We start from the raw sequence: 57,671 nt of genomic DNA, 5'->3' as shown, positions 1-57,671 counted from the left end.
AGGGCCAGTTCGCCGCGTACGGCCTGTGCGCTGACCCGCGCGGCCACCTGGTCGGCGACCGTGTCCTCGGAGCCGTCGGCGGGAGCGGCGGACGGCAGCCGGCCGATCGCCTTCAGCCGGCGGGCCTCGGCGCGCCGGTGGCGGCCCACGAGGTTGGTCGCGATGCCGAACAACCACGGGCGGGCGTCGGCCAGTTCCGTGTTGTACCGGAAGCGCTGCTGGAACGCGATGGTGAACGTCTCCGCCATCAGGTCCTCGGCCACCTCCGGACCGAGCCGGCGCGCCGCGTAGCGGTGCACCGAGTCGGCGTGGCGGTCGAAGAGCACGGCGAATGCCTCGGGCTCGTCCCAGGACCGTTCGATCTCCGAGGCGTCACTCGTCGAGGCGTCACTGTCCTGCCCCACCCTGACGCCTGGTTCGACGGTCATCGGGGCTCCTCTCGTCCATGCGAATCGCCATGCGAATCGTCCAGGCGAACACGCTGTTGAAGATTGGGCTTTCACCCGTACTTCGCCGCGGGGAGGAATCCAGTTCCCGTGGTGTGTGCGCACCCATGGAGGAGAGGGCGGAAAACGGGCGGGCCGGGCAAGGAAACCCCTTGCCCGGCCCGCCGGTTGGTCGCTCGGCGCTACGTCAGTTGTCGCCGGTCCGCGAAGTCAGGGTCAGTTCGGTGGTGTGCTCCGTGCCGCCGCGCTTGTAGGTGATCGTGACCTTGTCGCCCGGCTTGTGGGTCCAGATCTCGCCGATGAGGGTCGGGCCGCTGTCGATCACCGAATCGTCGAACTTGGTGATGACGTCGCCGGCCTTGAGACCCGCCTTGGCCGCGGGGCCGTTGGCCTCGATCGCGGAGGAGCCGGTGGTGATCGTCGCGCCCCCGGTGCTGTCCTCCAGGGAGACGGAGGCGCCGATCTTGGCGTACACCGGCTTGCCGGTCTTGATCAGCTGCTGGGCGACGTACTTCGCCTGGTTGATGGGGATGGCGAAGCCCAGGCCGATCGAGCCGGACTGGCTGCTGCCGCTGAGGCCGCCGCTGCTGGTCGACTGGATGGCGGAGTTGATGCCGATGACCGAGCCCTGGGCGTCGAGCAGCGGGCCGCCCGAGTTGCCGGGGTTGATGGAGGCGTCGGTCTGCAGGGCGCTCATGTAGGACGCCTTGCTGGTGGCGCTGCCGTCGCTGGAGGCCACGGGGCGGTTCTTGGCGCTGATGATGCCCGTGGTCACCGTGTTGGACAGGCCGAAGGGGGCGCCGATGGCGATCGTCTCGTCGCCCACGGCCACCTTGTCCGAGTCGCCGAGGGCGAGCGGCTTGAGGTCGCTGGGGGCGTTCTTGAGCTTGATGACCGCTACGTCGTAGCCCTGGGCGTGGCCGACGATCTCGGCGTCGTACTTCTTGCCGTTCGGGAAGGTCGCTGTGAGCTTGCCGCCGTCGACCGCGTCGGCGACGACGTGGTTGTTGGTGACGATGTGGCCCTGGGTGTCGAAGACGAAGCCCGTGCCGGTGCCGCCCTCGCCGCTGGTGCTCTCGGCCTCGATGGTGACCGTGCTGGGCAGGGATTTGGCGGCCACCGCGGCGATGGTGCCCGGGTCGCGCTTGACGGAGGCGCTGCTGCCGGAGTCGGCGGAGACGGTGGTGGAGTTGCTGTTGTCGTCGTTGTCCTTGGCCAGGGTGTAGCCGAGGCCACCGCCCAGGCCGCCCGCGACCAGTGCGGCGATCAGGACGGCGGCGATGAGCCCGCCGCGGCCGCCGCCGGACTTCTTGGGCGCCGGCGGCTGCTGGTACGGGGTGCCCCAGCCGCCGGTGCCGTCACCGCCGTAGCCACCGGCACCGGCCGCGCCGTCGGCTCCGTAGCCGTCGCCGCCGTAGCCGCTCACGCCCTCGCCGCCGTACGCGCCCGCGGCCGTGCCTCCGTCGGCGTACGACGGTGTGGCGGGCGGGGGCGGCCAGGCGGCGTCGGGAGCGGATCCCGTGCCCTCGGGGCCGGGTGCCTGGGGCGCGGCGCCGTACGCGGGCGCGTGCCCGGCGTGCGGGGCGCTCGGAGGCACGGACGGGAGCTGCGTGGTGGGCGCGCCCCCCTCGGGCGCAGCCGCCTGCGGGGAAGCTGCGGGAGATTCCACCGGCACAGGAGGTGCAGACGGGGCCGGGGGTACCTCAGTGCCCTCGTTCTCGGTGCTCACAGCTCTTCTCCTCGGTCCACGGCTGTTGTTCTCGGAAGCATGCGGTCACACTCGTTCACGCTTGTCGACGGTCCGGCGCGAAACAGCTGTGCTGGTGCTTTTGTATGCCGTCAGCTTTTCCCACCGGACGTCAGGGCACCATAAGCGGTGCCTGTGGGTCCATGGCGATCCTTTATAAGCGGTCACAAGCACCAAAAAGCCGCATACCTACACCTTCTCGGTTCCACGTGTACCCCTTTGCGGTGGCACCATGACGCGGTGACCCACGCACGGCAGCACCGGATCCAAGTCGTCGCCCACCGCGGAGCCTCCGAAGAGGCCCCCGAACACACCCTCGCCGCCTACAAGAAGGCGATCGAGGACGGCGCGGACGCGCTTGAGTGCGATGTACGACTGACCGCCGACGGCCATCTCGTCTGCGTCCACGACCGACGCGTCAACCGTACGTCGAACGGACGCGGAGCGGTCTCGGCACTGGAACTCGCCGATCTGGCCGCCCTCGACTTCGGCTCCTGGAAGAGCCGCGACCTGTCCCGCGACTCCTGGCGGACACGGGACGAGGAGCCGGACTGGGAGCACCTTCCGGAGGACCGCGGGGACACCTCCGTACTCACCCTGGAGCGGCTGCTCGAACTCGTCGCGGACGCGGGCCGGCGGGTGGAACTGGCCATCGAGACGAAGCATCCGACGCGCTGGGCGGGGCAGGTCGAGGAACGGCTGCTGGTGCTCCTGAAGCGGTTCGGCCTGGACGCCCCGGCCTCCGCCGCCGACTCCCCGGTACGGGTCATGAGTTTCTCTGCGCGATCTTTGCACCGGGTGCGGGCGGCCTCCCCGACGCTGCCGACGGTCTACCTGTTGCAGTTCCTCTCGCCCCGCCTGAGGGACGGTCGACTTCCGGCCGGTGTCCGGATCGCAGGCCCCTCGATCAGGATCGTGCGCAATCACCCTGCGTATATCGAGCGGCTGAAAAACGCCGGTCATCGGGTGCATGTATGGACCGTCAACGAGCCCGAGGACGTCGATCTCTGCGTTGACCTGGGCATTGACGCCATCATCACCAACCGGCCGCGGGCCGTTCTGAGCCAGCTCGGTAGGGAACAATAAAGAACCTCATAAAGACCGCCAAACACCCCTTGACCCGGGCGCCTCACCTGCACCATCCTCCGAACTCGGCCACACCATCGAAAACAAGCCACCCGATTACAGGGAGTGCTCCGGCGCGTTCGGTCCGTGTTCGATCGTTGCGAATGCGTCACTGAACGTGGATTGGCCGGTTTCCGGTACAGGCCAAGAGGGCATCCACACCGTGGCGTGGGGCGAAGGAGGTCTCGGGGGTGGCGTTGGTGGTGGCACAGGAGGTGCCCACGTCGTCGAGCATGGCCGTGACCCATGGCCCTGCGGGCGTGGGGCAGGCAAGACATCGCATGCGCGACCAGTTGCGTACGGGCGGTGTGTCGGAAGCGGTCATCGACGATGCCGTACTGATCCTTTCCGAACTTCTGAGCAATGCGTGCAAACACGGCCGGCCCCTGGGCGACGCCCTGGCCGGTGACGGTGACGTCCGCTGCGCCTGGCGCGTGGACACGGGCGGACGACTCACGGTCGAGGTGACGGACGGCGGCGGCCCGACCCGCCCGGCTCCGGCCACCCCGTCGGTCACGGCGCACGGCGGGCGCGGCCTGAACATCATCACCGCGCTGGCCGACGACTGGGGCGTACGCGACGACACCCGGGGCGAGGTCACGGTGTGGGTCGTCGTCCACGAGGACGTTCATGATCCGGATGCCGCGCACCGGCGCGACGACTTCGCTGCGCGCGTCACGGCCCCGACGGTCTCAGGTGCCCGGCTCGGCTACGCGGACGCCTTCGACGACCTGGACTGACACGTCCGCGCAGAACCGACGCGTCCGTCCACAGGCGCCGGGTTTCCCACAGGCGGCCCGCCGCCGACCCGCGCCGAAGGTTGTCCACAGGCTCCCGTCGGTCATGGCGTGAACGGCTAGGCTCCCGCCCGTACGAGACGAGCCGTAACCGGGAGACACCCACGATGGCCAAGAAGCGACCCCAGACCACGGCCAAGCGGCCTCAGCTCAGCGACACCGAGGTCCCGGTGGTCGGTGCCCGCGAGCCCTGCCCCTGCGGCAGTGGCCGCCGCTACAAGGCGTGCCACGGCCGGGCTGCCGCGCACGCGGTGACCGAGCTGGTGCAGCGGCCCTTCGAGGGGCTGCCCGGCGAGGGCGACTGGGTGGCGCTGCGCGAGCTGGTGCCCGCCGCCACGGTCGCGCTGCCCCTGAAGGGCGGCCTCCCCGAAGGGGTTCCGTCGGTCACGCTCGCCACGGTGCTGCCGATGGCCTGGCCGGCCCTGCGCCGCGACGACGGCTCGGTGCTGCTCGGCCTGCAGAACGACACGGCGTCCGGCGACATCAGCCGCGACCTCGCCGACACCCTCCAGCGTGCGCTGGTCGCGGACCCGGGCACTCCGGTGCAGTCCCGCCGCGCCCCGGCCGACGGTCCGCGACTGCAGGAACTGCTCGACCCTGAAGGCACGTTCGAGCCAGTTGTACACGCGGGCTTCGAATTCTGGGTTCCGGAGGCGGAGAACGCGTCGCCCGAGGTGACCGCCTCCCTGGAGCGCGCCAACGCCGCCGCCATCCCGACCGTGAAACTCCAGGGCGTGGACGCCGCGTACTGGTGCGAGACGCCGGACAAGAACCACTTGCGCTGGGTCATGCCGTACCCGGAGGAGCAACTTCTGGACGCTCTCGCCCGGCTGCACGCCGCCGGCCGCTCCGGTCTCGGTGAGGGCACCCGCCTCGTGGGGTCCTTCCGTGCTCACGGTCTCACCGTGCCCGTCTGGGACCTGCCGAGCGGGTTCGGCGCGGACGACGTGGAGAAGCCGGCCGCCGAGTTCGCAGAGCGGCTCACCGCCGCGCTGGCCACGGACGCCCCGCTCACCGCGGACGAGCGCCGCGCGCGCGGCGGCCTCACCAACCGGCAGGTCACGCTCAGCTGACACCCGGAAGGGCGCAGGGGTTCGACTGACCGACCGGTGAGTCGTAACAGGCCTGTTCACTCCGGTGACTCCTGTCGCAACTCCCCGTTGTGAAAGGCAAGTCGGTGTCCGAATAGCCGAGATCGAATTTGCGAACCGCCGATCTCTTGTTACCGTTCGAGTAGCCCGGTTGCTGGTGCATCCCCCGTCGCCAGCAACCGGGTCTTTTCATGCCCGGCTCGCGTGTACGGAACGACGCCGTCCGTCAACTCGCCGTAGGCGCCGAGGAGTTGCTCCCCGAGCGCAGCAACAGCGGCCCACGCCCGCCCGGCCCGGCGGCGAACTCCGCGACAGCCGTGTAGGCCGCCGGACCGCCCTGTGTGTGCTCCCGGGGCGTCTCGCACAGCGAGGGCTCGTCCTCGGCGCTCACGGCGCAGTGCATCTGCACGGTGCGGTCCGCCGGCCCCATGAGACTCAGCACCGCGTCCAGGTCGTCGCCGGTCGCGTTCCGGTAGTAGGTGCGCGCCCAGGTGTCCTCGCCCTGCGTCATGACACAGGTCTGCGCCTCGACGCCGTCGGGGGTGGAGAGTTCGGGTCCGCAGCGGGCCGCGGTGGCCAACCCCAGACCGAGTGCCAGCGGGGAGCGGGTGGGCGTCGGCGAGGGCGCGGCGGACGGCTCCTTCCGGTCGTCGTCGGAGGAGTGGACCAGGGAGCGTACGACTGCGTGGCCCTCGTCGCGTACGGGTCCCGCGGACGCCACGGCCAGCGGCAGCGCGACCGCGCACACCGCGACGCCCGCGAGGGCGAGCAGACGAAGGTTCATAGAGCGGAAGATAACTACCAACCACGGGCGCCACGGTCCGCGCGCGCCCGACACCCCTACAACTCGGGGGCGCTCACACCCGTACGAGTGAGGGCCTCGACCACGGCGTCCACCACGGCCTCGACATCGGGGACCCAGGGCGAGGAGGAGCCGGGCAGTGGTGCGCGCTCCCAGCGGATCTGGCCCTGGCCGGTCTCGGAGGGCGGCAGGGCGAGATAGCCGCCCTCGCCGTGGAAGCGGAGCGAGCCGGGGACATGGTCCTTGGCGTAGAGCAGCTCGCCCAACTGCTCCAGGGAGTACGGCTTGACGAGCAGCGACCAGCGGGTGGGCGCGGCGACGACCGGGCCCAGGCGCATGCCCTGGAGGTCGAGCGCGGCGAGGGCCCGGGAGGCCGCGGGTGCGGGCAGGCTGACCGCGCAGGGAGCCTTGTCGCCGGTGGCGAGGACGATGGGTGCGGCGGGGCGGTTGCCCCACCACCAGCGCACCATGCGGGCGTCGGTGGTGGCCGCGAGGAGGCCGGGGTCGAAGGGGTGGGCGCCGGGCACCGTGCACTCAGGGTCCGGACAGCCGCAGCGGGCCCGTCCCTGGGGATCGGGTGCCACGCCCGGGAGTACGGGCCATTGCCATTCCGTAGCGAAGGTCAGGGCCGCGCTGAGCATCTCAGACCTCCTGTTGTCTCGCCTGGACAGGAGCCTGCGTCGCTTTCCGAGGATCTCGCGCATGAGCGCTCGTTCCTTTCCGTTGCACCGCTGGCAACACCGAGGACCACATCACACCATGTGTCGATCACTTCACTGTGCGTACCTGTTGGCGCATCACACCCCTGCGTGAAGCAGGGGGAACCCGTGCGTGCATGAAAAGCATGGGCGTGGCGTGGGGGTGGCGAAGTCTGGCGTTTTGCCGTCCCGCGTATTTCTCTCCGCCTCCGCCACGGGAGGATGGGGCACGATCGTCGGTGGTTAAGACGCCCGGGTCCCTCACCAGGTTCCGGGCGGCCCCCGCCACCCCTGGTCTTCTCCGAGTACGTACCCATCACGACCGCTGTGACGCTCCGTCGAGCAAACCCAGTCGACCTCAATGGACCGTCCCCTGATGCAGTTTTAAGCCAACTTTGCCAATCCGCAAGGGGAGAGCGAAATGCCCCCGCGAAACCCATGGACACCAGGAATCCCGGCAGGACAATGCTGGACATCCCCTCACGAGTGCGTGTACATGTGGAGACACTGCCAGCGGCGCAGAATGACATGGGGGTTTGCGATGCTTTTGAGCAATACGCACCGGTCGGAAAGCCGGACGCCATGAACGCCCCTCACCCTCCGAAAGTGGCTGGAATCGATTCAACGGTTCCCTCGCCCGCACACACTGTCGCGCCCGCGCCTGCCGCCACCGGTACCCCTCCGGCCCCTTCCCCGAACGTCCAGAACCCGCCGGATACCGCTCCGAACGCGCCAAGTGCCCTGCTCCAGGACCGTCTCGCCGGCTGGGTCTCCGACCTCACGACCCTCCACGAACTCACGGAACGACTGGCACGCACGGACGCACTCGCGGACGCACTCCAGGAGCTGCTGCGCGCCGGAGCCGCCCTGGTGGGCGCCCGGCGCGGACTCGTCGTCCTGGAACCCGGCGACGGCCTGGGCCCGGACACCACCATCGGCCTGGGCCTGGACCGCTCCGACCTCGGCCACATCGAGACCGTCCCGCGCGGAGCGATGTCATACGGCCAGATTCTGGACGGGGCCCCTGGCGGCGAGGGCGGCGAGATCGTCCACCCCGACCTGTTCGCCGAGGACGGCCTCGACCCGCGCCACCGCGAGGTGGCCGTACGCCTGGGCTACGCGGCCAGTTACGCGCTGCCCCTGGCGACCGACGCGGCCGGGCGCCTCGGCGCCGCCGTGTGGCTGTACGACGAGCCCGCCGAGCCGGTCGAGCGGCAGCGCCACCTCGCCGGCCTGTACGCCCGTTACGCCACCGAGCACCTGGCCCGGCTCCTCGAAGTCGAGCGCACGCGCGCGTGCATGGCGACCATCGCCGAGGAGCTGCTGCCGTCCCGGCTCCCCCGCGTGGCCGGTGTACAGCTCGCCGCGCTGCACCGCACGGGTCCGCGCGGCGGCGGCGACTGGTACGACGCGCTGCCGCTGCCCGATGCCGCGCTCGGTCTCGCGGTCGGCTCGGTGACGGGTTCCGGGCCGAGCGCGATCGCCGCGATGGGCCGGCTCCGGGCGTCCCTGCGGGCGTACGCGGTGATGGAGGGCGAGGACCCGGTCGCGGTCCTGTCCGACCTCGAACTGCTCCTCAGGCTCACCGAGCCCGCCCGCTCGGCCACCGCCCTGTTCGCCTACTGCGAGCCCGCGTTGCGCAAGATCACCCTGGCGGGGGCAGGTCACAGCCCGCCGCTCCTGGTCGGCGAGCGGCGCACGGAGTTCGTGGAGACCTCCGTCTCCGCGCCGCTGGGCATGCTGGCCTGCTGGGAGGCGCCGAGCGTGGAGCTGGAGGCGGAGCCCGGCGAGACGGTTCTGCTCTACACCGACGGGCTGCTGCACCGTACCGGCGACCCCATGGACCGCGCCTTCGCCCGTCTGCACGCCGCGGCGGCGAGCGTCCCCAAGGCGCTGCGCGCCGACCCGGCCGCGATCGCCGACCACGTGCTGCGGACCGTGCTGCCGGACGGCCTCGACACGGCCGACAGCGACGAGGACGTCGTCCTTCTGGCGGCCCGTTTCGAGTAGTCGCCCGGAAGCCATGTGTAACAGGCCATACGGCCCTGGGCCCCCTTCCGTACGACCGTACGATGGATGGGGTCCAGTGCCGTATCTAGGAGGATGACCGTGGCCGACGAGCTCACCCCGGAGACCCCGGAGACTGAGTCTGCGGAGCCTGAAGAGCCCATCAAGAAGCGGAAGAACGGCCTGTACCCGGGCGTGTCCGACGAGTTGGCCGAGAGCATGAAGTCCGGCTGGGCCGACACCGAGCTGCACGACCTGCGGCCCGTCGAGCAGGCCGGGCACACCGCCCGCCGCCGTGCCGCGCTCTCCGCGCGCTTCCCGGGCGAGCGCCTGGTGATCCCCGCGGGCAACCTGAAGACCCGCTCGAACGACACCGAGTACCCCTTCCGGGCGTCGGTCGAGTACGCGTACCTGACGGGCAACCTCACCGAGGACGGCGTCCTCGTCCTGGAGCCCACGACCGAGGGCCACAAGGCGACGATCTACCTCCTGCCGCGCTCCGACCGCGAGAACGGCGAGTTCTGGCTCTCCGGCCAGGGCGAGCTGTGGGTCGGCCGCCGCCACTCGCTGACCGAGTCCGAGGCGCTCTACGGCATCCCCGCCTCCGACGTCCGCGAACTGCCCGAGGCCCTGCGCGAGGCCACCGGCCCGGTCCGGGTCGTACGCGGCTACGACACGGGCATCGAGGCCGCGCTGACCGACAAGGTCACCGCCGAGCGCGACGAGGAGCTGCGGATCTTCCTCTCCGAAGCCCGCCTGGTCAAGGACGAGTTCGAGATCGCCGAGCTGCAGAAGGCCGTCGACTCGACGGTCCGCGGCTTCGAGGACGTCGTCAAGGTCCTCGACAGGGCCGAGGCGACCAGCGAGCGCTACATCGAGGGGACGTTCTTCCTCCGCGCCCGCGTCGAGGGCAACGACGTCGGCTACGGCTCGATCTGCGCCGCGGGCCCGCACGCCACCACCCTGCACTGGGTCCGCAACGACGGCCCCGTCCGCTCCGGCGACCTGCTCCTCCTGGACGCCGGCGTCGAGACGCACACCCTGTACACCGCCGACGTCACCCGCACGCTCCCGATCAACGGCCGCTTCACCGAGCTCCAGAAGCAGGTCTACGACGCCGTGTACGAGGCCCAGGAGGCCGGTATCGCGGCGGTGCAGCCGGGCGGCAAGTACCGCGACTTCCACGACGCGGCGCAACGCGTGCTGGCCGAGAAAATCGTCGAGTGGGGCCTTGTCGAGGGTCCCGTGGAGCGCGTCCTGGAGCTGGGCCTCCAGCGCCGCTGGACGCTGCACGGCACCGGCCACATGCTCGGCATGGACGTCCACGACTGCGCCGCCGCGCGCACCGAGACGTACGTGGAGGGCACGTTGGAGCCCGGCATGGTCCTCACGGTGGAGCCCGGCCTGTACTTCCAGGCGGACGACCTGACCGTCCCCGAGGAGTACCGCGGCATCGGCGTCCGCATCGAGGACGACATCCTGGTCACCGAGAACGGCAACCGGAACCTCTCCGACGGCCTGCCCCGCACCTCGGCCGACGTCGAGAGCTGGATGGCGTCCCTCAAGAGCTGACAGCCGATAACTGATACAAGACTGATGGCCGGGCACACGTACGGTGCCCGGCCATTCGTGTGCCAAGTCGCATGACGGTCGCATGCCAGTCGTGTGCCTAGGGGGAGGGCTTTTTTCGTGAACGACTTCTGGTCCGGCGTCGGGGTCGACCTGCATCTGGAACCCGACCCGGAGGGCGGCCGGCGCGCCGGTCTCGAACGCGCGCTCCGGGACGCCGTACGCGACGGCCGCCTGGCCCCCGGAACCCGCCTCCCGGCCACCAGACGCCTCGCGACCGAACTCGGCGTCTCCCGGGGCACCGCGAAGGCGGCCTACGACCAGCTCGTCGCCGAGGGCTATCTGACCGCCCGCCAGGGCTCCGGCACCCAGGTCGCGCTGCTGCCCTCCGTCGACGCGGAGACACCGGGAGCGACGGCACGCGCGCGTGTACCCCGTTTCGACCTGCGGCCCGGCAGCCCGGACGTCGGCGCGTTCCCGGCGGCGGCCTGGCTGCGCGCGCTGCGCCGCGCCATCGCGACGGCACCCTCCCTGGCGTACGACTACGGCGATCCGCGCGGCCGTGTCGAACTGCGCACCGCGCTCTCGGGCTACCTGGGGCGGGCGCGCGGGGTGATCGCGCCCCCGGAGCGGATCGTGATCACCTCCGGGTACGTACAAGGGCTCGCGCTCCTCACGCGCGTGCTCGGCGGTTCCCGGGTGGCCATGGAGGATCCCGGACTGCCGTTCCACCGGGAGGTGGTCCGGCACAACGGCGGCAACGTGGTCCCCGTAGGGGTCGACGAACGGGGCGCCCGCGCCGAGGAGTTGGGGGACGCGGCGGCCGTGGTGCTGACACCGGCCCACCAGTACCCGACCGGCGTGACCCTGCACCCGGAGCGCAGACGGGCGCTGACCGACTGGGCACGCGCGCGTGGGGGACTGATCGTCGAGGACGACTACGACGGGGAGTTCCGCTACGACCGGCAGCCCGTGGGTGCGCTCCAGGGGATGGCGCCGGGACAGGTCGCGTACCTGGGCACCGCGTCCAAGACGCTCGGGCCCGCGCTGCGGCTCGGCTGGATGGTGCTGCCGCCCCACCTGGTCGACGCGGTCGCCGACGCCAAACTGCACAGCGACCACCACACCGAGACCATCGGCCAGTTGGCGCTCGCCGAACTGATCGACAGCCATGCCTACGACCGGCACGTGCGCGCGTGCCGGCTGCGGTACCGGCGCCGCCGCGACCAGCTTCTCGACCGGCTGGGGGCGCGCAGCAGCGTGCGCGGGATCGCGGCCGGGCTGCACGCGCTGGTGGAGGTCGACGACGAGGAGGCCGTAGTGGCGCGGGCCGAGAAGGAGGGGCTCGCGGTGGGGCGGCTCGGCGAGCACTGGCACACGGCGAGGGAGGGTGACGGGCGCCCGCAGGGCCTGGTGGTCGGGTACGGGACGCCCCGGGAGCGGGTCTATCCGGAGGCGCTGGAGGTGTTGGGGCGGGTGCTGGACGGGGCCTGAAGGACCCGATAATTGGGCCAATAAAAGGAGTGAGTATTGGGTCTCACCGGAGACCCACTGGGCTTCTAACGTCGTAGGCATGACGAACTCGCTCGTCCCGCCCGCGGGCCCGCAACGCACCCTCGCGCTGGCCCAGTTGACCAACTCCGTCGGTGACGGCGCCTACTACGTGACCTCGGCGCTGTACTTCACCCACGTCGTCGGGCTCGCCCCCGCGCGCGTGGGCCTCGGGCTCACCCTCGCGTGGGCCGTGGGTTCGCTGGTGGGCGTGCCGCTGGGGCGGCTGGCCGACCGGCGCGGGCCGCGCGGTACGGCGGTGCTGCTGGCGCTGGCGACCGGGCTCGCGGTGGCCTCCTTCCTCGTCGTACGGGGATTCGTGCCCTTCGTGCTCGCCGCGTGTGCCTACGCCTCCGCGCAGTCGGGGCTCGCGGCGGCCCGGCAGGCGCTGCTGGCGGGGCTGGTGTCCGCCGGGGAGCGGACCGGGCTGCTGGCCCATCTGCAGTCGACGCTGAACGCCGGGCTCGCTGTGGGCGCGGGCCTCGGCGGGCTCGCGCTGCGGGCGGGGACGCGGTCGGCGTACCTCGGGGTGTTCGCGCTGGACGCGGTGAGCTTCCTGGTGTGTGCGGGGTTGCTGCTGCGGCTGCCGTCGGTTCGGGTCGCCCAGGTGCAGAAGGCGGGCGGCCTCGGTGTCCTGCGCGACCGGCCGTATGTCGTCGTCACGCTGCTGAACACCGTGCTGCTGCTGCGGATGCCGCTGCTCAGTCTCGGGCTGCCGCTGTGGATCGCCGAGCGGACCGACGCGCCCACCTGGCTGGTCTCCGCGCTGTTCGTGCTCAACACCGGTGCGGTGATGGTCTTCCAGGTGCGCACGGCACGCGGGGTCACGGGGCTCGCGTCGGCCACGCGCGTGGTGCGCCGTTCGGGCTGGGTGATGCTGGCGGCCTGTGCCGCGTTCGCGCTGTCGGCGGGCGCGTCGCCGTGGGTGGCGGCGGGGGCGCTGGTGGTCGGTGCGGTGCTCCAAGTGGCCGCCGAGATGGGGCAGTCGGCGGGGTCCTGGCAACTGTCGTTCACGCTGGCACCCGTCGACCGGGTGGGCGAGTACCAGGGCTTCTTCGGGACCGGCGTGACGGTGGCCCGGACGATGGGCCCCCTGGTGCTGACGTCCCTGCTCCTGGAGTGGGGGACACCGGGCTGGCTGCTGCTGGGCGGGGCGACGGTGGCGGCGTCGTACGCGATGGGACCGGCGGCGCGGTGGGCCGCCGGTCCGGGTGAAGTGGCCGTCAGGCAGCAGGTGTTGGCGAGCCGGCCGGCACCGGCTTCATCAGGCGGCCCCTGCCGGTGAGTTGACCGGCAAGGAGTCCAGGAACAGCGCTCCCGCCAGGAGCCCCGCGCTTCCGCGAGGGCTCCACGTGCGCGCGTGGAGGTCGGTGTCGAAGGCGGCCAGCGCCTCCGCACCGGCCTCCGTCGCCGTGCCGCCCGCCTCCAGGACGGCGCGGGCGCCCGCCTGGACCTGGCGCAGGCCCAACGGGCCCGCGGTGTGCAGGAGTTCGGTGTCCTGGAGGGTGGACATCACGGTGAGGAGGGCGTCCAGGCGGGCCTGGGTCTCGGTGGCACCTGCCTTGCGGGCTGTGGCGAGGGCGTCCAACGCCCTGCGTACGTGCGGGAATCCGGCCCTGGCCTCGCCCCGGGCGCCGGCCGCGCCGTACTTGACGGAGATCGACGAACCCCGGGAGGGGCGCCTGGGGGCGCCCTTGTCGTTGAACGCGGTGATCTTCCGAGTGCTCACGGCGATCTCGCGGGCCTTGGCGCCGGGGTCCAGGGCGACCGCGGCGACCAGGAAGCCGAGGGCCCACAGGGCACCCTTGTGGCCGCCTCCGGCCAGGCCGACCGAGTGCTCGGTGCACCGGCCGATCGCGCCCAACTCCGCCCGCAGCGCCGGCGTGGCTTCGCCGGCACGGCGGGCGGCGGCGGCCATCGCCGCGAGGCCGGGCGCCAGCGCCCTGGCCGACCAGCGCAGACTGTCGTGCTCCCGGCGCGTGCTGCGGGCGTCCAGGTCACGCGGGTCGGGCAGTCCCGGCTTGGGAGCCAGGGCCAGTTGACCGGTGAGCGCGGTCACGGCGGCCCACGCCAGCGCGTCGTCCTCGCGACTTGTCATGTCCCTTACCTTATGAGGAGGCCGAGGTGGAAGGGGAGGCGCTGTCACTGGGCGCATCACTGGGCGGGGCGCCCGTGGGGGTGCCGCTCGGCGGGGTGCCGCCTCCGCCGCTGCCCGCGCCCGTGCTCTCGGCGTCCGGGTCGACGCCGAGCGTCAGGGAGCCCTTGTAGCCCTTGGAGGGGTCCTTCTTGTGGACGGCCTTGAGGGTGAGCAGTCCGCTGGCGGCGCCTCCGCCGTCGTAGACCATGTCGTCGGCGAGGACGGTGTACGAGCCCGTGTGCTTGGCGTACGGGTCGAGGGTGAAGATCTCCTCGGCGATGTCGTCGGCGAAGAACAGCTGGCCGGTGTAGTTGACCTTGCCGCCCTCGTAGGTGCCGTCCTCCTTCTCGCCGCCGGTGTGCACCTTGACGTGGATGTGGCAGGTGCGCGGGGTGTACCAACCCGGGAAGATCGTCTCGAACTTGACGACCCCGTTGGCGTTGGCGACCTGGTAACCGCGCAGGTAGGTCAGGTCGTTGGCGCTGTCGCCCTCCTCGCTCTCGGCGGGAGCCGAGCCGCCGGGGTTGGCGGTGGTGTAGCCGGAGTAGTAGCCCCAGGCGTCGCAGTGCCAGATCTCCACGGCCGCGCCCTTGACCGGGGTGCAGCCGTCGGTGGCGTCGACGACGGTCAGGCGCAGGGTGAGCGGGACGCCCGCCTTGCCCTCGGTGATGTCCTTGCGCACCAGGGCACCGTCGAGGTAGTAGGGGCCCTCGGTGACGCTCGTCATCAGCGTCATGCACTCGCTGCCGGTCGAACTCGCCGAAGCCGAGGCCGTGGCGTCCGCGTCGGCCGTCGTGTCCGCGGTGTCGGCGAACGCCGACTGGAACCCGGCCGCCACCAGTCCGCCGGCCGCGACCGTCCCTCCGGTCACCGCGAGGGCGCGGCGCCGGCTGATGGTCTTGTCTCTGTGTTTCCCGTGCTTCTCATGGTTTCCCGTCATGATCGCGAAGCTAGGGACGGCGGCCGTCAAGGGCGTGAGCGTGCGCTGTGCGCAAGGTAAGAATTCTCAGAAAGCTGAAGTCGGGCCGTCGGCCGGGTCGTCGTCGTGCAGGATCCGCTGGAACAACCGGTGGTCCTGCCACGCCCCGCCGATGTGCACATAGCGCGGAGCCATCCCGATCGGCTCGAACCCGCTCTTCTCCAGGACGCGTTGGGAGGCCAGGTTGTCGAGCCGTGTGCTCGCCTCCAGCCGGTGCAGCCCGACCGTCTCCCGCGCGATCCGGCACACCCGCCCGACACCGGCGGTGGCCAGACCGCGCCCCTGCCGGTCGGCGGCGATCCAGTAGCCGAGCGAGGCGCTGCGGAAGGAGCCGAGCACGATCCTGGCCAGGGTGAAGGACCCGACGACCCGCCCGCCGGACACGAGGAGCAGGGGCACGACCCGGCCCTCCGCGTACTCCCGCACCTGCGCCTCCAGGCGCTCGCGCTGTCCTTCGGCGGTGAAGAAGGAGTCGGGGCGGTACGGCTCCCAGGGGCTTCGGTTCTCGACGAAGGCGGCGGCGAGGGCGGGGGCGTCGGCCGGCTCGGCGAGCCGCAGTGTCACATCGTCGGCCAGTTGTTCGGGGTGGATGTCCATCCGCGGATTCTGCCGCCGGGGCACCGAAACCGAGGCGCCGCTTCGGACGCGCCCTCAGACCGCCATCAGCGGCGCGTCCTTCCGCCACTTCAGGATCTTGTCGAAGCTCACCACCGCGCCGCCCACACCCGGCTTGTTGCCGATGTGGACGTGGTCGGCGAGTTCCTGGATGAGGCACAGGCCCCGGCCGTTCTCCGCCTCGCTCGGGGCCGGGCGGACGGCATGGGCGCGCGCGAAGCCGGGGCCCGAGTCGGCGACCTCGATACGGCACTTCTCGCCGTCGAGGTACGCGGTGACGCGGTACGCCTCCGAGGAGGCGCCGGGCTCGGTGTCGCCGCCGTGCTCCACGGCGTTGGCGCACGCCTCGCTGAGGGCGACCGAGAGGTCGTAGGAGATGTCCGGGTCGACGCCCGCGGTCTCCATCGTGCCGAGGAGAAGTCGGCGGGCGAGCGGAACGCTCGCGGCCTCGCGCCTCAGATGGAGTGACCACCAGATGCTCATGCTCCAGCCTCCCGGCCGCGGCTCGACATACCGATACCTATTGCCGCCAGTGCCCCTGTGTAAGCACGGAGTTGACGTGATGCCGCCCATATGGGGGATGTGTCCGAAACGTAATTGGTGTATCCGGTGGTAGCTCACGTCGGAGAGTGACCTTTGTGATCTATGACACATTATCGTCCCGGTGTGGTGGACCTGCCGTATGGCGCCGACAAGGCCGGTGCGATGATGAGCCCGCCATGACTGCCCCCCACCCACGTACGGCGCGCTCCGGAGGTGAACTCCGGGTCCTGCGGGCCGCGGTGTTCGCCGCGGTCTGTGGCGTGCTGGCCGCGGCCGGTCATGCCATCGCCTCCTGCGCCACCGTGCCCCTGTGGACACTCGGTGCGGGCTTCCTCGCCACGTTCCTGGTCGTCGCGCCGCTCGCCGGACGCGAGCGCTCACTGCCGGGCATCGCGGCACTGCTCGCGGTCGGACAGACCGTGCTGCACACGCTGTTCGGGCTCGGCCAGACGGCCGCCGGTACGTCGACCACCGGCGGTTTGTCCTCGTCCGACGCCACGCTCGTCGCGCGCGCCGCGCACCTGCTGTGCGGGACCACCGCGGCGGCGATCAGCCCGGCGCAGGCCCACCAGATCCTCACCGCCGCCCGGCTGCTGCCGACTTCGGGCACGACCGGCTCGACGGGGTCGGCGAGTTCGATGGGCTCCATGGGGTCGATGCACCACCCGGCGGACGCCATGTCCACCTCCGCCGCCGCCTCCATGTCCCTGTTCCCGTCCGTGTCCATGCTGCTCGGCCACCTCCTCGCGGCGCTCGCCGCGGGCTGGCTGCTGCGGCACGGGGACCTGGCGCTGCGGCGCCTCGTGGAACTGTCGGCGCACGGAGTCGCGGAAGGCGCGCTCGTACGGTCCCTGCGCGGGGCGCTCGCCCTGGTGCGCGCCCTGCGGGCCGGGCTGCCGGGGGCGCCCGGGACCGGTCCGCGACCACGGCGTACGGCCCTGTTCGCACCGCCCGCCCCGCACACCACCGCACTCCAGCACTCGGTGATCCGCCGCGGCCCGCCTTCGGCCGCCGCACACGTCCTCGCCGCCTGACGCGACGCGACCACCACCATTTCCGTCGAGCACAGCTCTCCGGGAGGGGACGGCCGCCGTCGTGCGGCACGCGCGCGTGCCCGAGTTTTTCGCCCGGGAAACCACGCGCCCCCTCTTCACCACCCGGAACTCACTCGAACTCGAAGTGGAGTGCTCCTTTCCATGAAGGCCTCTCGTATCGCCGCCGCCGCTGCCGTCGCCGGCTCGGCGGTTGTCGTCCTGTCCTCCCCCGCCTTCGCGCATGTCTCCGTGCAGCCGGAGGGCGCGGCCGTCAAGGGCGGCTACGCGGTCGTCGACTTCAAGGTCCCGAACGAGCGCGACGACGCCTCGACCACCAAGCTCGAAGTCACCTTCCCGACCGACCACCCGCTGGCCTCCGTGATGCCGGAGCCGATGAGCGGCTGGACGGTCAAGGTCACCAAGTCGAAGCTGGCCAAGCCCGCCGAGATGCACGGCGAGACGATCACCGAGGCCGTCACCAAGGTCACCTGGACCGCGACCGGCAAGGGCGTCGAGCCCGGCTACTTCCAGAAGTTCCCGGTCTCCGTCGGCATGTTGCCCACGGACGCCGACCAGCTCGTCTTCAAGGCACTGCAGACGTACTCCGACAAGCAGGTCGTGCGCTGGATCGAGGTGCAGAAGGACGGCGAGGAGGAGCCCGAGAACCCCGCTCCGACGCTTGAACTGACCTCCGCCGCCACCTCCGCCTCCGGCGCGACCGCCGAGGACGCCTCCGAGAAGACCGAGAACACCGCCGCCGACACCACGTCCGCCGCCGACTCCTCCGACACCACCGCCCGCGTCCTCAGCGTGGTCGGCATCGCCGTCGGCGCGGCGGGCGTGGCGTACGGCGTTCTCGCCGGTCGTCGGCGTACGACCGTCTGAGGCCCGTCCGCTCATGGCGCGCACAGGGGTCCGTGCGACTCTTGCGTAACGACCCCGGTGCGCGCCGGAGCTCTCACAACTGGGACATTTTTCCTATGCGCAAGAAGACGTTCGCGGCGGCAGCGCTGCTCGCCGCCGCCACCCTGACGCTCTCCGCCTGCGGCAGCGGCGACGACGGCAACAGCCCCGTCGCCGTGGTCTCCGAGGACACCGCGACCCAGGCCGCCACCGTGCTCGACACCCCGTTCGAGAAGCCGGACCTGGTCCTCACGGACACGCACGGCAAGAAGTACGACTTCCGGGCGGAGACCAAGGGCCGGCCGACGCTGATCTACTTCGGCTACACCCACTGCCCCGACATCTGCCCACTGACGATGAACAACATCGCCGTCGCCAAGAAGTCGCTGCCCAAGGCCGAGCAGGACAAGCTGCTGGTCGTGTTCGTCACCACCGACCCGGCCCGGGACACCGCGCCGGAACTCGGCAAGTGGCTCAAGGGCATCGACACCCAGTTCGTCGGCCTGACCGGCTCCTTCGCCACCATCCAGGCCGGCGCCCGCACCCTGGGCATCTCCATCGAGCCGACCTCGAAGGACAAGAACGGCAAGCTCGTCTCCGTCCACGGCACCCAGGTCGTCGCGTTCTCCCCGAAGACCAACGGCGGTTATCTGCTCTACGGCCAGGACACCACCGTCGACGACTACACCAAGGACCTCCCCAAAATCGTCAAGGGGGAGACACCGTGAGGCGGTTCGCCGTGCCCGTCGCGGTGCTGAGCGGCGCGCTGGTCCTCACCGGCTGCGGCTCGGGCGACACGAAGGCCCAGCTCTCCGTCAGCTCCGCCTACATGCCCCAGCCGGTCTCGGACATGGCGGCGGGGTTCCTGGACATCGCCAACAAGGGCGGCACGAAGGACGAGTTGACCTCCGTCACCAGCGATCTCGGTCCCGTCTCCGTGCACGAGACGGTCGGCCAGGCGATGGAGGAGGTGACGTCCCTCGACGTGCCCGCACACGGTCAACTCGTGTTCAAGAGCGGCGGCAACCACCTGATGTTCGACAAGCTGAAGCACACGCTGAAGCAGGGCGACAACGTGACCGTGAAGCTGCACTTTGCCAAGTCCGGCCCCCTCACGGTTGAGATGCCCGTGAAGTCGGCGACGTACAACCCCACGACCGGGCACTGAGGGAGGGACCCACCTTGAAGACGACCATCACCCCCCGAGTCCGCACTCTGGTGCTGCTGTTCCTGGCCGTCGTCGGGATGCTGTTCGCGGGTGCCGGGACGGCCTCCGCACACGCCGCCCTGACCGGCAGCGACCCCTCTTCGGGGGTGGTGGTCAACAAGGCTCCGACACAGGTCTCGCTCACCTTCTCCGAGAAGGTCGCGACGAACAACGACTCGCTGCGCGTGCTCAACCCGAAGGGCAAACGCGTCGACGTCGGCAAACCGTCCAACATCAGTGGTACGACGTACGCCGTGCAGATCCGCAGCGGGCTGCCCGACGGCACCTACACGGTGGCCTGGCAGGTCGTGTCCGCGGACAGCCACCCCGTGGGCGGCGCCTTCACCTTCTCCATCGGCTCCCCCTCGCAGACGACCGTCTCCGCGTCGGCCGAACAGGACGTCGGCGGCGGGCTCGTCGGCGGGCTGTACGGCTTCGGGCGCTACATGTCGTACGCCGGCTTCATCGTCATGGTCGGCGGCGCCGCCTTCGTCCTGGCCTGCTGGCAGCGGGGCGCCGGGGTGCGGTCGCTGCAGCGGCTGGTGGTCTCCGGGTGGGTCTCGCTGACCGCGGCCACACTCTGGCTGCTGCTCATCCGCGGCTCGTACACGACCTCCGGGAAGTTCGGCGACATCTTCGACCTGAACCTCCTCGGCCAGGTCCTCCAGACCAAGACGGGCGCCTCGCTCGTCTCCCGGCTGCTGCTGCTCGCCGCCGCCGCGCTGTTCATCGCCGTCCTCTTCGGGGCCTACGACAAACGTGAGGACGAGGAGAAGCGGGACCTGACCTTCGGGCTCGCGATCGGCGGCGGTGTGGTGGCCGCCGGGCTCGCCGCGAGCTGGGCGCTGTCCGAGCACGCCTCGACCGGGCTGCAGCCCGGCATCGCGATGCCCGTCGACGTCGTCCACCTGCTGGCCGTCGCGGCCTGGCTCGGCGGCCTCACCGCCCTGCTCGTCTCGCTGTACCGGGCGCCGGCCGACAACCCCATAGGACGGGCCGCCGTACAGCGCTTCTCGCGCCTCGCGTTCGGCAGTGTCGTCGCGCTCGTCGCGACCGGCATCTACCAGTCCTGGCGCCAGCTCGGCTCCTGGTCGGCGTTCACCGACACCGGCTACGGGCAGCTGCTGCTCGTCAAGATCGGGCTCGTGGCGCTGCTCGTCGGGATCGCGTCGATCTCCCGGCGCTGGACGGGCCGACTCGCGGACAGCGGCACCGACACGGCCACGGCTGAGACGGTCGTCGAGGAAACAGCGGCAGCCGAGGAACACGAGCCGGAGAAGGAACACGTCACGGCGTCCGCCAAGACCGGCGGTTCGTCGGCCGCGTCCGGAGACTCAAAGCGCGCCACCCAACTCGCGCGCCAGCAGGCCGCCGTGGACACCACCCGGCAGAAGCGGCTGCGGGACGCCGACCCGAACCTCTTCGGGCTGCGCCGCTCGGTCCTCGCCGAGGCCGCCGTCGCGGTCGTCGTCCTCGCCGTCACCACGGCCCTGACGACCACCGAACCGGGCCGCACGGAGGAGGACGCCAAGGCGGCCAAGGCCTCCTCCTCGTCCTCTTCCTCGTCGTCCTCGGGCGCGCTGACCCTGGACATGTCCTTCGACACCGGAGGCACGGACGGCAAGGGCGTCATCCGGGTCGACATCGACCCCGCGAGGGTGGGCGGCAACGAGATGCACGTCTATGTGCAGCGCCCCAACGGCCGGGCCTTCGACGTCCCCGAGGTGAAGGTCGCCTTCACGCTCGCCGCGAAGAAGATCGGTCCGCTGCCCGTGACGCCCGACCGCATCACCACCGGGCACTGGGCGGCGAACGGAATCCAGATCCCCATGGCGGGCGACTGGAAGATCTCGGTGACCGTGCGGACCTCCGACATCGACCAGACGACCGTCGACAAGAACGCGCAGATCGGCTGAACCACGCCATGCCTGACCAGTCCATTCCCGAGGCCCGCACCGTAAAGGCACCTCCTGGGGAGACCGTTTCCGAAAACGCCTCCCCAGGGGAGGGCGTTTCCCGCCGACGGCTCCTCGGCACGGCCGGTGCCACCGGGCTTGTGCTCGGTGCGGCTGGCGGAGCCGTCGGCTATACGGCTGCCCCGGCCGGGGCCACTCCGCTCACCTCGCTCGGCGCGGACAGGGCAATGTTTCACGGGAAACATCAGCCCGGCATCACCGAGGGCCTCCAGGCGCGCGGCCACCTCGTCGCCTTCGACCTGGCGGCGGGCGCGAGCCGCAAGGAGGCGGCGGCCCTGCTGCGCCGCTGGTCGACAACCGCGCAGCGACTGATGGCGGGTGAACCGGCAGCGCAGGACGACACGGATGTCGCCCGGGATGCGGGGCCCTCGTCGCTGACGATCACCTTCGGCTTCGGCAACAGCTTCTTCTCCCGCACGGGCCTGGAGAAACAGCGCCCCGGTTCCCTCGACCCGCTCCCCGACTTCTCCTCCGACCAGCTCGACAAGTCGCGCAGCAACGGCGACCTGTGGGTGCAGATCGGCGCCGACGACGCGCTTGTGGCCTTCCACGCCCTGCGCACGATCCAGAAGGACGCGGGCAGCGCGGCCAAGGTCCGCTGGCAGATGAACGGCTTCAACCGGACGCCGGGCGCGACGGCCCACAAGATGACGGCCCGCAACCTCATGGGCCAGCTCGACGGCACCCGCAACCCCAAACCGACCGAGTCCACCTTCGACAAGCGGATCTTCGTGCCGGCGTCCGGTTCGGCCGACCCGGCGTGGATGGCGAACGGCTCCTACGCCGTCGTACGCCGGATCCGCATGCTCCTCGACGACTGGGAGAAACTCTCGGTCGGCGCCCAGGAGAACGTCGTCGGGCGCCGCAAGACCAATGGGGCGCCGCTTTCCGGGGGCGGTGAGACGACCGCGATGGACCTGGAGAAGACCGACGCGAAGGGCGCCCTGGTCGTCCCCATCAACGCGCACGCCCGGATCGCCCGCCCCGACCAGAACGGCGGCGCGGCAATGCTCCGGCGCCCCTTCTCGTACCACGACGGCATCGCCGCCGACGGCACCCCGGACGCCGGGCTCCTCTTCGTCTGCTGGCAGGCCGACCCGCTGCGCGGCTTCGTCACCGTGCAGCGCAAGCTCGACCGCGGCGACGCCCTGTCGACCTACATCCGCCACGAGGCGAGCGGCCTGTTCGCGGTGCCGGGCGGGGCGGCGGAGGGCGAGTACGTGGGGCAGCGGCTGCTGGAGGGGTGAGCTCTTCGCCCTGGCAGGGCAAGCGGCTGGAGGCGGTGCCCGTCGCTCTGACGGGTGGCCGGGCCGGGAAGCGTGCGCCCGGTCTCGCAAGGCCCATTAGGGTGAAGTCATGCCAGCCAGCTACGCGTATCTCGGCCCTGAGGGCACCTTCACCGAAGTCGCCCTGCGCACGCTTCCCGAGGCGGCGACCCGGGAGCTGATCCCTTATGTGTCGGTGCAGTCCGCCCTGGACGCGGTGCGCACCGGCGAGGCCGAGGCCGCGTTCGTGCCGATCGAGAACTCCGTCGAGGGCGGTATCACCACCACCCTGGACGAGTTGGTCGCGGGCGCCCCGCTGATGATCTACCGCGAGGTGCTGCTGTCGATCACCTTCGCGCTGCTGGTCAGGCCCGGCACGAAGATCTCCGACATCAAGACGGTCTCCGCGCACCCGGCCGCCCAACCGCAGGTCCGCAACTGGATGAAGGCGAACCTCCCGGACGCCCTGTGGGAGTCGGCCGCCTCGAACGCGGACGCCGCCCGCCTGGTCCAGGAGGGCCGCTACGACGCCGCCTTCGCCGGTGAGTTCGCCGCCGCCCGCTACGGCCTTGAGGCCCTGGAGACGGAGATCCACGACGCGGAGAACGCCCAGACCCGGTTCGTGCTGGTGGGCAGGCCCGCCCGTCCGGCGGCGCCGACCGGCGCGGACAAGACGTCCGTCGTCATCTGGCAGCGCGACGACCACCCCGGCGGTCTGCGCGACCTGCTCGGCGAGTTCGCCACCCGGGGCATCAACCTCATGCTGCTCCAGTCCCGCCCGACCGGCGCCGGCATCGGCAACTACTGCTTCTGCGTCGACGCCGAGGGACACATCTCCGACCGCCGGGTCGCCGAGGCCCTGATGGGGCTCAAGCGGATCTGTCTGCAGGTGCGCTTCCTCGGTTCGTACCCGCGCGCGGACGTCGGGGTCGACGGGGTACGGCCACTGTTCCCGGGGACCTCGGACGAGGAGTTCCTCTCCGCGGCGGACTGGGTCGCACACTGTCAGGACGGCCGTTTCTGACCGGCAGTGCGCCGGCAGTGCACGGACGGTGGCCCGGTAGTGGCCCGGTAGTACCTGCGTATCTTCGTTATCCACAGAAGTTATCCACAGGCCCACTTCTCGACCTGGGGACAAGTCGACAGTGGAGCATCAGTCTGTCGACAAATCGCCCTGCAGGCCCCTGGTGCGTGCACCGGCGCGTAGGTCACTCTTCGTCCACCCGTTTCCTTCGGGCAATCCTATGGAGCGACGCAATTCCACCCGAAAGTGGGTGTGAGGGACGTTTGGGTCGGGAATTCCTTGATCCCGGGACCCCTTTAGGAATGATCACTTCCGGCATCCACAGATCTTCCACACAGCCTGTGGATAACTCTTCCGGGATGTGGATTCCTGTGGACAACCGCGCCCTCAAGTCCCGTTTCCCACAAGGGATTCGAGTCAACAGGCCGCCTCACGCCTGCCTCGTTCCGGCGAGCGGGGCGCCCTTTTATTGACTCGCATTGAAGGATGCCGACACTCTCCGCAATTGCCGCATAACTGGATGTAAGGCGCAGTTCGGAATACCAAGTCGTGAGCCGGAACCCGGCACCGGTAGCCTGGTCGCGTGATTGACCTTCGCCTGCTCCGTGAGGACCCCGACCGTGTGCGCGCGTCCCAGCGCGCCCGTGGAGAGGACGTCGCGCTCGTCGACGCTCTCCTGTCCGCCGACGAGCGGCGCAGGTCGTCCGGCGTCCGCTTCGACGAGCTGCGTTCCGAGCAGAAGGCGCTCGGCAAGCTCATCCCCAAGACCTCCGGCGACGAGAAGGCCGAGCTGCTCAAGAAGACGGGCCAGCTCGCCGCCGACGTCAAGGCGGCCGACGCCGAACAGCACGAGGCGGACGAGGAGACCAAGCGCCTCGCGCTCCAGCTCGGCAACCTCGTGCACCCCGATGTGCCGGTCGGCGGCGAGGAGGACTTCGTCGTCCTGGAGACGCACGGCACGATCCGCGACTTCGGCGCCGAGGGCTTCGAGCCCAAGGACCACCTGGAGCTCGGCGAGGCGCTGGGCGCCATCGACGTCGAGCGCGGCGCCAAGGTCTCCGGCTCCCGCTTCTACTACCTCACCGGCGTCGGCGCCCTCCTGGAGCTGGCGCTCGTCAACGCGGCGATCGCACAGGCCACGGAGGCCGGCTTCATCCCGATGCTGACCCCGGCGCTGGTCCGCCCGCGCGCCATGGAGGGCACCGGCTTCCTCGGCCAGGCCGCGGAGAACGTGTACCACCTGGAGAAGGACGACTTCTACCTGGTCGGCACCTCCGAGGTCCCCCTCGCCGCGTACCACATGGACGAGATCCTCGACGCCGACAAGCTGCCGCTGCGCTACGCGGGCTTCTCCCCGTGCTTCCGCCGCGAGGCCGGCACCTACGGCAAGGACACCCGGGGCATCTTCCGCGTGCACCAGTTCGACAAGGTCGAGATGTTCTCGTACGTCCTCCCCGAGGACGCGGAGAACGAGCACCAGCGGCTCCTGGACTGGGAGAAGCAGTGGCTCACCGCCCTCGAACTGCCCTTCCAGGTCATCGACGTGGCCTCGGGCGACCTGGGCGCCTCCGCCTCCCGCAAGTTCGACTGCGAGGCGTGGATCCCGACCCAGGGCAAGTACCGCGAGCTGACCTCGGCCTCCAACTGCGACAGCTTCCAGGCCCGCCGGCTCTCCGTCCGCCTGCGCGACGGCAAGAAGGTGCAGCCGCTGGCCACGCTCAACGGCACGTTGTGCGCCGTACCGCGCACGATCGTGGCGATCCTGGAGAACCACCAGCTGGCCGACGGCTCGGTGCGCGTACCCGAGGTGCTGCGCCCGTACCTGGGCGGCCGTGAGGTCCTGGAGCCGGTCGCCAAGTGAGCACCGGCTTCCCGTACAAGCTGATCGCGACCGACCTCGACGGAACGCTCCTGCGCTCCGACGAGTCGGTCTCGCCGCGCACCCGTGCCGCCCTCGCGGCGGCCACGGAGGCCGGTGCCGCGCACATCGTGGTGACCGGCCGCGCGGCTCCCTGGACCCGGCACATCCTCGACGACCTCGGCTACGAGGGCCTCGCGGTCTGCGCCCAGGGCGCCCAGGTCTACGACGCCGGCGAGCACCGCCTGCTGACCTCGGTCACCCTGGACCGGCAGCTGGCCGCTGTGGCGCTCGCCAAGATCGAGGCGGAGGTCGGCCCGCTGTTCCTGGCGGCGAGCCAGGGCGGCCTGGACGGCGAGGTGCTGGTCGGTCCCGGGTACCGGGTCACGGGGGCACTTCCCGCCACCCCCTTCACGGACGTGTCCGAGCTGTGGGCGGCTCCGCTGAACAAGATCTACATCCAGCACCCGACCCTCACGGACGACGAACTCGCCGAAGCCGCCCGAGAGGCAGCGGGCGGCTTCGTCTCGGTCGCGATGGCCGGTGAGGGCATCGTCGAACTGCTTCCGCTGGGCCTGTCCAAGGCCACGGGCCTCTCTATCGCGGCCCGCCGACTGGGACTGAAGGCCGCCGACACGATTGCCTTCGGCGATATGCCCAACGACATCGCGATGTTCGCGTGGGCGTCCCACAGCGTGGCCATGGCCAACGCGCATGAGGAACTCAAGGCTGTGGCGGACGAGGTGACGTCCTCCAACGAGGACGACGGCATCGCGGTCGTGCTGGAGCGGTTGCTCGCATAGGTGTGGGCAACCGCCCCAGCCTCGGCATGCCCCCTGCGATGGGGGCAACAGGGAGGGCGGCCCACGCGATAATGAGTCGCGTGCTCGAAGCGGCCGCCCCGGGCAGCTCCCCGTGGTGGGCGACTCGACGGAGGGTAACTACTCCGGAGACCGCCGCGGGCTGCCCTGAAGGGAGTTGGACGTCCTGTCGTGCATCGACATCGTCCAGCTCCTCTCCCAGTCAGTGGCGCCGGCTGATCCGGCGTCGACAGAACAACTGTGCCTGTACGCCGAGTTGGACGCCACCGAATAAAGGGGCAGCCGGGGGGCGGCTAACGCAGACGCCACCTGCGACGCCGCGCCTTGCTGAAGAACCAGCCTGCGGGCGGCTCGTCGGAGCGCCAGGGCTGCGGCTCGGGCGACTCGCTGCGCCAGCGCGCCGCGAGCATCCGGGCGCGCGCGGACGGCTCGGCCGTCTCGGCGGACCGTATGAAGTCGTCGTCCAGGACCAACTTGTCCCAGCCGTCCCCTGATTCGGCCTGACCGCCGCCGTACGGTGCCTGTCCCGCCATCCCCGTTCCTCCTAGCCGTGCGTCCCCGTTTGCCCAGTGTGCCCGGACAGAGATGAAGCCCCCGTCAAGATCAGGACCTGTCATTCCTCGCCGACGAGCTTCAGCGAGCGCAGCTTCTGTCCGGCGTACCAGGTCGCTCCCACGGTGACCGCGACCAGGAACACCGTCGCCGTGGTCAGTCCGACGTCCGAGGTCACCAGGTCGCCGCCGGCCACCTTGTGGGCGACGGCCAGCGACCACTGCTGGACGCTCAGCGTGCGGGCGCCGGCGACCAGGGAGCCGAACAGGGCCTCCCAGACGAGGGCGTAGACGAGTCCGAAGACCACCGCGTGCCGGGACACCGTACCGAGCAGCAGGAAGAGCGCCGCGTAGGCGATGGAGGCGACCAGCGCGGCCACCGTGTAGGCGACGGCGATCTGTTGGCCGTTGCCGTTGAGGATGAGCCCGGCGATCAGCATGGGGACCGCCGAGAACACCATGGTGACGCCGACCGCGACGATCAGCTTGGTGAAGATGATCGTGGGCCGCTTCAGCGGCTTGGACAGCAGATACACCACGGAGCCGTCGTCGATCTCCGGTCCGATCGCGCCCGTGCCCGCGATGACGCCGATGATCGGCACCATCGTGGCGAGGCCGAGGCCGCCCAGGACGTCGACGGCGGTCTGGTCGTCGGCGCCGGTGAGGCCCCGCACCACCACGGAGATCACGATCAGCAGCAGGGGCAGGGCGCCCAGGATGAGGGCCCGGCGCTTGCCGAGCAGGGCCCGGTAGGTGAGTCGGGCGACTGTGGGGTCGTACATCTCTTGGCCTCCTACGCCGCGACGAGATACGAGAAGACGGATTCGAGCGACTCGTCCGACGGCGAGACCGTGAGCAGCCGGATGCCGTGGTCCCTGGCCACCCGGGGCAGCAGGGCGGTGAACCGGCCGAAGTCGACGGCCTGGATGCGCAGCGCGCCCTCGGCCAGGTCGACTTCGATGCCCGAGGTCGACGGGTCCGCGATCAGCGCGGCGGCGAGGGCGCGGTCGTCGCTGGAGCGGACCAGATAGCGGTGCGGGCGGTCGGTCATCAGGCGGCGGATCTTGCGGAAGTCGCCGCTGGCCGCGTGCCGTCCGGCGACGACGACCTCGATGTGCCAGGCGAGCTGTTCGACCTCTTCGAGGATGTGGGACGAGAACAGCACCGTGCGGCCCTCGTCGCCCATCCGCCGCAGCAGGTCCATGAGTTGCATGCGCTGGCGCGGGTCCATGCCGTTGAAGGGCTCGTCGAGCAGGAGCAGCGACGGGTCGTGGACCAGGGCGGACGCCATCTTCACGCGCTGGCGCATGCCCTTGGAGTACGTGGAGATCTTGCGGTCCTGCGCGTACTCCATCTCGACCGTAGCGAGCGCCTTCTGGGCGGCCTTGGCGCCGAGGCCGTGCAACTCGGCGTTGGCCACGACGAATTCGCGTCCCGTGAGGAAGTCGTACATCGCCTCGCGCTCGGGGACGATCCCGATGTGCTTGTAGATCTGTTCGTTGCGCCAGACCTGCTGGCCGTCGAGGGTGACGGTGCCGGTGGAGGGGGCGAGGAAGCCGCCCATCATGTTGATGAGGGTGGACTTTCCAGCGCCGTTGGGGCCGAGGAGTCCGGTGACTCCGGGGCCGACGTTCATCGTGATGTCGTTGACGGCGACCACGTTGCCGAACCAGCGGGAGACGTGGTCGATGGAGAGCGTGGTCACAGGCCCACCTTCCGGTAGCGGCGGATCAGGAGGCCGTAGGTCGCGGCGATCAGGCCCAGCACGGCGAGGACGTAGACGACGCCTTCTCCGTGGGTGGGGCCGACGCCTCCGGGGAACGCCGAACTCGCGCCCAGGAAGGCCGACTGGAGGCCGTCGATGAGCGTGACGGGCGAGAAGAGGCCGATCCAGGGGATGGCATGGGTGGCGGTCTGGTCGCTGGCGATCGCCTGGAGGGTGGAGACGGCGCCGTAGGAGATGGTCAGTACGGCGATGACGGCCGCGATGCCGAAGCCGCGGCGCGGGGTGACCGCCGCGATGACCAGGCCGATGCCGGCGAAGAGCAGGGAGAGGAGGGTCACGGAGACGAGGCCCTGGGCGAAGCCCTTGGTCTGGTCGGCGAAGTCGAGCTTCGCGAGCAACGCTCCTACGTAGAGCACGATCAGGGGAGCCGCGGTCAGGATGAACATGGCCGAGGCGAGGGCCGCGAACTTGGCCCTTACGTAGTCGGCGGTCTCGATCGGCCGCGAGAAGTACAGCGGTACGGTCTTGAAGCGCAGGTCGCGCGAGACGGACTGGGGTGCCTGCGAGGCGACGTACAGGCTGATGACGGCCTGCATGATGATCGCGTAGCGCGTGTAGTCGACAGGCAGGTCCTTGGCCTTCGTGGCGACCGCGACGGCCACCATGATGGCCGCGGGCACGCACATGACCACGAACAGCAGCATCGGCAACACCTTGGACTTCACCGAGCGCCCGAGGCCGTAGGAGCCGCGCAGGGACTGCGAGTAGAGGGAGCGGCGGGCGTAGGCGCGGCCCAGACGGGGGCCGTCGTAGTGGCGGTAGCCGATGTTGTGGATGCGGGTCTGGTCGCCCGGCTGGGGGACCAGGGGCTGGTCAATTGCCATGGCCTACGGCCTCCTTCCGCTCTGCGTCGCTGTCGGTGCCGGTCTCGGTGTCGCTGAAGACCTCGGAGATGTGGTGTCGGCGCTGCTCCATGCGCACCAGGCCGAGGCCGAGGTCCGCGATCACGTCCCGGACCACGTCGTACGTCTCCTCGCCCGAGGCCGTCAGGAGCAGGACGTGGCCCGCGCCCGGCAGGCCGCTGCCGTCGTGGGTGTCCACCCCGCGCGCGTGGAGCGCCTCGCGCACCGCGCGGGTGCCGTCCGGGTGCTCGTCGGTGTCGGTGACCTCGATCGCCAGGGTCGTCGTGGTCTGGGTGAAGTCCGTGGTGGAGCTGGAGCGCAGGAGCTTGCCGCCGTCGACCACGATCACGTGGTCGCAGGTGCGCTCCAACTCGCCCAGCAGGTGCGAGGTCACCAGCACCGAGATGCCGAAGTCCGTGTAGATACGGCGGATCAGGCCGAGCATCTCGTCACGGCCGACCGGGTCGAGGCCGTTGGTCGGCTCGTCCAGGAAGACCAGCTGCGGGTCGTGGACGAGGGCCTGCGCCAGCTTGACGCGCTGCTTCATGCCCGTCGAGTAGCCGCCGATGGGGCGGTAGCGCTCCTCGTACAGGCCGACATGGCGCAGCGTGTCCGCGGTGCGCTCGCGCGCCGCGGTGGGCGGCAGTCCGGACATGCGCGCCATGTGGACGACGAACTCGGTGGCCGAGACGTCGGGCGGCAGACAGTCGTGCTCCGGCATGTACCCGACGCGCTCGCGGATGTCGGCACCCTTGGTGGCGACATCGAGGCCGAGCACTTCGGCTCGGCCCTCGGAGGCGGGGGACAGACCCAGCAGGATCTTGATCAAGGTCGACTTGCCGGCTCCGTTGGCACCGACGAGCCCCGTCACACCGGGGCCGACGTCCACGGAGAGCCGGTCAAGCGCGGTCACCCTTGGGAACCGCTTGCTCAGGCTTTCGGTCGCGATCACAGTCACGTCTACGAAGGTAGTGACGCGGACCACTCCGGTCGTCACCCCGCAGAGCTGTCCTCACGTCAGACTCCAGGCGTACGGGTCCGTAGGGGATGCCCCTACTTAAGAGCTACGTGAGCGACCCGCGCACTTGTCCACAGGTAGAGATCAAGCCTATTGACGCAGCCTCTAACAACTGTCACATTCACCAGTGTCAAGTTACGGGCACGTACCGCAGTCGGTGTGGACAGGTGGGGCGGTGGCATGACTACGGCGGTGACACGCGAACTCTCCGCGGAACTGCGGGGGTTCAGGGAGGTCCAGCGGCTGGCGTACGAGTGCGCCGAGGCTGTGGCGGCCCGGCTGGAGCCCGGGGTGACCGAGCGCGACGCGGCCCGGATGCAGCGGTCGTGGCTGCGCGCGAAGGGTGTGCGGGACTGGTTCCACCTGCCCTTCGCCTGGTTCGGCGACCGCACGGCGTTCACGAACTTCCGGGTGCCGCTGCAGTTCTTCCCCACGAACCGCCGGCTGGAGCCCGGGATGCCGTTCATCCTGGACATGGCCCCCGTGTACAAGGGCTTCACGGCCGACATCGGGTATTCGGGCTCCCTGGGTGCGAATCCGCTGCAGGACCGGCTGATCGCCGACCTGGAGGCCCATCGCGAGCTGCTCCTGCGCGAGGTGCGCGAGCGGCGCCCGCTGCGCGAGATCTACGAGGACGTTGACCGCCTCATGGTCCGCCAGGGCTACGCCAACCGGCATCGCGCGTATCCCTTCGGCGTGATCGCGCACAAGGTCGACCGGGTCGCCGAACGCCCTTGGTCCCCGCGGTTGTTCGGGTTCGGCACGCAGTCCCTGAAGGGGCTGGCCAGCGACGCGCTGCACGGCCACCGCGACGGCTGGTCCCCGCTGTGGTCGCCGTACCGCTTCTCCGACCACCCCCCGCACCCCGGCCTGTGGGCGGTCGAACCGCATCTCGGGTTCCGGGGCACGGGCGCCAAGTTCGAGGAGATCCTCGTCGTCACCGACTCCAAGGACCCCGAACAGAGCGCCTTCTGGCTCGACGACGATCTGCCGCACGTGCGGCGCTGGGCGGAGGACAAGTGACGCTTGAGGGTGCGCGCGAGCGCCGGGTGCGGACCGGCGGAGTCGAGCTGTGCGTGGCCGAGCTGGGGGACGCGTCGAACCCCACGGTGGTCCTGGTGCACGGCTATCCCGACAGCAAGGAGGTGTGGTCCGAGGTCGCGTCCCGGCTGGCCGACCGCTTCCACGTCGTGCTCTACGACGTCCGGGGCCACGGCAGGTCCACGGCCCCGCAGCCGCTGCGGGGCGGGTTCACCCTGGAGAAGCTGACGGACGACTTCCTGGCGGTCGCGGACGCGGTCAGCCCGGACCGGCCGGTGCACCTGGTGGGGCACGACTGGGGCTCGGTGCAGTCCTGGGAGTTCGTCACCGTCGGGCGCACGGAGGGTCGTATCGCCTCCTTCACGTCGATGTCCGGGCCATCACTCGACCACTTCGGGCACTGGATCAACAAGCGCATGACCCGGCCCACCCCGCGCCGCGTCGGCCAACTCCTGGGACAGGGCGCCAAGTCCTGGTACGTGTACCTGCTGCACACGCCCGTGCTGCCCGAACTCGCCTGGCGCGGCCCGCTCGGCAGACGCTGGCCGAAGATCCTGGAGCGCGTCGAGAAGGTCCCACGCGGCGACTACCCGACGTCGTCGCTCCCCATCGACGCGGCCCACGGCGCCTGGCTGTACCGGGACAACGTCCGGGCCCGGCTGCGCAGGCCGCGCCCCGACGCGTACGCGCACGCGCCCGTGCAGCTCGTCACGCCCCTGGGGGACGCGTTTCTCTCCGAGCGGCTCTACGACGGGCTGGAGGAGTGGGCACCGGAGCTGGTGCGGCGGACGCTGCCGGCCAAGCACTGGATCCCGCGCACGCGGCCCGATCAACTCGCTTCCTGGATCACGGAGTTCGTGACCGCCAACGAAGGGGGTCCGGTGACGGCCGGCGAACGAGCTCCGGTGACGGCCACGGGGACGGGAAAGTACGCCCAGCGGTTCGGCGGACAGCTCGTGCTGGTCACGGGGGCGGGCAGCGGGATCGGGCGGGCCACGGCGTTCGCGTTCGCCGAGGCGGGCGCGCGCGTGGTGGCCGTCGACCGAGACGCGGAAAGTGCCGCCCGCACCGCCGAGTTGGCGCGGCTGATCGGTGCCCCCGAGGCCTGGGCGGAGACGGTCGACGTCTCCGACGCGCAGGCCATGGAGAAGCTCGCCGCGAAGGTCGCCGGCGAGTACGGCGTGGTGGACGTCCTGGTGAACAACGCCGGAATCGGACTATCCGGTTCCTTCTTCGACACCACCCCGGAGGACTGGAAGAAGGTCCTCGACGTCAACCTGTGGGGCGTCATCCACGGCTGCCGGCTCTTCGGGAAGCAGATGGCCGAGCGCGGCCAGGGCGGACACATCGTCAACACCGCGTCGGCGGCGGCGTTCCAGCCCTCCAGAACACTGCCCGCCTACAGCACCTCCAAGGCCGCCGTCCTGATGCTCAGCGAGTGCCTGCGCGCGGAGCTGTCCGGGCAGGGGATCGGTGTCTCGGCGATATGCCCGGGCCTGGTCAACACCAACATCACCTCGACCGCGCACTTCGCCGGGGTCGACGCCGACGAGGAGAAACGCCGCCAGAAGAGGTCGGCGCGGCTGTACGGGCTGCGGAACTACCCGCCGGAGAAGGTAGCCGACGCGATCCTGCGGGCGGTCGTCCGCGACCAGGCCGTCGTACCGGTCACTCCGGAGGCACGCGGAGCCCATCTGCTGTCCCGGTTCGCACCGCGCGCGCTGCGGGCGGTGGCCCGGCTGGAGCCGCCGCTGTGACCTCCGCGAACGAGCACGACGTCAGCGAGTACGACGAGAACGACCACCACGAGAACGAGCACCACGCGCGCGGGCACCACGCGATCGCGCCCCGCCGGGTCTCCTTCGACTGGTCGCGCACGCCCCTGCACTGGATCCCCGACGAGCCGACCGCCACGCATGTCATCAACGTGCTGCATCTGCTGCTGCCGGCAGGGGAGCGGTGGTTCGTGAAGGTCCTCAAGGAGGGCCTGCCGCTGGTCAGGGACCCCGAACTCCTCGCGGACGTCAAGGGGTTCATGGGCCAGGAGGCCACACACAGCGTCCAGCACGCGCACGTGCTGGATCATCTCGCGGCCCAGCGGCTCGACACCGCCGACTTCACCCGGTACGTCGACTTCCTCTTCGAACGGCTGCTGGGCGAACGCCCGCCGCTCGGCGCGCCGTTGCCGGAGCGCGAGTGGCTGCGCTTCCGGCTGGCGGTCGTCGCGGCGATCGAGCAGTTCACGGCGGTGCTGGGCGACTGGATCCTGGCCGCCGAGGACCTCGACCGGGCGGGCGCCGACGAGATCATGCTCGACCTGCTGCGCTGGCACGGCGCGGAGGAGGTCGAACACCGCGCGGTGGCCTTCGACATGTTCCAGCACTGCGGAGGCCGCGGTCTCCCCCGGTACGTCCGCCGTATCGCCGGCATGACGGTCACCGCGCCCGTGATGCTCTACCTGTGGGCCTGGGGCACGGCCTACCTGATCCGCCACGATCCCCAACTCGCCGGGCGCGTCCGCTACTCGCTCGCCGAGCACAACAGGGCTGTACGAAAAGGCCTGTTGCCCACCTGGCGGTCGCTCGGCGCGGCCGTCCCCCGCTATCTGCGGCGCTCCTACCATCCGTCGCGGGAGGGATCGCTGAGCCGGGCGGTGGAGTACCTGGGACGGTCACCGGCGGCGCGGGCGGGGGCCGCGTGAGTGCCGCGGGCGGTTCGGACACCGGGAGCGGGATCGTCTCCGGCGCTGGCGCCGACACCGGGACTGGCTCTGGCTCCGGTGAGGTCGCCTACCGGATCGAGGATCTCGCGCGGCTCAGCGGGGCCACTGTCCGGACGATCCGCGCCTATCAGGACCGCGGTCTGCTCCCCCGCCCCGAGCGGCGCGGGCGGGCCAACGTGTACGCCGACGTCCATCTCGCCCGGCTCCGCCAGATCGCGGACCTGCTCGACCGCGGCTACACCCTGGCCTCCATCAAGGAGTTGCTGGCGGCCTGGGACGCGGGCCGGGGCCTGGGCGGGGTGCTCGGGCTGGTCGCGGAGGTCGACGGGCCGTGGACCGACGAGGAGGCGGCCCGGATCTCCCGCGCCGAACTGGAACGGCGCTTCGGCGGCAACCCGGACGACGCGGCCGTCGCCGAGGCCGTCGAACTCGGCGTACTGGAACCGGTCCCCGGAGTCACCGACTCCTTCCTCGTGCCGAGCCCCCAAGAGCTCGCGGTGGCCGTCGAGTTGCACGCCTCGGGTGTTCCGCTGTCCGCGATCTCGTCCCATCTGCGGGAGTTGAGGGTCCAGGTCGAGCACATCGCGTCCCGTTTCCTGGAGTTCACCACCGAGCACGTCTTCGCCCGCTACCTCGAAGGACCGCACCGTCCGACCGACGCGGACGCGGCCGAGGCGGCCTCGCTCGTACGACGGCTGCGCCCGCTCGCGCAGCAGACGGTGGACGCGGAACTCGCCCGCGCGATGCGGCTGTTCGCCAACCGTTCGCTGCGGCAGCACCTGGGGGCGGTCGAGCCTTCGGCACCGGCGTTCTCGTCACGTTCCGTGGCCGTCCCCGAGGAGACGATGCGGGCCGTGGAAGGGTTGGTTGGGCCGGCGAGGGCGGCCGAGTTCGTCGCGCTCGCGGCCGAACGGGAGCTGCGGGCAAGGGCGTTGGATGCGCTCATGCCAAATGGCCGCCCCCCGGCTGATCTTGACGAACAGGTATGACATGACAGGGAGTTGTCCACAGAAACGCCAAGTACCCCTGTGGATAACTACAGTTGGTTGTGGACCAAACATCGACTCCAAAAGAAAATGCGTGATCCGCGTCTCTCCCGCCATGCTGAGCGGATGGATGAAAGACGCACCGTGAAGGTGTCGAAGTACCTCTCGAAGCACCTGCGCCACCAGCCCGAGCGGATCGGGCTCACCCTCGACGAGGCCGGCTGGGTCGAGATCGACACGCTGATCGCCGCCTGTACCGCGCACGGGTTCCGCTTCAGCCGTCAGGAACTCGACCATGTGGTGGCCACGAACGACAAGCGCCGCTTCGCGATCGAGGGCACCCGAATCCGCGCCAGCCAGGGCCACAGCATCGAGGTCGACCTCGGACTGCCCCCGGCCACCCCGCCGTCGTACCTCTTCCACGGCACGGTGGCGCGCAACCTGGACGCGATCCGGGCCGAAGGGCTCCGGCCCATGAACCGCCATGCCGTGCACCTCTCCGCCGACCGGGAGACCGCGACCCGTGTGGGCGCCCGTCGCGGCCGACCCGTCGTGCTCGCCGTCGACGCGGGCGCGATGCACGGCGACGGCCATGTGTTCCGGGTCAGCGAGAACGGGGTGTGGCTCACCGAGGCGGTACCCGTGGGCTACCTGCGGTTCCCCGAATCCCACTGATTCCGCGCGGCCCGACATGCGCTACCGGGGTACGGCCTCGGCCGTCACCGACGGGATCTCGCGCCGTGGCTGAACGGCCGCAGGAGGTGACGGTTTCACGTGAAACATGGACGAGCGGTTGCGGTGGGCACCGTCGTCACGTCAGCTGGGCCAACGCTTCCATGGCGATCTGCTCGAAGGTCTTCTCGTCCGCGGCGAAGTAGGAGTCGGGGATGGGCCAGTGGATCACGATGTCGGTGAAGCCCAGTTCCTGGTGCCGGCCCGCGAAGTCGACGAAGGCACCGAGGGACTCCAGCGGACGGCCGCGATCGGGGGTGAATCCGGTGAGCAGGATCTTGTCGAGCCCGTCCATGTCCCGGCCAATCGCCGCGCAGGCGTCGGCCAGCTTCTCGACCTGCCCGTGAAGGGCGTGAACCGACTGCTCGGGAGTCCCGCTCTCGAACAGCTTCGGATCTCCGGTGGTCACCCACGCCTGCCCGTGGCGGGCGGTGAGCTTCAGACCACGGGGCCCGGTGGCGGCCACCGCGAACGGCAGCCGGGGTCGCTGCACACACCCCGGAATGTTCCGGGCCTCGTGCGCCGAGTAGAAGTCACCCTCGTACGACACCGAGTCCTCGGTGAGCAGCCGGTCCAGCAGCGGCACGAACTCCCCGAACCGGTCGGCACGCTCCCGTGGGGTCCACGGATCCTGTCCGAGCGCGGTGGCATCGAAGCCGGTGCCGCCCGCACCGATACCGAGGGTGATCCGGCCTCCGGAGATGTCGTCGAGCGAGATCAGCTCCTTGGCGAGGGTCACGGGATGCCTGAAATTGGGCGACGTGACGAGGGTGCCCAAACCCATCCGCTCCGTGACGCCCGCCGCTGCCGTCAGCGTCGGGATCGCGCCGAACCACGGGCCGTCCCGGAACGAACGCCAGGAAAGGTGGTCGTAGGTGTACGCCGTGTGGAACCCGAGCTGCTCCGCGCGCTGCCATGCGGCACGGCCTCCCTCATGCCAGCGGCGGTGCGGAAGGATCACGGTACTCAGGCGCAGACTCATGTCTCAGAGCCTACGGCGACGCTCGACGAGTCCGGGACACAGAGCCCTCGGGCACCGGGCTGGGAAAGGCCCGCTGCACCCCCGGCGACCTGGGCCGCCAGAGCGAGCTGGCGGCGCTGTACGCGTGCGGAGAGGGATGCGACACGGCAGGCGTGGTCGGCACCGGCGCACCACAGGAGCTGGGCGAGGACGAAGCGGTCGCGTTGTTCGGGGAGCAGAACCAGATCGGGCAGGGCTCGACCACGACGGCCGCGATCTGACCGCCCTGCCGGGCGAGGAGGGTGCGCAGTTCCCCCGGGTCGTTCGGCGGCACGTGCCGTACGAGCCGTTGGTCGACGCCGTACAACTGCTGGCCCAGGTCCTCGCCGGTCAGGGCGAACCCTCCGAAGGTCAGCCCGTGGTAGCTGCCGCGCAGCCCTACGACGACCTTGCGCAGGGCCAGGTAGTGCCTGGCCACCTTCATCGCGAGGTCGTTGGCGGCACCGCCCGAGGTCGAGAAGAGGACCCGCCCGTAGTGTTCCGCGCCCGCTGCCTGCACGAGGGCGTCGGCGGCGCGGCGCGCGTACACGTTCTCGTAGCGGAAGGTGCTGAGGTACGAGGCCGAGCGCAGCGCTTCGGCGGCTGCCTCGGCGACGGCCCTGTTGCCGTATCCGAGGTTCGTGTTCCACAGGCCGCTGGAGACGCAGAGGAGTTCACGGCCGTCGGCGAAGCGGACCCGGACGCCCTCCGCGGCGACCGCGCACAGCTCGTCCTTGCCGTGGTGCTCGGGGGCGAGAAGGGAGGGCCAGAGGGCGCCGGTGCGTGCCTGCCCCGGCCGTGTGTCCGTCGTCGTCATGCCGCGTCTCACCTCCCCGCGTTCATGAGCGGCTCGACCACCAGGGCGAGCCCCGTACCGGTGAACTGCCGCAGCACGGCGTCCGACTTCGCCCGCTCGACGTGTCGCACCGGCCTCCTGCGCTCGTTCGCCCTGGCCTCGGGCGCGACGGCCCTGCCGGGGGCCGTAACCACTCACATGTGCGCACCCTCGCACGACCGTGCGGGCAAATGCGGGAGAATGGCCCGGTGACCTCAGCGACTCGACAGCCCGAGACCCCGGCCTCCGCCGTCCCGCCACGGCTGATCGCCACCGACCTGGACGGCACTCTGCTGCGCGACGACAAGTCGGTGTCCCCCCGCACGGTGGCCGCCCTGGCGGCTGCCGAGGAGGCGGGTATCGAGGTCTTCTTCGTGACCGGCCGCCCGGCCCGCTGGATGGACGTCGTCAGCGACCATGTCCACGGCCACGGCCTGGCGATCTGCGGAAACGGCGCCGCCGTGGTCGACCTGCACGGCGGCCCCGGCGCCCACCGCTTCGTGAAGGTCCGCGAACTGGCCCGCAACAACGCCCTCGACGCCGTACGACTGGTGCGCGAGGCGGCGCCCGGGACGGTGTACGCGATCGAGCAGACCTACGGCTTCTACCAGGAGCCGGAGTATCCGAAGCTGCACATGGAGATCCCGGACACCCTGGCGCCCGCCGAGAAACTCCTCGCCGCGGACGCCCCGGGGGCCGACGAGCCGGTACTGAAGATCCTCGCGTTCCACCGCGACCTCGACCCGGACGACTTCCTGACCACGGCCCGCCTCGCCCTGGGCGACCGGGCGAACGTCACCCGGTCCAGTCCCAGCGCCCTGCTGGAGATCAGCGGTCCCGGTGTCTCCAAGGCGAGCACGCTCGCCCTGTGCTGCGCGGAGCGGGGTATCGCGCCCGAGGAGGTCGTCGCCTTCGGGGACATGCCGAACGACGTCGAGATGCTCACCTGGGCGGGGCGGTCGTACGCGATGGGCAACGCGCCCCCCGCCGTACTCGCCGCCGCCTCGGGACGGACCGTCGACAACAACGAGGACGGCGTGGCCGTCGTGATCGAGCAGATGCTGGCGGAGCGGCGGTAGCTCAGCCGACGTCCACTCCGCGCGCCGCCAGCCACGGCAGCGGATCGACCGCCGACCCCGTCTCCGGAGTGGTCCGTACCTCGAAGTGCAGGTGCGGGCCTGTGGAGTTGCCGGTCGTGCCGGACCGGCCGATCCGCTGGCCGGTGGCGACGCGGTCCCCCTCGTCGACGGTGACGGCGGAGAGGTGGGCGTACTGCGTGCAGTAGCCGCCCGGATGCTCGACCACGATCTGGATACCGAAGGCGCCACCGCAGGACACCCGCACCACCCGGCCCGCTCCGGCCGCCCGCACCGGCGTGCCGACGGGCACCGCGAAGTCCTGGCCGGTGTGCCGGTTCGCCCAGCGGGAGCCGTCGCTGCCGAATCCGGCGGACAGTTCGACCGGCTCCACCGGCGCGACCCATGCGGCGGATTCAGTGGTCGGCGGCCGGTCGAGGCGGACGGCGCCCGGGCAGGAGCCCGCCGCGGCCGAGGCGTCCGTCTGCCCGGCACCGACGGTGTGGCCGTCACCGTCGCCGGGGCGGGCCGCCAGCACGGCGAGCGCGCACAGCAGCACCGGAACGAGCAGCGGGTGACGGCGAGATGAGCCCATGTCAGCGATCGTGACCCGCGCGGCGGACCGGTGCCCTGTTCACGTCGTACGCATGGGGGACAGGGTGGCGCGAACGGCTCAGCGGGAGGCCGTGGTCACGGATGCCGGCCGGGCTCAACGGGAGCCCCTGGGTTACGGATGCCGGCCGGGCTCAACGGGAGCCCCTGGGTTACGGATGCCGGCCGGGTTCAGTGGGGCGCCTGCCACACCACCGTCGTGCCGCCTCCACTCTTGTCGTCGCCGATGCCGGGCCCGTGCCAGCTGTCGCCGCCCAGGGATTCGGCCCGCCGCTTGAGGTTCCTCAGGCCGCTGCGGCGACCGCCCTCCGGGATGCCGATCCCGTCGTCCGCGACGGTGAGCCGTACGCCCGGCCGTCCGTCGGGCAGGGTCGCGGTGGCGTCGACGACGACCTCGATCCGGGTGGCCGCCGCGTGCCGGAACGCGTTGGAGAGGGCCTCGCGCAGGGCCGCGATGAGGTTCTTGCCGGTCAGGTCGCCGACCGCGGTGTCGACCGCGCCGACGAAACGGTGGGCGGGGGTGAAACCGAGCGGCACGGCGGCCGTGTTGATCTCCCGCAGCACCCGCGTGCGCAGCCCGGAGGGGGCTTCGGTGGGACCTTGTTGGAGCGCGAAGATCGCGGTACGGATCTCCTGGATGGTGATGTCGAGTTCGTCGACGGCGTTGCCGACGCCCTGCCGCACCTCGGGGACGAGCGAGTCGCGCCGGGCGCTCTCCAGCATCATCCCGGTGCCGAACAGCCGTTGGATGACCAGGTCGTGCAGGTCGCGGGCGATGCGGTCCCGGTCCTCGTACACCGCGAGGCGTTCCCGGTCGCGCTGGGCCTCGGCCATCATCAGCGCGAGCGCGGCCTGCGAGGCGAACTGGATCGCGAGGGTGCGCTCCGCCTCCGTGAACGGCCGCTCGCCCCGCGCCCGAGGCGTGACGAGGGCTCCCAGGACACGCCCGCCGCTCTGCAGGGGCAGCACCATGACCGGCCCGTACGCGCCCGCGAGGCCGGTGACCGTACGGGGATCGGTGGCCGCGTCCGCCATGAACACCGGCTGTCCGTCGAGCAGTTGGGCCACGATCTCGCTCTCCGGGGGCACGACCGCGCCGAGCGCCTTCGACGGCCGTTCCGAGGCCACGGCGACGATCTCCATGCCGCCCCCGTCGGCGGGCAGCAGCACGATCCCGGCCGCCGATCCGGACAGCCTGCGGGCCCGCTCCGCGACGACCTGGAGCGCGTCCTCTGCGTCCCCGCCGGACAACAGGGCGGTCGTGACGGCCACCGATCCGTCGATCCACCGCTCGCGCTGCTGGGCGGCCTCGTACAGCCGGGCGTTGCCGATGGCGATACCGGCCTCGGTCGCCAGGACCCGGACCATGTTGACGTCGTCGTCGTTGAAGGGGTCCCCGTCGCGCTTCTCGCCCAGATAGAGATTCCCGAACACCTCGCCCTGGACGCGGATCGGAACGCCGAGAAAGCCGCGCATCCTGGGATGGTGCGCGGGGAAGCCCCAGGCACGCGGATCCTCGGTCACATCCACCAGTCGGACCGGATCCGGCTCCCGGATGAGAGCGCCGAGCAGCCCCTTGTGCCCGTCGGGAAACCGCCCGATGCGCCGCGCGGTTCCCGCGTCGACCCCGTGGAAGACGAAGTCGGCGAGGCCGGCGCCGTTTTCGTCGACGACACCGAGCCCCGCGTAACGGGCGTCCGTCAGCGTGGCCGCCGCCTCGCAGATCCGCTCCAGCGTGGAGTGCAGTTCGAGCCCACTGCCCACGGACCGCATCGCCGCCAGCAACTGCGGCACGCGTACGGCCAGTTCGGCCGACAGCCCCGAGGAGGGCGACGGGGGACCGGCACTCGGGGCAGCAGACATACCCCGAGCCTAATAAGTCCCCTTTGTCACGGAAAGTCGAGCGCCTCGGCCGCGAGCCTCCCTACCCCGCCGCCACCAGCAGCTCCGACTCCGCCTCCCGCTCCGCCATCCCCCGCAACGGTCCATCCGCCGAGGCCAGTTCGGCATAGGGCCCCCGCTGTACGACCCGTCCCTCGTCCAGCACGATCACCTCGTCCACGTCCTCAAGTCCCGCCAGCCGGTGCGTGATGAGCAGGGTCGTACGGCCCTCCGTGGCGGCCAGCAGATCGGCGGTGAGGACGTCGGCGGTCGCCAGGTCCAGGTGCTCGGCGGGCTCGTCGAGCACGAGGACCGGGAAGTCGGCGAGCAGCGCGCGGGCGAGGGCCAGCCGCTGCCGCTGCCCGCCGGACAGCCGCGCCCCGTGCTCACCGACGAGCGTGTCCAGCCCGGCGGGCAGCCCGTCGGCCCAGTCGAGCAGCCGGGCCCGCGCCAGCGCGGCCCGCAGCTCGTCCTCGGTCGCGTCCTTCTTCGCCAGCAGCAGGTTCTCCCGCACCGAACTGTCGAAGAGGTGCGCGTCCTGGGCACACAGCCCGACGAGCCGTCGTACGTCGTCGCCGTCCAGGGCGTAGGCGTCCTCGCCGGCCAGCGTGTACGAACCGGCGTCCGCGTCGAGGAAGCGCAGCAGCACCTGTGCCAGCGTCGTCTTGCCGGACCCGGAGGATCCGACCACGGCGACCCGGCGCCCCTTCTCCAGCGTCAGGTCGAGCCCGGCGAGCGCGTCGCGGTCCTGTCCGGTGTGGCGAGCGGCCAGTCCCTGCACGACGAGCGGGAAGGGTGTCGCGGGCGCCCGGCGGGGCCGCTCCGGTTCCCGTACGGGCTCGGGGGCGTCCAGGACCTCGTACACACGCTCCGCGCTCTTGCGGACCCGCTGCCGGTACTGCACGGCGAGGGGCAGTCCGAGGACGGCCTCGAAGGCGGCGATCGGGGTGAGGACGACGACGGCCGTCACCACACCGCCGAGCCTTCCCGCGGCGACGGCCTGGGCGGCCACCAGTGCGGTGGCGGCGACGGTCAGGCCGGAAATCAGCGCGGTGAGGCCGTCGCCGAGCGCGGTGGCGGTGGCGGCGCGGGAGGCGATCCGGGTGAGTACGCCGTCCGCGCGTCCGGCCTCGGCGGTACGGGCGGGCAGTGCTCCGGCGACCGTCAATTCCGCGGTGCCGGTGAGCAGTTCGGTCACGCGGATGGCAAGCACTCCGCGAGCCGGGGCCAGCCGCCGTTCGGCACGGCGGGCCACGGCACCGGTCACGAGCGGAACGCCGACGCCGGCCGCGAGGAGACCCACCGCGAGCACGGCACCGGCCTCGGGCAGCAGCCAGGCCGTGAAACCGACCGTCGCCGCGGAGACGGTGGCCGCGACCCCGGCGGGCAGCAGCCAGCGCAGCCAGTAGTCCTGGAGCGCGTCCACGTCGGCGACGAGACGGGACAGCAGATCGCCCCGGCGGGTGTCACGCAGCCCGGCGGGCGCCAGCCGTTCAAGACGCCGGTAGACGGCGACCCGGGTGTCGGCCAGCATCCGCAGCACCGCGTCGTGCGACACGAGCCGCTCCGCGTACCGGAACACGGCCCGCCCGATCCCGAAGGCCCGGGTCGCCGTCACCGCCACCATCAGATACAGCACGGGCGGCTGCTGCGAGGCCCGCGAGATCAGCCACCCCGAGGTGGCCATGAGCCCAACAGCACTGCCCAGCGCGAGACTTCCGAGCAGCAGTGCCAGGGCGAGGCGGCCACGCCGGGCACCGGACATCGCACGGACGCGGGAGAGGACGCTGCCCGTGTGTGCCGCGAGCCGGGTCTCCGGCTCGGCGGAGGCTTCGGAACCTTCCAGCACCGCCGGTGTCGTGTCAGCGAGCGCCGGTGCGGCCTCCGCGCGAACCGCGGCCTCGCCCTCCGCCACCCGCACCACCCGGTCCGCCACCGCCAGCAGGGCCGGCCGGTGCACCACGAGCAGGACCGTCCGTCCGACCGCCAACCTCCGTACCGCCTCGACCACTTCGGCCTCGGTCGCCCCGTCCAGCGCGGCCGTCGGCTCGTCGAGGAGCAGGACGGGCCGGTCGGCGAGGAAGGCCCGGGCGAGCGCGAGCCGCTGCCGCTGCCCGGCGGACAGTCCGGCCCCGTCCTCACCGAGCACGCTCCCGATGCCCTCGGGCAGCGCGTCCACGAACTCCAGGGCACCCGCATCGGCCAACGCCCGCCGTACGGCGGTGTCGTCGGCGTCGGGCCGGGCGAGCCGTACGTTCTCGGCGATCGTCCCGGCGTACAGCTGCGGGTGTTGCGGTACCCAGGCGATCCGGGACCGCCACCGCTCCAGGTCGGCGTCGGCGAGATCGACTCCCCCGACCCGCACCCGGCCCTCGGCGGGCCGTACGAACCCCAACAGGGCGTTCAGCAATGTGGACTTGCCCGAACCGCTCGGGCCGACGAGGGCGACCGTCTCACCGGGTTCCACGGCGAAGGACACGTCCGACACAGCGTCCACGGACCGCCCGGGATACCGGACCGTCACGCCTTCGAAGGCCAGGGCGTCGGAGGGCACTTCGGTGGTTCCCGTGGCCGGTACCGGTGTCTCCAGTACCGAGAAGATCTCCTCGGCCGCCGCGAGGCCCTCCGCCGCCGCGTGGTACTGGGCGCCCACCTGGCGCAGCGGCAGATACGCCTCGGGGGCCAGGACGAGGACGACGAGACCGATGTAGAGGTCCATGTCGCCGTGCACGAGCCGCATGCCGATCGTCACGGCGACCAGGGCCACGGAGAGGGTGGCCAGGAGTTCCAGGGCGAACGAGGAGACGAAGGCGATCCGCAGCGTGCGCATGGTCGCCTGCCGGTACTCGCCGGTGATCCGCCGGATCGACTCGGCCTGCGCCTTGGCCCGCCCGAACACTTTCAGGGTCGGCAGCCCCGCGACCACGTCCAGGAAATGCCCGGAGAGCCGGGAGAGCAACTGCCACTGACGGTCCATGCGGGACTGCGTGGCCCAGCCGATCATCACCATGAAGAGCGGGATGAGCGGCAGGGTGCCAACGATGATCGCCGCCGAGACCCAGTCCTCGGTGACGATCCGCGCCAGCACCGCCACCGGGACGACCACCGCGAGCCCCAACTGCGGGAGATAGCGCGAGAAGTAGTCGTCGAGGGCATCGACACCTCGCGTGGCGAGGGCGACCAACGACCCGGTCCGCTGCCCACTCAGCCATCCGGGGCCCAACTCCACCGAACGCTCCAGCAGCCGTCGCCGTAGCTCCGACTTCACGGAGGCGCTGGCTCGGTGGGCGGCGAGTTCGGTGAGCCAGGAGACCAGGGCACGGCCGCCCGCGACAGCGACCAACAGCAGCAGGGGAGTGCCGAGTTCACTCACGGACTTGCCGTGCTGGAAGGCACCGACCACGACCTCGGCGATGAGCATCGCCTGGGCGATGACCAGCAGCGCCCCGATGGCACCCAGGCCGACGACCGCCATCAGGAAGAGGCGGGTGGCGCGGGCGTATCGGAGCAGACGTGGGTCGATTGGTTTCACGTGAAACACACCCTCTTCTCAGGAGGTCCCGACGGGGCATGTTTCACGTGAAACATGCCCCAATCCGGACTCAGTGCGCTGCCTCGGCGATGTGCTGCGTACCGATCCGCTTGCGGAACACCCAGTACGTCCAGCCCTGGTAGAGCAGGACGATCGGGGTGGCGATCCCCGCGCACCAGGTCATGATCCGCAGGGTGTACGGGCTCGACGAGGCGTTGGTGACCGTGAGGCTCCAGTCCGCGTTGAGCGAGGACGGCATGACGTTCGGGAAGAGCGACAGGAAGAGCATCGCGACGGCGGCCACGATCGTGACCCCGGAGAACGCGAACGACCAGCCCTCGCGCCCGACTTGGATCGCCCCCAGCGCCGCGACCAGCGCGACGACGGCCACGATCAGGGCGACCAGACTCTTGCCGTCACCGCTGTCGACCTGGGTCCAGATCAGGAAGGCCAGCGCCAACAGGGCGGTGACGAGACCGACTTGAAGGGCCAGCTTCCGTGCCCGCACCCGGATGTCCCCGACGGTCTTGAGCGCCGTGAACACCGCGCCGTGGAACGTGAACAGCGTCAGCGTGACCAGGCCACCGAGGATCGCGTACGGGTTGAGCAGGTCCCAGAAGGTGCCGACGTACTCGAAGTTCTTGTCGATCTTCACGCCCCGCACGATGTTGCCGAAGGCGACACCCCACAGGAACGCGGGGAGCAGCGAGGTCCAGAAGATCGCCGTCTCCCAGTTGCGCTGCCAGTTCTCCTCGGGCCGCTTCGCCCGGTACTCGAAGGCGACGCCCCGGACGATCAGGCAGACCAGGATGATCAGCAGGGCGAGGTAGAAGCCCGAGAAGAGGGTGGCGTACCACTCAGGGAAGGCGGCGAAGGTCGCGCCGCCGGCCGTGAGCAGCCAGACCTCGTTCCCGTCCCAGACCGGGCCGATCGTGTTGATCAGCACCCGCTTCTCGGTGCGGTTCCGGGCGAGCAGCTTGGTGAGGATGCCGACCCCGAAGTCGAAGCCCTCCAGGAAGAAGTAGCCGGTCCACAGGACGGCGATGAGGACGAACCAGACGTCGTGAAGTTCCATTGCTGTTGCAGCTCCCTGGGCCTAGTACGAGAAGGCCATCGGCTTGTCGGCGTCCTGGGAGTCGCCGCCGATCTTCGTGGGCGGGTTGAGGTCGGCCTCGGTGAGTTCGGGCGGGCCGGCCTTGACGTACTTCGCGAGCAGTTTGACCTCGATGACGGCGAGGATCGCGTAGAGCGAGGTGAAGACGATCATCGAGGTGAGAACCTCGCCCTGGGAAACGCTGGGGGAGACGGCGTCACGGGTCTGGAAGAGGCCGTAGACGACCCAGGGCTGACGGCCCATCTCGGTGAAGATCCAGCCCCAGGAGTTGGCGATCAGCGGGAAGCCGAGGGTCCAGATGGACACCAGCCAGTAGAGCTTGGTCAGCTTCGGGCCGAGGGCCTTCTTCTTGAAGAGGACCACGTTCGGGACCTCGTCGTCGCCGACCCGCAGATGCTGGGGCAGCATGAACTTCTTGCGGGTCAGCCAGAGTCCGGCCACACCGATGGCGAAGGACGCCATGCCGAAGCCGATCATCCAGCGGAACGCCCAGAAGGTGACGGGGATGATGGGCCGGTAGTCACCGGGACCGTACTTCGCCTGCTCGGCCTTGTTGGTGTCGTTGATGCCGGGGACGTAGGAGCTGAAGTCGTCGTCGGCGAGGAAGGACAGTATCCCGGGGATCGAGAGCTCGACGGTGTTGTGGCCCTTGCTGACATCGCCGTAGGCGAAGATCGAGAAGGGTGCCGAGTCCTGGCCGTCCCACAGGGCTTCGGCGGAGGCCATCTTCATCGGCTGCTGCTTGAACATGACCTTGCCGAGGGTGTCACCGCTGACGGCGGTGAGCAGGCCGGCGATGGTGACGGTGATCAGGCCCAGCCGCAGCGAGGTCTTCATCACCGAGATGTGCTTCTTGCGGAACAGGTGGAAGGCCGCGATGCCGACCATGAACGCGCCGCCGGTCAGGAAAGACGCGGAGAGCGTGTGGAAGGCCTGCGCGAGCGCGGTGTTCTGGGTCAGCACGTGCCAGAAGTCGGTGAGTTCGGCACGCCCCTTGGCTTTGTTGATCTTGTAGCCGACGGGGTGCTGCATCCACGAGTTGGCCGCGAGGATGAAGTACGCCGAGAGGATCGTGCCGATCGAGACCATCCAGATGCAGGCCAGGTGGATGCGCTTGGGCAGCTTGTCCCAGCCGAAGATCCACAGCCCGATGAAGGTGGACTCGAAGAAGAACGCGATCAGCGCCTCGAAGGCGAGCGGGGCCCCGAAGATGTCACCGACGAACCGCGAGTAGGCGGACCAGTTCATGCCGAACTGGAACTCCTGCACGATGCCCGTGACGACACCCATGGCGATGTTGATCAGGAAGAGCTTGCCCCAGAACTTGGTGGCCCTGAGGTACTTCTCCTTCTCCGTGCGCACCCACGCGGTCTGCAGCCCGGCCGTGAGAGCGGCGAGCGAGATCGTCAGCGGGACGAACAGGAAGTGGTAGACGGTGGTGATGCCGAACTGCCATCGCGCCAGTGTCTCCGGCGCCAGAGCCAAATCCACGTCGTCAATCTCCTTATGTCGCCGTGGTCACAGCGGCAGTTTGCCCCTTATGTCTCACGCATCACTGGACAAGCAGGACACGCTTGTGAACGCGTTCACATTCACAAGCAATTATGACGCATGCCCGTTCGATGAGTAATGGGCAGGGGGTCCCTAAGGCAGTCCCGTACGTCACACCAGCCGGGGCCGGTCGGCCCATAGCGCGCGGGGCGCCTTGGTTTCACGTGGAACCAAGGCGCCCCGCAGGCACGTACTGGCCGTCCGTCACAGCTCCTTGTGGAACCCCTCCGCCACCTTCAGGAAGATGTCGTTGCCCTCGGTCTCCCCGATCGTGATCCGCACGCCCTCACCCGCGAACGGCCGCACCACCACGCCCGCCTGGTCGCACACCGCCGCGAAGTCGAGCGTGCGCTCCCCCAGCCGTAGCCACACGAAGTTGGCCTGGGTCTCCGGGACCGTCCAGCCCTGGGCACGCAGCGTGTCGACCACGCGGGTGCGCTCGCTCACCAACGAGCCGACCCGGCCGAGCAGTTCGTCCTCGGCGCGCAGCGAGGCGACCGCCGCGTCCTGCGCGAGCTGGCTCACCCCGAAGGGCACCGCCGTCTTGCGCAGCGCCGCCGCCACCGGCTCGTGGGCGATCGCGAAACCGACGCGCAGCCCGGCGAGGCCGTAGGCCTTGGAGAAGGTGCGCAGGACGCAGACGTTCGGCCGGTCACGGTAGAGCTGGACGCCGTCCGGCACCTCCAGGTCCCGGATGAACTCCCGGTACGCCTCGTCCAGTACGACCAGCACATCGCCGGGCACCCGGTCCAGGAAGCGCTCCAGCTCGGCCCGCCGTACGACCGTGCCCGTCGGGTTGTTGGGGTTGCAGACGAAGATCAGCCGGGTCCGGTCGGTGATGGCGTCGGCCATCGCGTCGAGGTCGTGGACATCGCCCGGGGTCAGCGGCACCTGCACAGCCGTGGCACCGCTGATCCGCGTGATGATCGGATACGCCTCGAAGGAGCGCCAGGCGTACATGACCTCGTCACCGGGGCCGGCGGTCGCCTGGATCAACTGCTGGGCCACACCGACCGAGCCGGTGCCGGTGGCCAGGTGGGAGACCGGGACGCCGAACCGTTCCGCCAGCTCGTTCATGAGGCCGGTGCAGGCCATGTCCGGGTACCGGTTGAAGGACGCGGCAGCCGCCGTCACGCTCTCCATGACACCGGGCAGCGGCGGGTACGGGTTCTCGTTGGAGGACAGCTTGTAGGCCACCGGACCGTCCACCGAGGCGGGCTTGCCCGGCTTGTAGGTGGGGATACCCTCCAGCTCGGCGCGCAGCTTGGGGCTCGTCTCGCTCACCGCAGTCCTCCTTGTGACCACCACCGGATTCCAATACTGCTCACCTTATGAGGATTCGACGCCGACGCGTACAGATCGCGTCCGGGTCAGCGGCCTCCGGGCACCGGCCATGACCGCCTCACACGTCACATGCGCATCAGGGGCAACACCGCACGAAGGCGCACGAACTGGGGGCGCGCTGTACATATATCTATGCGCTGGTAGCTCACGCCGTGGCGCGCATCCCTCGTACAGGTGAGTTGAGACCTCTTCGAAACATCGGGGACTTGGCAGGCCCATGCGCGCCGACAAGTCACGTAATGCCATCGAAGCGTTTAACTGACTTTGTTTCTAAGGTAGTTGACCCTTCCTGACCTTGCAGAAACGTGCCTGTCAACGCGTGCATATGCGTCCGCACTACCCCACCGCATGAGCCCTACTATCGGCTCGCCATGACAGCAGCAGGGAAGCACCAGGTGAGCCGCGCGGAAACCTCTCGTCGAGGAAGCCGGCCGGGCCGGGCGGGAATCAGAGACGTGGCCGCCGCGGCCGGAGTCTCCATCACGACCGTCTCCGACGCCCTCAACGGCAAGGGCCGGCTCCCGGACGCCACCCGACGCCATGTCCGCGAAGTGGCCGACCGGCTGGGCTATCGGCCCTCCGCGGCGGCTCGCACGCTCCGTACCGGGAAATCGGGCCTCATCGGCCTGACCGTCACGACGTACGGGGATGAACCTTTCACCTTCACCGAATTCGCGTACTTCGCCGAGATGGCGCGCGCCGCCACCTCGGCCGCGCTCGCCCGCGGCTACGCCCTCGTGATCCTCCCCGCGACCTCGCGCCACGACGTGTGGTCGAACGTCGCCCTGGACGGCACGGTCGTCATCGACCCGTCCGACCAGGACCCGGTGGTCAGCGAGCTCGTCCGGCAGGGTTTACCGGTCGTCTCCGACGGCCGCCCGGCCGGCTCGCTCCCGGTGACCGCCTGGGTCGACAACGACCACGAGGCCGCCGTCCTCGGCATCCTCGACCACCTGGCCGACGCCGGCGCCCGCCGGATCGGCCTGCTCACGGGCACGAGCACGGACACGTACACACATCTCTCGACCACCGCATACCTGCGTTGGTGCGAGCGGGTGGGCCAGGATCCGGTGTACGAGTCCTATCCGGCGCACGATCCGTGCGCGGGCGCCGTCGCCGCCGACCGGCTGCTCGCCCGGCCCGACCGGCCCGACGCGGTCTACGGCCTGTTCGACCCCAACGGCACGGATCTGCTGGCCGCCGCCCGTCGCTACGGGATGCGGGTGCCGGAGGATCTGCTGCTGGTGTGCTGCAGCGAGTCCACGGTGTACGCCAACACCGAGCCGCCGATCACCACTCTCTCGCTGAAGCCGCGACGCATCGGAACGGCGGTGGTGCAGCTCCTCATCGACGCCATCGAGGGGGTCGATTCGGATCTGCCGATCGAGCAGGTGATACCGACCGAACTGATCATCCGCACGTCGTCCCAGCGCCGCCCACCCCGGACGACGGTCAGCCCACCTCGGTCGCCGGAGGGGAAGTAGGGCGGGCGGGCCCGTCCGCCAGTCGGTCCGGCGGTGAGCTGTCGTCAGGTCTGGCGGTGGGACTGCGGTCGGCCGGACCTGATCCGGCCGGTCGGCCGGTCGCCCGGCCGGTGAGTTGGTCGAGCGAGCGGGCAGAACCGGCCTTTGGGGCAGTGGGGTTCGTCTGCCGGTCTGCCGGTGGGTTGACCGCCCGACGGTCCGTTTGCCCGCCCCGAGGGCTGCTCAGCGTGTGGTGACGGGCGAGGGCGGGGTCGTAGCCGGGACGGATCGGCACTGCGCCCTTTCTCGCGGCCTGCGCCTTGACGGGTGGGGCCGAGTGAGGGAGGACACCATGACGGGCTCGGTGAGGGGGTGGGCGCGGTGCCGGGCACCTCTCGGGGCGGAGCGGAGGGCGGGCGGGCGATGCCCAGATGCCTCCCTCGGGCTCCGGTACGGGCCGAACGGTACCGGGACTCCCACCCGGCGCCGTTCGGCCCGTACCGCCTGCCCTGCCCCCTGCACCGCCCCCACTTCTACGGCGCCCAGGCACCCACCCGGCACCGGCGTCGGCGGTCGGCGTCCGCACCGAAGTCGGGAAGCGTCGGCTGACAGTCGTACCGGAGTCGGCAGGCGAAGGTCGGCGCTCTCAACGAACTCGGAGGTGGAGGATGGCAACCGCCGGAGGCAACCGCACCGGCGAAATCCAGCCGCCCTTCCGGCGGGAACCGATCGTCCCTCGGGTGCTGGTCGAGTGGTCGAAGACCTGCCCAATCGGGGCGAAAGCCACGGTGAACCGGAGTCCTGCTCTGATTCACCACCCCTGGGTCATCACATGGCGCGATCCGCATTCCTATGATGGGCCCACGACACCGCGGGCCGCTGCGACCAGGCAGTCCGACGCGGTGCAGACGCGGCGTGATGGTGGAGGGGTCGATGACTCAGGGGGCCGGTCAGGGACCCGAGATGGAGCGCACGGCGACGTTGCGCGACTTCCGGGTGCCGGCATACGTCCACGAGACCGGTCCGTACGCCGACAGCGCGCAGCCCGGCGGCGCCGTACGACCCGACGAGGAGGCCTTTGACGAGGCCTTCGAGGAGGTCTATCCGGAGGGCTACACGCCCACCCGGCGCGATCTGCCGGTCATCCATCGGGGTGACACGGTTCAGGTCGCGGTGGACCCGGCGTCGGTGGGCATCCCGCGGCAGTCGGAGGGTCCCGGTCCGCTGTTCGTCGTAGGGGATGTGCACGGCTACCTCGACGAACTGGTGGACGCACTGCGGGAGAAGGGTCTGATCGACTCGGCCGGCAGCTGGTGCGCGGGCACCGCGCGGCTCTGGTTCCTCGGCGACTTCACCGACCGCGGGCCGGACGGCATCGGCGTCATCGACCTGGTGATGCGGCTGTCCGCCGAAGCCGCAGCGGCCGGCGGTTACTGCAAGGCCCTCATGGGCAACCACGAGCTACTGCTGCTCGGCGCCAAGCGGTTCGGCGACACCCCCGTCAACTCCGGCGCGGGCACCGCCACCTTCCAGGCGGCCTGGCTGCTCAACGGCGGCCAGAAGACCGATATGGACCGCCTCCAGGACGTCCACCTGCAGTGGATGTCCCGGCTGGACGCCATGGAGCAGGTCGACGGCCATCTGCTCGTCCACTCCGACACCACCGCCTACCTCGACTACGGCGACTCGATCGAGGCGGTCAACGACAACGTCCGCGAGACCCTCACGCGCAACGACGCGGACGAGGTGTGGGACGTGTTCCGCAAGTTCACCAAACGCTTCTCCTTCCGCGACGAGGGAGGTGCCGAACATGTCCGCTCATTGCTCGACATGTACGGCGGGACCCGGATCGTGCACGGCCACAGCCCGATTCCCTATCTCCTGGGCGATGTCGGTTCCGAGGACGGCGAGGACACCGCCGGCCCCGTGGTCGAGGGACCGCACGTCTACGCCGAGGGACTCGCCATCGCGATGGACGGTGGAGTGACCATGGCCGGAAAACTGCTGGTCCAGCAACTGCCGTTGGATATCTGAGCGTTTAACGGGCAGACGTCCCCCTCGGAGGACCGGCGGACGACAGCGCTGGCCAGGGGCCAATTTCTGGAAACCCCCTGTCACCGTGTGCCGTCGCCGCTCTACCATCGGCTTATCCGTAGCAGGCTCCCCTCCGTTTCTGCCCGACGGCTCGTTGGCATGCGAGCCCCAAGCCCTACGGAGCATCGGGGGATGCACATGAACAGCGTTCCGCAGCACCTGCACAGCGAGGACCGCCAGGAGTACGAGCGGATCCTCGACGAGGCGCTGCGCTCCGCCCCTACCCGCCCGGAACTGGCCGCTGTCGGTAAGCGGCTCAACCCCGAACAGCTGCGCACCATGGCGCTGAACGCCACCGCACTCATCACGGCGGCCGCGGCGACCGAGTACCAGCACTACGTGAAGGTCCGCGAGGAACTGCGCCAGCCGGCGTCGTCCACCCCGTCGTCCGTCCACGAGACCGGCTCCGCGGAGCCGGGCGGCGTGGGCGCGATGGGGCTCGCCACCACCCTGGGGGAGGCTGCCGAGGGTGCGGGTGCCGTCGCCGTCGCCGCCGTCCTCACCCCCGTCCTCGCCGGCACGGCCGCGGCGATATTCCTGCTCGTGGGTTACATCCTCAAGATGCTCACCCCCGAGCCCGCGTTCGCGCAGACCATGCTCACCGCCGGCTGGGTGTTCGGCGCGATGACCGCCGCGGCGATCCTCGTCGCCGCCATCGGCCTGCTGCTCACGGCCCTGCGCAACCGGCCGACGTTCGACACCGACCCCTACGGCGAGTCGGGCGGTGAGGTGACCCGGGCCAGGGAAGCCTGGCACGACGCCCTTCTGGAGCGCGGCATCCTGCCGTTCCTCCAGGAGGCGCTCGCGGCCCCGGGCACGACGGCACGACGCCGTACGACACCCTCGGCACCGAGTCGCATGCCGCACCTCGGCTACGACCGTCCGGGCTTCTCCAGCCCCGACGACGGCCCGGAGCCGGGTCACCGACCGAGCTTCAGCAGCCCGGACTTCAGCAGCCCGGACTTCGGGGGGCCCGAGCACGCGCCGGAGTAGCCCCTCGGCTTGCGCCCCCACCCAGGGGAGCGCAAGCCGAACACCCGAATTAATTGAATTGACCGAATTCACTGAATTCGGCGAATTATCTGCGCTGCGGCCCTTTCCACCGGGGCGCGGCTGTGGACGTGTACCAGTGCGAGATGGAAGAGCGCCGGTGCGACAGGGGCCCACCGGTGAATGCGATCGGCGCGCAACATGTACTTGATCACCGCCGAAGGGCGGAACGGAACGAAATCGATGGTCTGGTGTTCCCATCTGTCCGCCACCCCTCTGCTCATTCGCGCCTGCATATCGACGCAACTCACGTCCTTGAGGCGGGCGTAGAAGTGAGCACTCCAATGACGCTTCTCGATGTCCAGCACGAAGGCGAGCATGTCGAGTGCGTACTCGTGCGGTTCTATGGACAGTTCCTCGCGCATGCCGCGCCGTGCGACCGCGTGCAGATCCGGGGCGTTCCTGCCGGACGAGTCGATATGCCGTGACATGCCCTCGTTCACGGACGAGTTCCAGACGCCCGGGGCCATACGGACCCTGTTGCTGCGTTGACTGACGATCAGCATGTCGTCGGCCGTCACCACCGCGATGTTCACCGCGAAACTGCATTGCAGAAATGCGGGTGCCGACAGCGGGTCCTCGGGATCGAGATAGCGCGAACGAGGGGTGGTCCCGTCGGACAGCCGACGGTCCAATTGCTGGGCCGCGAGGAAAGTGTAGTAGTCCGTCGGACGCAGACGCAGATGGATTTCCGGCTGTTCGTCGAGCGCGGTTCGGGAAATACCGACCGTCTCGACCGCGTATCGCGGTCCGTTCCACAACGGTGTTCGGCCCTCTGCCTGCAGGCGCGCGCTTTCTTCCTCGATCTCGGCCCGCCAGCCCACCATGTCCGGGGGCAGCTCGATTTCCTGGTCCAATACCTGGATGTAAACGGCTTGCGCCTGTATGGACGACTCCCCGTCGCCCTCGACTATCAGGGCAGAGGTGTGAAGCGGACCGAGGGAGAACGTCTGCCACGCCGGGCTGGACTCCTCCCGCCGGCGCAGACCGCGTACCGCGCTCTTCGAACGGGCGCGCAGCCGGTACCAGCCGTTCTGTATCGGATCCTGGAACAGCACCGCGACCAGCATGCCCAGCACCGCGCCGACTACCCCGTTGGCCAGATCGATCCCACCCATGCCAGGCAGGGTAGAGACCGGGTGGAGACCTTGATCGCGGCACGTGTGATCTTGTCTCTTCCGTTACGACGTCCAGCGGGGTCAGCCGCGACGGACTCGTAGGGGGTTACCTGGACCCCGCATTCGGCGGGCAGCCCCATCCTCCCCCGCGTCTTGATCGGGTTGGCTGGTGATCGTCACCGATCAGGACCAGGATCAACGGGGGATTCGGACATGCAGACACCGTCGTCGAGGAAGACCGGCGCCGCCGTGCTGGCAGCGGCGTTGCTCGCACTGGGCTCACCCATGGCAGCGACCGCCACCACCGGACACCCGACACCGAACCGCCCCTTCCACGTGTACGACGAGGCCGTGCTCCAGCGCGACCTGGCAGCCGTACGGCAGGCCCGAGGCGGCGATGTGAACGTGCTGGCCAGGGTCGACGGACCGAACGGCGCACCCCTCATGGCCCGCATCGGTACCCGCGCGGCCGACTCCACGGCCCCGATCCCCTGGAACGCGCACTTCCGTGTGGCGAGCACGACGAAGACGTTCGTGGCGACCGTCGTCCTCCAACTCACGGCGGAGAAACGGCTGTCACTCGACGACACCGTCGAGCACTGGCTGCCGGGAGTCGTCACGGGCAACGGCAACGACGGCACCCGCATCACCGTCCGCGACCTGCTCCGCCAGACCAGCGGCCTGTACGACTACATCGACGACCCGGAGATCCAGGACCGCCTGTTCAACCACCTCGACGAGATCCGCTACGACACCACCCCGGCGGCCGACATGGTCGCGATCGCGATGAAGCACCACCCGCTCTTCGTCCCGCAGCCGGACGGAGCCACCCGATGGACGTACTCCAACACCAACTACCTGCTGGCCGGGATGATCGCCGAGAAAGCCGGTGGCGCGAGCTGGCAGGACCTGGTCGCTCACCGGATCATCGCGAAGCTCGGACTGCGCAACACCTCCGTCCCCGGGCTCGACCCGTTCCTGCCCGACCCGCACGTGAACGCGTACCTGACGACCGCCGACGGCAAGCGTCTCGACGTCACGGATCACAGCCTCCAGCACACCGCGGACTCCGGTGTGGTGAGCACCACCGCCGACCTGAACACCTTCTTCCGGGCTCTGGCCGACGGCAGGCTGCTCCCCGCCGCACAGTGGCGCGAGATGCGGCAGACCGTGCAGCGGACCGACGACCCGGAGGACGTGGCCGAGATGCCCGAGGGCACCTACGGCCTCGGCCTGCGCAAGATCCCGCTCTCCTGCGGCGGTTCCTACTACACCCACGAGGGCGACGGAGTCGGCGTCAACACCCGCCCCGCGGTGAGCGCCGACGGCAGGCGCGCGGTGACCGTCTCCATCACGACCACCACCGCACCCCCGGACCTCACCGCCCTCAACCGCGCGACAGGCACCCTCGTCGACCACGCCCTGTGCGACAAGCCGGCCAAGGACTCACCGAAGAACTAGGCCGGGTCCGACCCAGCCGCTCGTCATCAGTCGGCGATCGGCAGATACACCCGGTTGCCCGCCGCCGCGAACTCCTTCGACTTCCGCGCCATGCCCTCTTCAACCTCGGCCTTGGTGCCACCGTGTTCGCGGCGGATGTCCTGGGAGATCTTCATCGAGCAGAACTTCGGCCCGCACATCGAGCAGAAGTGCGCCGTCTTGGCCGGCTCCGCCGGCAGTGTCTCGTCGTGGAACTCCCGTGCCGTGACCGGGTCGAGGGCCAGGTTGAACTGGTCCTCCCAACGGAACTCGAAGCGGGCGTCGGACAGCGCGTCGTCCCACTCCTGTGCACCTGGGTGCCCCTTGGCGAGGTCGGCTGCGTGGGCGGCGATCTTGTAGGTGATGACGCCGGTCTTGACGTCGTCACGATTGGGCAGGCCCAAGTGCTCCTTGGGCGTGACGTAGCAGAGCATGGCCGTGCCCCACCAGGCGATCATCGCGGCACCGATGCCGGAAGTGATGTGGTCGTACGCAGGCGCGACGTCCGTCGTCAGCGGGCCGAGCGTATAGAACGGAGCTTCATCACAGATCTCCTGCTGAAGGTCGATGTTCTCCTTGATCTTGTGCATCGGGACATGTCCCGGGCCCTCGATCATGGTCTGTACGTTGAAACGCTTCGCGATCGTGTTGAGTTCCCCGAGGGTCCTCAACTCGGCGAACTGTGCCTCGTCGTTGGCGTCCGCGATCGAGCCGGGGCGCAGACCGTCGCCCAGCGAGTACGTGACGTCGTAGGCGGCGAGGATCTCGCACAGTTCCTCGAAGTTCTCGTAGAGGAACGATTCCTTGTGGTGGGCCAGGCACCAGGCCGCCATGATCGAGCCGCCGCGCGAGACGATGCCGGTCTTGCGGTTCGCCGTGAGCGGTACGAACGGCAGCCGCACGCCCGCGTGGACGGTCATGTAGTCCACGCCCTGTTCGGCCTGTTCGACGACCGTGTCCTTGTAGATCTCCCAGGTCAGTTCCTCGGCACGGCCGTCGACCTTTTCGAGTGCCTGGTAGAGCGGCACCGTGCCGATGGGGACGGGGGAGTTGCGCAGCACCCACTCGCGGGTGGTGTGGATATTGCGGCCGGTGGACAGGTCCATGACCGTGTCGGCGCCCCAGCGGGTCGCCCAGGTCATCTTCTCGACCTCCTCCTCGATGGAGGAAGTGACCGCGGAATTGCCGATGTTGGCGTTGACCTTCACCAGGAACCGCTTGCCGATGATCATCGGCTCGATCTCGGGGTGGTTGACGTTGGCCGGCAGCACTGCACGCCCCGCCGCGATCTCCTCCCGGACCACCTCGGGCGAAACCTTCTCCCGTACGGCCACGAACTCCATCTCGGGTGTGACCTCGCCCCGTCGCGCGTAGGCGAGTTGCGTCACCGCCGTACCCTCACGTCCTCGGCGCGGCTGCCGCGGGCGACCCGGGAACACCGCGTCGAGGTTGCGGAGTCCACCGCGCGGTGACGTGTGCTTGATTCCGTCGTCCTCGGGGCGGACGGGACGGCCCGCGTACTCCTCGGTGTCGCCCCGGGCGATGATCCAGTTCTCCCGCAGCGGCGCCAGCCCCCTGCGGACGTCGGTGTCGACGAGCGGATCGGTGTACGGGCCGGAGGTGTCGTACAGCGTCACGGCCTGCCCGTT

At 70.2% G+C, this 57,671-nt stretch carries 48 protein-coding genes and 1 pseudogene (2 of these 49 running past the window's edge); 26 read left to right on the top strand and 23 right to left on the bottom strand.

Features of this window, described 5'->3' with window-relative positions; translation table 11 throughout:
• Both OC490_RS28440 and OC490_RS28435 read right to left on the bottom strand, forming a co-directional pair.
• A protein-coding gene (locus OC490_RS28440) for an RNA polymerase sigma factor (RefSeq protein ID WP_262060863.1) crosses the window boundary here: on the bottom strand, window positions 1-428 show its 5' portion. It extends 220 nt beyond the left edge of the window; 428 of the gene's 648 nt are visible here — the first part of the coding sequence; its start codon is at window positions 426-428; the stop codon falls past the left edge of the window.
• A gap of 205 nt (window positions 429-633) precedes the next feature.
• Entirely contained in the window at window positions 634-2,175 is a 1,542-nt protein-coding gene (locus OC490_RS28435) for a S1C family serine protease (RefSeq protein WP_262060862.1), read from the bottom strand.
• A gap of 258 nt (window positions 2,176-2,433) precedes the next feature.
• Between OC490_RS28435 and OC490_RS28430 the strand changes: the two genes are divergently transcribed.
• From OC490_RS28430 to OC490_RS28420, 3 genes are all read left to right on the top strand, one after another.
• Window positions 2,434-3,279, top strand: coding sequence for a glycerophosphodiester phosphodiesterase (locus OC490_RS28430; RefSeq protein ID WP_262060861.1), 846 nt, complete (start codon window positions 2,434-2,436; stop codon window positions 3,277-3,279).
• Window positions 3,280-3,509: 230 nt separating this feature from the next.
• A complete protein-coding gene (locus tag OC490_RS28425; protein ID WP_410099072.1) occupies window positions 3,510-4,058 on the top strand; it encodes an ATP-binding protein in 549 nt (182 codons plus the stop codon).
• Window positions 4,059-4,222: 164 nt separating this feature from the next.
• The gene (locus tag OC490_RS28420; RefSeq protein WP_262060860.1) at window positions 4,223-5,188 is read left to right on the top strand and encodes an SEC-C domain-containing protein; all 966 of its coding nucleotides are present in this window, start codon (window positions 4,223-4,225) and stop codon (window positions 5,186-5,188) included.
• 244 nt (window positions 5,189-5,432) lie between these two features.
• Here the strand turns inward: OC490_RS28420 and OC490_RS28415 are convergent, their stop codons facing one another.
• The gene (locus OC490_RS28415; protein ID WP_262060859.1) at window positions 5,433-5,990 is read right to left on the bottom strand and encodes a hypothetical protein; all 558 of its coding nucleotides are present in this window, start codon (window positions 5,988-5,990) and stop codon (window positions 5,433-5,435) included.
• 56 nt (window positions 5,991-6,046) lie between these two features.
• Window positions 6,047-6,712: a bifunctional DNA primase/polymerase gene (locus OC490_RS28410; protein WP_262060858.1), complete on the bottom strand. Its 666-nt coding sequence runs from the start codon at window positions 6,710-6,712 to the stop codon at window positions 6,047-6,049.
• Window positions 6,713-7,171: 459 nt separating this feature from the next.
• Between OC490_RS28410 and OC490_RS28405 the strand changes: the two genes are divergently transcribed.
• From OC490_RS28405 to OC490_RS28390, 4 genes are all read left to right on the top strand, one after another.
• Window positions 7,172-8,716 carry a PP2C family protein-serine/threonine phosphatase gene (locus OC490_RS28405; protein WP_262060857.1) on the top strand — a complete coding sequence of 515 codons (1,545 nt, stop codon included), beginning with the start codon at window positions 7,172-7,174 and terminating at the stop codon, window positions 8,714-8,716.
• Between the two features lie 93 nt (window positions 8,717-8,809).
• A complete protein-coding gene (locus OC490_RS28400; RefSeq protein WP_262060856.1) occupies window positions 8,810-10,285 on the top strand; it encodes an aminopeptidase P family protein in 1,476 nt (491 codons plus the stop codon).
• Window positions 10,286-10,402: 117 nt separating this feature from the next.
• The gene (locus OC490_RS28395) at window positions 10,403-11,776 is read left to right on the top strand and encodes a PLP-dependent aminotransferase family protein (RefSeq protein WP_262060855.1); all 1,374 of its coding nucleotides are present in this window, start codon (window positions 10,403-10,405) and stop codon (window positions 11,774-11,776) included.
• 79 nt (window positions 11,777-11,855) lie between these two features.
• Window positions 11,856-13,118, top strand: a complete 1,263-nt coding sequence (locus OC490_RS28390; protein ID WP_262060854.1) for an MFS transporter — start codon at window positions 11,856-11,858, stop codon at window positions 13,116-13,118.
• On the opposite strand, the gene OC490_RS28385 is transcribed toward OC490_RS28390, so the two are convergent.
• The 4 genes from OC490_RS28385 to OC490_RS28370 all read right to left on the bottom strand — a co-directional run bounded on the left by OC490_RS28385 (window position 13,098) and on the right by OC490_RS28370 (window position 16,047).
• Window positions 13,098-13,931, bottom strand: coding sequence for a triphosphoribosyl-dephospho-CoA synthase (locus tag OC490_RS28385; protein ID WP_262060853.1), 834 nt, complete (start codon window positions 13,929-13,931; stop codon window positions 13,098-13,100). The genes OC490_RS28390 and OC490_RS28385 overlap by 21 nt on opposite strands.
• Before the next feature lie 10 nt (window positions 13,932-13,941).
• Entirely contained in the window at window positions 13,942-14,910 is a 969-nt protein-coding gene (locus tag OC490_RS28380; RefSeq protein WP_262060852.1) for an intradiol ring-cleavage dioxygenase, read from the bottom strand.
• Window positions 14,911-14,976: 66 nt separating this feature from the next.
• On the bottom strand, window positions 14,977-15,546 hold the full coding sequence (locus tag OC490_RS28375; RefSeq protein WP_262060851.1) for a GNAT family N-acetyltransferase: 570 nt from the start codon (window positions 15,544-15,546) through the stop codon (window positions 14,977-14,979).
• Window positions 15,547-15,600: 54 nt separating this feature from the next.
• Complete coding sequence (locus OC490_RS28370; RefSeq protein ID WP_262060850.1) at window positions 15,601-16,047, bottom strand: ATP-binding protein; 447 nt, start codon at window positions 16,045-16,047, stop codon at window positions 15,601-15,603.
• 236 nt (window positions 16,048-16,283) lie between these two features.
• On the opposite strand from OC490_RS28370, the gene OC490_RS28365 reads away from it, so the two are divergent.
• From OC490_RS28365 to OC490_RS28325, 9 genes are all read left to right on the top strand, one after another.
• Complete coding sequence (locus tag OC490_RS28365; RefSeq protein ID WP_262060849.1) at window positions 16,284-17,141, top strand: hypothetical protein; 858 nt, start codon at window positions 16,284-16,286, stop codon at window positions 17,139-17,141.
• A gap of 162 nt (window positions 17,142-17,303) precedes the next feature.
• Window positions 17,304-18,026 carry a YcnI family protein gene (locus OC490_RS28360; protein ID WP_262060848.1) on the top strand — a complete coding sequence of 241 codons (723 nt, stop codon included), beginning with the start codon at window positions 17,304-17,306 and terminating at the stop codon, window positions 18,024-18,026.
• Between the two features lie 95 nt (window positions 18,027-18,121).
• A complete protein-coding gene (locus OC490_RS28355) occupies window positions 18,122-18,772 on the top strand; it encodes an SCO family protein (RefSeq protein WP_262060847.1) in 651 nt (216 codons plus the stop codon).
• Entirely contained in the window at window positions 18,769-19,212 is a 444-nt protein-coding gene (locus tag OC490_RS28350) for a copper chaperone PCu(A)C (RefSeq protein WP_262060846.1), read from the top strand. The genes OC490_RS28355 and OC490_RS28350 overlap by 4 nt, the downstream gene beginning before the upstream one ends.
• 14 nt (window positions 19,213-19,226) lie before the next feature.
• On the top strand, window positions 19,227-21,167 hold the full coding sequence (locus tag OC490_RS28345; RefSeq protein WP_262060845.1) for a copper resistance CopC/CopD family protein: 1,941 nt from the start codon (window positions 19,227-19,229) through the stop codon (window positions 21,165-21,167).
• Window positions 21,168-21,175: 8 nt separating this feature from the next.
• Window positions 21,176-22,474 carry an iron uptake transporter deferrochelatase/peroxidase subunit gene (gene efeB, locus OC490_RS28340; RefSeq protein WP_262060844.1) on the top strand — a complete coding sequence of 433 codons (1,299 nt, stop codon included), beginning with the start codon at window positions 21,176-21,178 and terminating at the stop codon, window positions 22,472-22,474.
• A gap of 109 nt (window positions 22,475-22,583) precedes the next feature.
• Window positions 22,584-23,516, top strand: a complete 933-nt coding sequence (pheA, locus tag OC490_RS28335) for a prephenate dehydratase (protein ID WP_093627985.1) — start codon at window positions 22,584-22,586, stop codon at window positions 23,514-23,516.
• Between the two features lie 583 nt (window positions 23,517-24,099).
• On the top strand, window positions 24,100-25,377 hold the full coding sequence (gene serS, locus OC490_RS28330; RefSeq protein ID WP_262060843.1) for a serine--tRNA ligase: 1,278 nt from the start codon (window positions 24,100-24,102) through the stop codon (window positions 25,375-25,377).
• The gene (locus OC490_RS28325) at window positions 25,374-26,177 is read left to right on the top strand and encodes an HAD family hydrolase (protein WP_262060842.1); all 804 of its coding nucleotides are present in this window, start codon (window positions 25,374-25,376) and stop codon (window positions 26,175-26,177) included. Before serS ends, OC490_RS28325 begins: the two co-directional genes overlap by 4 nt.
• A gap of 311 nt (window positions 26,178-26,488) precedes the next feature.
• Here the strand turns inward: OC490_RS28325 and OC490_RS28320 are convergent, their stop codons facing one another.
• From OC490_RS28320 to OC490_RS28300, 5 genes are all read right to left on the bottom strand, one after another.
• Complete coding sequence (locus OC490_RS28320; protein WP_262060841.1) at window positions 26,489-26,728, bottom strand: hypothetical protein; 240 nt, start codon at window positions 26,726-26,728, stop codon at window positions 26,489-26,491.
• A gap of 80 nt (window positions 26,729-26,808) precedes the next feature.
• Window positions 26,809-27,528 (bottom strand): ABC transporter permease subunit, encoded by a 720-nt coding sequence (locus OC490_RS28315; protein ID WP_262060840.1) that lies wholly within the window; start codon window positions 27,526-27,528, stop codon window positions 26,809-26,811.
• Window positions 27,529-27,539: 11 nt separating this feature from the next.
• Complete coding sequence (locus tag OC490_RS28310) at window positions 27,540-28,451, bottom strand: ABC transporter ATP-binding protein (protein ID WP_019073425.1); 912 nt, start codon at window positions 28,449-28,451, stop codon at window positions 27,540-27,542.
• The gene (locus OC490_RS28305; RefSeq protein WP_262060839.1) at window positions 28,448-29,356 is read right to left on the bottom strand and encodes an ABC transporter permease; all 909 of its coding nucleotides are present in this window, start codon (window positions 29,354-29,356) and stop codon (window positions 28,448-28,450) included. Before OC490_RS28305 ends, OC490_RS28310 begins: the two co-directional genes overlap by 4 nt.
• Complete coding sequence (locus OC490_RS28300) at window positions 29,346-30,326, bottom strand: ABC transporter ATP-binding protein (protein WP_262060973.1); 981 nt, start codon at window positions 30,324-30,326, stop codon at window positions 29,346-29,348. The genes OC490_RS28305 and OC490_RS28300 overlap by 11 nt, the downstream gene beginning before the upstream one ends.
• Window positions 30,327-30,572: 246 nt before the next feature.
• Here OC490_RS28300 and OC490_RS28295 point away from each other — a divergent pair, with 246 nt between their 5' ends.
• The 5 genes from OC490_RS28295 (at window position 30,573) to OC490_RS28275 (ending at window position 35,816) form a co-directional block, all read left to right on the top strand.
• A complete protein-coding gene (locus OC490_RS28295; protein WP_262060838.1) occupies window positions 30,573-31,415 on the top strand; it encodes a M24 family metallopeptidase in 843 nt (280 codons plus the stop codon).
• Window positions 31,412-33,190 (top strand): SDR family oxidoreductase, encoded by a 1,779-nt coding sequence (locus OC490_RS28290; RefSeq protein WP_262060837.1) that lies wholly within the window; start codon window positions 31,412-31,414, stop codon window positions 33,188-33,190. The genes OC490_RS28295 and OC490_RS28290 overlap by 4 nt, the downstream gene beginning before the upstream one ends.
• 83 nt (window positions 33,191-33,273) lie before the next feature.
• Window positions 33,274-34,134 (top strand): metal-dependent hydrolase, encoded by an 861-nt coding sequence (locus tag OC490_RS28285; protein ID WP_262060972.1) that lies wholly within the window; start codon window positions 33,274-33,276, stop codon window positions 34,132-34,134.
• 32 nt (window positions 34,135-34,166) lie between these two features.
• Window positions 34,167-35,144, top strand: a complete 978-nt coding sequence (locus OC490_RS28280; protein WP_262060971.1) for a MerR family transcriptional regulator — start codon at window positions 34,167-34,169, stop codon at window positions 35,142-35,144.
• Between the two features lie 123 nt (window positions 35,145-35,267).
• Window positions 35,268-35,816 (top strand): RNA 2'-phosphotransferase, encoded by a 549-nt coding sequence (locus tag OC490_RS28275; RefSeq protein WP_262060836.1) that lies wholly within the window; start codon window positions 35,268-35,270, stop codon window positions 35,814-35,816.
• Between the two features lie 136 nt (window positions 35,817-35,952).
• Here OC490_RS28275 and OC490_RS28270 read toward each other — a convergent pair whose 3' ends face one another.
• Together OC490_RS28270 and OC490_RS28265 are read right to left on the bottom strand one after the other, a co-directional pair.
• Window positions 35,953-36,855: an LLM class flavin-dependent oxidoreductase gene (locus tag OC490_RS28270; protein ID WP_262060835.1), complete on the bottom strand. Its 903-nt coding sequence runs from the start codon at window positions 36,853-36,855 to the stop codon at window positions 35,953-35,955.
• Window positions 36,856-36,865: 10 nt separating this feature from the next.
• Entirely contained in the window at window positions 36,866-37,690 is an 825-nt protein-coding gene (locus OC490_RS28265) for an aminotransferase class III-fold pyridoxal phosphate-dependent enzyme (protein ID WP_262060834.1), read from the bottom strand.
• A 209-nt stretch (window positions 37,691-37,899) separates the two neighbouring features.
• On the opposite strand from OC490_RS28265, the gene OC490_RS28260 reads away from it, so the two are divergent.
• On the top strand, window positions 37,900-38,787 hold the full coding sequence (locus OC490_RS28260; protein ID WP_262060833.1) for a Cof-type HAD-IIB family hydrolase: 888 nt from the start codon (window positions 37,900-37,902) through the stop codon (window positions 38,785-38,787).
• 1 nt (window position 38,788) lies between these two features.
• Here OC490_RS28260 and OC490_RS28255 read toward each other — a convergent pair.
• The 6 genes and pseudogenes from OC490_RS28255 to hisC form a co-directional block, all read right to left on the bottom strand.
• Window positions 38,789-39,274 (bottom strand): annotated as a pseudogene (locus OC490_RS28255) (M23 family metallopeptidase); the annotation flags it as partial.
• 293 nt (window positions 39,275-39,567) lie between these two features.
• The gene (locus OC490_RS28250; protein WP_262060832.1) at window positions 39,568-41,259 is read right to left on the bottom strand and encodes a GAF domain-containing sensor histidine kinase; all 1,692 of its coding nucleotides are present in this window, start codon (window positions 41,257-41,259) and stop codon (window positions 39,568-39,570) included.
• A gap of 61 nt (window positions 41,260-41,320) precedes the next feature.
• Entirely contained in the window at window positions 41,321-44,809 is a 3,489-nt protein-coding gene (gene cydD, locus OC490_RS28245) for a thiol reductant ABC exporter subunit CydD (RefSeq protein WP_262060831.1), read from the bottom strand.
• Window positions 44,810-44,879: 70 nt separating this feature from the next.
• Window positions 44,880-45,884, bottom strand: coding sequence for a cytochrome d ubiquinol oxidase subunit II (gene cydB / locus OC490_RS28240; protein ID WP_262060830.1), 1,005 nt, complete (start codon window positions 45,882-45,884; stop codon window positions 44,880-44,882).
• A 21-nt stretch (window positions 45,885-45,905) separates the two neighbouring features.
• Entirely contained in the window at window positions 45,906-47,414 is a 1,509-nt protein-coding gene (locus OC490_RS28235) for a cytochrome ubiquinol oxidase subunit I (protein WP_262060829.1), read from the bottom strand.
• A gap of 264 nt (window positions 47,415-47,678) precedes the next feature.
• Window positions 47,679-48,758: a histidinol-phosphate transaminase gene (gene hisC / locus OC490_RS28230; RefSeq protein WP_262060828.1), complete on the bottom strand. Its 1,080-nt coding sequence runs from the start codon at window positions 48,756-48,758 to the stop codon at window positions 47,679-47,681.
• Between the two features lie 431 nt (window positions 48,759-49,189).
• Here hisC and OC490_RS28225 point away from each other — a divergent pair, with 431 nt between their 5' ends.
• The 3 genes from OC490_RS28225 to OC490_RS28215 all read left to right on the top strand — a co-directional run bounded on the left by OC490_RS28225 (window position 49,190) and on the right by OC490_RS28215 (window position 53,368).
• Complete coding sequence (locus OC490_RS28225; protein ID WP_093627967.1) at window positions 49,190-50,302, top strand: LacI family DNA-binding transcriptional regulator; 1,113 nt, start codon at window positions 49,190-49,192, stop codon at window positions 50,300-50,302.
• A gap of 912 nt (window positions 50,303-51,214) precedes the next feature.
• The gene (locus tag OC490_RS28220) at window positions 51,215-52,315 is read left to right on the top strand and encodes a metallophosphoesterase (protein WP_315986713.1); all 1,101 of its coding nucleotides are present in this window, start codon (window positions 51,215-51,217) and stop codon (window positions 52,313-52,315) included.
• A 192-nt stretch (window positions 52,316-52,507) separates the two neighbouring features.
• Complete coding sequence (locus tag OC490_RS28215) at window positions 52,508-53,368, top strand: hypothetical protein (RefSeq protein ID WP_262060827.1); 861 nt, start codon at window positions 52,508-52,510, stop codon at window positions 53,366-53,368.
• Window positions 53,369-53,436: 68 nt separating this feature from the next.
• On the opposite strand, the gene OC490_RS28210 is transcribed toward OC490_RS28215, so the two are convergent.
• A complete protein-coding gene (locus OC490_RS28210) occupies window positions 53,437-54,543 on the bottom strand; it encodes a hypothetical protein (RefSeq protein ID WP_262060826.1) in 1,107 nt (368 codons plus the stop codon).
• 213 nt (window positions 54,544-54,756) lie between these two features.
• Between OC490_RS28210 and OC490_RS28205 the strand changes: the two genes are divergently transcribed.
• Complete coding sequence (locus OC490_RS28205; RefSeq protein ID WP_262060825.1) at window positions 54,757-56,004, top strand: serine hydrolase domain-containing protein; 1,248 nt, start codon at window positions 54,757-54,759, stop codon at window positions 56,002-56,004.
• A 26-nt stretch (window positions 56,005-56,030) separates the two neighbouring features.
• Here OC490_RS28205 and thiC read toward each other — a convergent pair whose 3' ends face one another.
• On the bottom strand, window positions 56,031-57,671 hold the 3' portion of the coding sequence (gene thiC / locus OC490_RS28200; RefSeq protein WP_315986712.1) for a phosphomethylpyrimidine synthase ThiC. Its footprint extends 198 nt past the window's final position; only the last 1,641 of its 1,839 coding nucleotides appear in the window; its start codon lies off the right edge, out of view; the stop codon is at window positions 56,031-56,033.

This window comes from Streptomyces sp. STR69, assembly GCF_024519455.1.
Taxonomy (GTDB): Bacteria; Actinomycetota; Actinomycetes; order Streptomycetales; family Streptomycetaceae; genus Streptomyces.
This window is presented reverse-complemented; position numbering and strand designations above follow the sequence as displayed.

Bases quoted from the DNA above. Each gene is read 5' to 3' on its own strand.
- OC490_RS28420 (WP_262060860.1), top strand. From the start codon at position 4,223: ATGGCCAAGAAGCGACCCCAGACCACGGCCAAGCGGCCTCAGCTCAGC.
- OC490_RS28415 (WP_262060859.1), bottom strand. From the start codon at position 5,990: ATGAACCTTCGTCTGCTCGCCCTCGCGGGCGTCGCGGTGTGCGCGGTC.
- OC490_RS28410 (WP_262060858.1), bottom strand. From the start codon at position 6,712: ATGCGCGAGATCCTCGGAAAGCGACGCAGGCTCCTGTCCAGGCGAGAC.
- OC490_RS28405 (WP_262060857.1), top strand. From the start codon at position 7,172: ATGCTGGACATCCCCTCACGAGTGCGTGTACATGTGGAGACACTGCCA.
- OC490_RS28400 (WP_262060856.1), top strand. From the start codon at position 8,810: ATGACCGTGGCCGACGAGCTCACCCCGGAGACCCCGGAGACTGAGTCT.
- OC490_RS28390 (WP_262060854.1), top strand. From the start codon at position 11,856: ATGACGAACTCGCTCGTCCCGCCCGCGGGCCCGCAACGCACCCTCGCG.
- OC490_RS28385 (WP_262060853.1), bottom strand. From the start codon at position 13,931: ATGACAAGTCGCGAGGACGACGCGCTGGCGTGGGCCGCCGTGACCGCG.
- OC490_RS28380 (WP_262060852.1), bottom strand. From the start codon at position 14,910: ATGACGGGAAACCATGAGAAGCACGGGAAACACAGAGACAAGACCATC.
- OC490_RS28375 (WP_262060851.1), bottom strand. From the start codon at position 15,546: ATGGACATCCACCCCGAACAACTGGCCGACGATGTGACACTGCGGCTC.
- OC490_RS28370 (WP_262060850.1), bottom strand. From the start codon at position 16,047: ATGAGCATCTGGTGGTCACTCCATCTGAGGCGCGAGGCCGCGAGCGTT.
- OC490_RS28365 (WP_262060849.1), top strand. From the start codon at position 16,284: ATGACTGCCCCCCACCCACGTACGGCGCGCTCCGGAGGTGAACTCCGG.
- OC490_RS28360 (WP_262060848.1), top strand. From the start codon at position 17,304: ATGAAGGCCTCTCGTATCGCCGCCGCCGCTGCCGTCGCCGGCTCGGCG.
- OC490_RS28355 (WP_262060847.1), top strand. From the start codon at position 18,122: ATGCGCAAGAAGACGTTCGCGGCGGCAGCGCTGCTCGCCGCCGCCACC.
- efeB (WP_262060844.1), top strand. From the start codon at position 21,176: ATGCCTGACCAGTCCATTCCCGAGGCCCGCACCGTAAAGGCACCTCCT.
- pheA (WP_093627985.1), top strand. From the start codon at position 22,584: ATGCCAGCCAGCTACGCGTATCTCGGCCCTGAGGGCACCTTCACCGAA.
- OC490_RS28320 (WP_262060841.1), bottom strand. From the start codon at position 26,728: ATGGCGGGACAGGCACCGTACGGCGGCGGTCAGGCCGAATCAGGGGAC.
- OC490_RS28315 (WP_262060840.1), bottom strand. From the start codon at position 27,528: ATGTACGACCCCACAGTCGCCCGACTCACCTACCGGGCCCTGCTCGGC.
- OC490_RS28305 (WP_262060839.1), bottom strand. From the start codon at position 29,356: ATGGCAATTGACCAGCCCCTGGTCCCCCAGCCGGGCGACCAGACCCGC.
- OC490_RS28295 (WP_262060838.1), top strand. From the start codon at position 30,573: ATGACTACGGCGGTGACACGCGAACTCTCCGCGGAACTGCGGGGGTTC.
- OC490_RS28275 (WP_262060836.1), top strand. From the start codon at position 35,268: ATGGATGAAAGACGCACCGTGAAGGTGTCGAAGTACCTCTCGAAGCAC.
- OC490_RS28270 (WP_262060835.1), bottom strand. From the start codon at position 36,855: ATGAGTCTGCGCCTGAGTACCGTGATCCTTCCGCACCGCCGCTGGCAT.
- OC490_RS28265 (WP_262060834.1), bottom strand. From the start codon at position 37,690: ATGACGACGACGGACACACGGCCGGGGCAGGCACGCACCGGCGCCCTC.
- OC490_RS28260 (WP_262060833.1), top strand. From the start codon at position 37,900: ATGCGGGAGAATGGCCCGGTGACCTCAGCGACTCGACAGCCCGAGACC.
- OC490_RS28250 (WP_262060832.1), bottom strand. From the start codon at position 41,259: ATGTCTGCTGCCCCGAGTGCCGGTCCCCCGTCGCCCTCCTCGGGGCTG.
- cydB (WP_262060830.1), bottom strand. From the start codon at position 45,884: ATGGAACTTCACGACGTCTGGTTCGTCCTCATCGCCGTCCTGTGGACC.
- OC490_RS28225 (WP_093627967.1), top strand. From the start codon at position 49,190: ATGACAGCAGCAGGGAAGCACCAGGTGAGCCGCGCGGAAACCTCTCGT.
- OC490_RS28220 (WP_315986713.1), top strand. From the start codon at position 51,215: ATGACTCAGGGGGCCGGTCAGGGACCCGAGATGGAGCGCACGGCGACG.
- OC490_RS28215 (WP_262060827.1), top strand. From the start codon at position 52,508: ATGCACATGAACAGCGTTCCGCAGCACCTGCACAGCGAGGACCGCCAG.
- OC490_RS28210 (WP_262060826.1), bottom strand. From the start codon at position 54,543: ATGGGTGGGATCGATCTGGCCAACGGGGTAGTCGGCGCGGTGCTGGGC.
- OC490_RS28205 (WP_262060825.1), top strand. From the start codon at position 54,757: ATGCAGACACCGTCGTCGAGGAAGACCGGCGCCGCCGTGCTGGCAGCG.